At 69.9% G+C, this 48327-nt stretch carries 43 protein-coding genes; 15 read left to right on the plus strand and 28 right to left on the minus strand.

Annotated features, from left to right (window positions below; all coding sequences use genetic code 11):
• The first annotated feature begins 1230 nt into the window (after positions 1-1230).
• Together ON41_RS41885 and ON41_RS29945 are read left to right on the plus strand one after the other, a co-directional pair.
• Complete coding sequence (locus ON41_RS41885) at positions 1231-1890, plus strand: Rv0361 family membrane protein (RefSeq protein WP_157185662.1); 660 nt, start codon at positions 1231-1233, stop codon at positions 1888-1890.
• Positions 1891-2105: 215 nt separating this feature from the next.
• Positions 2106-3143 (plus strand): fused (3R)-hydroxyacyl-ACP dehydratase subunits HadA/HadB, encoded by a 1038-nt coding sequence (locus tag ON41_RS29945; protein WP_040751417.1) that lies wholly within the window; start codon positions 2106-2108, stop codon positions 3141-3143.
• A gap of 19 nt (positions 3144-3162) precedes the next feature.
• On the opposite strand, the gene ON41_RS29950 is transcribed toward ON41_RS29945, so the two are convergent.
• Positions 3163-4638 carry a DUF4185 domain-containing protein gene (locus tag ON41_RS29950; RefSeq protein WP_040751418.1) on the minus strand — a complete coding sequence of 492 codons (1476 nt, stop codon included), beginning with the start codon at positions 4636-4638 and terminating at the stop codon, positions 3163-3165.
• 225 nt (positions 4639-4863) lie between these two features.
• Here ON41_RS29950 and ON41_RS29955 point away from each other — a divergent pair, with 225 nt between their 5' ends.
• Positions 4864-5262 (plus strand): excalibur calcium-binding domain-containing protein, encoded by a 399-nt coding sequence (locus ON41_RS29955; protein WP_051162780.1) that lies wholly within the window; start codon positions 4864-4866, stop codon positions 5260-5262.
• Positions 5263-5269: 7 nt separating this feature from the next.
• Here the strand turns inward: ON41_RS29955 and ON41_RS29960 are convergent, their stop codons facing one another.
• Positions 5270-6442 (minus strand): BTAD domain-containing putative transcriptional regulator, encoded by a 1173-nt coding sequence (locus ON41_RS29960; RefSeq protein ID WP_063709974.1) that lies wholly within the window; start codon positions 6440-6442, stop codon positions 5270-5272.
• Between the two features lie 136 nt (positions 6443-6578).
• Entirely contained in the window at positions 6579-7616 is a 1038-nt protein-coding gene (gene fbaA, locus ON41_RS29965) for a class II fructose-bisphosphate aldolase (RefSeq protein ID WP_040751419.1), read from the minus strand.
• Positions 7617-7943: 327 nt separating this feature from the next.
• Between fbaA and ON41_RS29970 the strand changes: the two genes are divergently transcribed.
• Both ON41_RS29970 and ON41_RS29975 read left to right on the plus strand, forming a co-directional pair.
• Entirely contained in the window at positions 7944-8603 is a 660-nt protein-coding gene (locus tag ON41_RS29970; protein ID WP_051162782.1) for a VTT domain-containing protein, read from the plus strand.
• 3 nt (positions 8604-8606) lie between these two features.
• Positions 8607-9326, plus strand: a complete 720-nt coding sequence (locus ON41_RS29975; RefSeq protein WP_051162784.1) for a DedA family protein — start codon at positions 8607-8609, stop codon at positions 9324-9326.
• On the opposite strand, the gene ON41_RS29980 is transcribed toward ON41_RS29975, so the two are convergent.
• Together ON41_RS29980 and ON41_RS29985 are read right to left on the minus strand one after the other, a co-directional pair.
• Positions 9323-10372 carry a glycoside hydrolase family 76 protein gene (locus ON41_RS29980; protein ID WP_246461418.1) on the minus strand — a complete coding sequence of 350 codons (1050 nt, stop codon included), beginning with the start codon at positions 10370-10372 and terminating at the stop codon, positions 9323-9325. The genes ON41_RS29975 and ON41_RS29980 overlap by 4 nt on opposite strands.
• Before the next feature lie 285 nt (positions 10373-10657).
• Complete coding sequence (locus ON41_RS29985) at positions 10658-11635, minus strand: helix-turn-helix transcriptional regulator (protein WP_040751422.1); 978 nt, start codon at positions 11633-11635, stop codon at positions 10658-10660.
• A 60-nt stretch (positions 11636-11695) separates the two neighbouring features.
• On the opposite strand from ON41_RS29985, the gene ON41_RS29990 reads away from it, so the two are divergent.
• Positions 11696-13924 (plus strand): ATP-binding cassette domain-containing protein, encoded by a 2229-nt coding sequence (locus ON41_RS29990; RefSeq protein ID WP_040751423.1) that lies wholly within the window; start codon positions 11696-11698, stop codon positions 13922-13924.
• A 6-nt stretch (positions 13925-13930) separates the two neighbouring features.
• Here ON41_RS29990 and ON41_RS29995 read toward each other — a convergent pair whose 3' ends face one another.
• Both ON41_RS29995 and ON41_RS30000 read right to left on the minus strand, forming a co-directional pair.
• On the minus strand, positions 13931-14599 hold the full coding sequence (locus ON41_RS29995; protein ID WP_040751426.1) for a TrmH family RNA methyltransferase: 669 nt from the start codon (positions 14597-14599) through the stop codon (positions 13931-13933).
• Positions 14596-14919, minus strand: coding sequence for a hypothetical protein (locus ON41_RS30000; RefSeq protein ID WP_040751428.1), 324 nt, complete (start codon positions 14917-14919; stop codon positions 14596-14598). The genes ON41_RS29995 and ON41_RS30000 overlap by 4 nt, the downstream gene beginning before the upstream one ends.
• 127 nt (positions 14920-15046) lie before the next feature.
• Here ON41_RS30000 and ON41_RS30005 point away from each other — a divergent pair, with 127 nt between their 5' ends.
• The 3 genes from ON41_RS30005 to ON41_RS30015 all read left to right on the plus strand — a co-directional run bounded on the left by ON41_RS30005 (position 15047) and on the right by ON41_RS30015 (position 17593).
• On the plus strand, positions 15047-16423 hold the full coding sequence (locus ON41_RS30005; RefSeq protein ID WP_040751430.1) for a sensor histidine kinase: 1377 nt from the start codon (positions 15047-15049) through the stop codon (positions 16421-16423).
• Positions 16420-17067: a LuxR C-terminal-related transcriptional regulator gene (locus ON41_RS30010; RefSeq protein WP_040751431.1), complete on the plus strand. Its 648-nt coding sequence runs from the start codon at positions 16420-16422 to the stop codon at positions 17065-17067. Before ON41_RS30005 ends, ON41_RS30010 begins: the two co-directional genes overlap by 4 nt.
• A 79-nt stretch (positions 17068-17146) precedes the next feature.
• Complete coding sequence (locus ON41_RS30015; protein ID WP_040751433.1) at positions 17147-17593, plus strand: hypothetical protein; 447 nt, start codon at positions 17147-17149, stop codon at positions 17591-17593.
• A gap of 156 nt (positions 17594-17749) precedes the next feature.
• Here the strand turns inward: ON41_RS30015 and ON41_RS30020 are convergent, their stop codons facing one another.
• The 7 genes from ON41_RS30020 to clpB all read right to left on the minus strand — a co-directional run bounded on the left by ON41_RS30020 (position 17750) and on the right by clpB (position 25696).
• Positions 17750-18469, minus strand: coding sequence for a lysoplasmalogenase (locus ON41_RS30020; RefSeq protein WP_051162786.1), 720 nt, complete (start codon positions 18467-18469; stop codon positions 17750-17752).
• A gap of 2 nt (positions 18470-18471) precedes the next feature.
• A complete protein-coding gene (locus tag ON41_RS30025) occupies positions 18472-19488 on the minus strand; it encodes a beta-ketoacyl-ACP synthase 3 (RefSeq protein WP_051162798.1) in 1017 nt (338 codons plus the stop codon).
• A gap of 35 nt (positions 19489-19523) precedes the next feature.
• On the minus strand, positions 19524-20069 hold the full coding sequence (gene pyrE, locus ON41_RS30030) for an orotate phosphoribosyltransferase (protein WP_040751436.1): 546 nt from the start codon (positions 20067-20069) through the stop codon (positions 19524-19526).
• A gap of 5 nt (positions 20070-20074) precedes the next feature.
• Positions 20075-20887, minus strand: a complete 813-nt coding sequence (locus tag ON41_RS30035) for an SDR family NAD(P)-dependent oxidoreductase (RefSeq protein WP_051162789.1) — start codon at positions 20885-20887, stop codon at positions 20075-20077.
• Between the two features lie 95 nt (positions 20888-20982).
• Positions 20983-22176: a TtfA family protein gene (locus tag ON41_RS30040; RefSeq protein ID WP_221332863.1), complete on the minus strand. Its 1194-nt coding sequence runs from the start codon at positions 22174-22176 to the stop codon at positions 20983-20985.
• Positions 22177-22240: 64 nt separating this feature from the next.
• Positions 22241-23080, minus strand: a complete 840-nt coding sequence (locus ON41_RS30045; RefSeq protein ID WP_040751437.1) for a DUF5666 domain-containing protein — start codon at positions 23078-23080, stop codon at positions 22241-22243.
• A gap of 57 nt (positions 23081-23137) precedes the next feature.
• On the minus strand, positions 23138-25696 hold the full coding sequence (clpB, locus tag ON41_RS30050) for an ATP-dependent chaperone ClpB (RefSeq protein WP_040751469.1): 2559 nt from the start codon (positions 25694-25696) through the stop codon (positions 23138-23140).
• 288 nt (positions 25697-25984) lie between these two features.
• Between clpB and ON41_RS30055 the strand changes: the two genes are divergently transcribed.
• The 3 genes from ON41_RS30055 to ON41_RS30065 all read left to right on the plus strand — a co-directional run bounded on the left by ON41_RS30055 (position 25985) and on the right by ON41_RS30065 (position 29221).
• Positions 25985-26917, plus strand: coding sequence for an NADP-dependent oxidoreductase (locus tag ON41_RS30055; RefSeq protein ID WP_040751439.1), 933 nt, complete (start codon positions 25985-25987; stop codon positions 26915-26917).
• Positions 26918-27222: 305 nt separating this feature from the next.
• A complete protein-coding gene (locus ON41_RS30060) occupies positions 27223-28380 on the plus strand; it encodes a globin domain-containing protein (protein ID WP_040751440.1) in 1158 nt (385 codons plus the stop codon).
• Positions 28381-28438: 58 nt separating this feature from the next.
• Entirely contained in the window at positions 28439-29221 is a 783-nt protein-coding gene (locus ON41_RS30065) for an FAD-binding oxidoreductase (protein ID WP_083905734.1), read from the plus strand.
• A gap of 8 nt (positions 29222-29229) precedes the next feature.
• Here the strand turns inward: ON41_RS30065 and ON41_RS30070 are convergent, their stop codons facing one another.
• The 11 genes from ON41_RS30070 to ON41_RS30120 form a co-directional block, all read right to left on the minus strand.
• The gene (locus ON41_RS30070; RefSeq protein WP_040751442.1) at positions 29230-30396 is read right to left on the minus strand and encodes a globin domain-containing protein; all 1167 of its coding nucleotides are present in this window, start codon (positions 30394-30396) and stop codon (positions 29230-29232) included.
• Between the two features lie 552 nt (positions 30397-30948).
• Complete coding sequence (locus ON41_RS30075) at positions 30949-31338, minus strand: heat shock protein transcriptional repressor HspR (protein ID WP_040751443.1); 390 nt, start codon at positions 31336-31338, stop codon at positions 30949-30951.
• Positions 31338-32528, minus strand: coding sequence for a molecular chaperone DnaJ (dnaJ, locus tag ON41_RS30080; RefSeq protein WP_040751444.1), 1191 nt, complete (start codon positions 32526-32528; stop codon positions 31338-31340). Before dnaJ ends, ON41_RS30075 begins: the two co-directional genes overlap by 1 nt.
• Positions 32529-32552: 24 nt before the next feature.
• Positions 32553-33218, minus strand: coding sequence for a nucleotide exchange factor GrpE (gene grpE, locus ON41_RS30085; protein ID WP_040751445.1), 666 nt, complete (start codon positions 33216-33218; stop codon positions 32553-32555).
• Positions 33215-35062, minus strand: a complete 1848-nt coding sequence (gene dnaK / locus ON41_RS30090) for a molecular chaperone DnaK (protein WP_040751447.1) — start codon at positions 35060-35062, stop codon at positions 33215-33217. The genes grpE and dnaK overlap by 4 nt, the downstream gene beginning before the upstream one ends.
• 242 nt (positions 35063-35304) lie before the next feature.
• Complete coding sequence (locus tag ON41_RS30095; RefSeq protein WP_040751448.1) at positions 35305-36084, minus strand: DUF1707 SHOCT-like domain-containing protein; 780 nt, start codon at positions 36082-36084, stop codon at positions 35305-35307.
• A 65-nt stretch (positions 36085-36149) separates the two neighbouring features.
• Entirely contained in the window at positions 36150-37235 is a 1086-nt protein-coding gene (locus tag ON41_RS30100) for a DUF1707 SHOCT-like domain-containing protein (protein ID WP_051162792.1), read from the minus strand.
• Between the two features lie 52 nt (positions 37236-37287).
• Entirely contained in the window at positions 37288-37938 is a 651-nt protein-coding gene (locus ON41_RS30105; protein ID WP_040751450.1) for an HhH-GDP family DNA glycosylase, read from the minus strand.
• A 103-nt stretch (positions 37939-38041) separates the two neighbouring features.
• Positions 38042-38920, minus strand: coding sequence for an RNA polymerase sigma factor (locus ON41_RS30110; RefSeq protein WP_051162800.1), 879 nt, complete (start codon positions 38918-38920; stop codon positions 38042-38044).
• 68 nt (positions 38921-38988) lie between these two features.
• Positions 38989-39855: a haloalkane dehalogenase gene (locus ON41_RS30115; RefSeq protein WP_040751451.1), complete on the minus strand. Its 867-nt coding sequence runs from the start codon at positions 39853-39855 to the stop codon at positions 38989-38991.
• 86 nt (positions 39856-39941) lie between these two features.
• A complete protein-coding gene (locus tag ON41_RS30120; protein ID WP_040751453.1) occupies positions 39942-40430 on the minus strand; it encodes a MarR family winged helix-turn-helix transcriptional regulator in 489 nt (162 codons plus the stop codon).
• Positions 40431-40540: 110 nt separating this feature from the next.
• On the opposite strand from ON41_RS30120, the gene ON41_RS30125 reads away from it, so the two are divergent.
• Positions 40541-42244, plus strand: a complete 1704-nt coding sequence (locus tag ON41_RS30125) for an MFS transporter (RefSeq protein WP_040751455.1) — start codon at positions 40541-40543, stop codon at positions 42242-42244.
• Between the two features lie 113 nt (positions 42245-42357).
• On the plus strand, positions 42358-43518 hold the full coding sequence (locus ON41_RS30130; RefSeq protein ID WP_040751456.1) for a zinc-binding dehydrogenase: 1161 nt from the start codon (positions 42358-42360) through the stop codon (positions 43516-43518).
• Between the two features lie 22 nt (positions 43519-43540).
• Here ON41_RS30130 and ON41_RS30135 read toward each other — a convergent pair whose 3' ends face one another.
• The 3 genes from ON41_RS30135 to ON41_RS41890 are packed head-to-tail and all read right to left on the minus strand — an operon-like array spanning position 43541 to position 47148.
• Entirely contained in the window at positions 43541-45133 is a 1593-nt protein-coding gene (locus ON41_RS30135) for a dynamin family protein (protein WP_051162794.1), read from the minus strand.
• On the minus strand, positions 45130-46950 hold the full coding sequence (locus ON41_RS30140) for a dynamin family protein (RefSeq protein ID WP_040751457.1): 1821 nt from the start codon (positions 46948-46950) through the stop codon (positions 45130-45132). The genes ON41_RS30135 and ON41_RS30140 overlap by 4 nt, the downstream gene beginning before the upstream one ends.
• Before the next feature lie 42 nt (positions 46951-46992).
• Complete coding sequence (locus tag ON41_RS41890; RefSeq protein ID WP_157185663.1) at positions 46993-47148, minus strand: hypothetical protein; 156 nt, start codon at positions 47146-47148, stop codon at positions 46993-46995.
• On the opposite strand from ON41_RS41890, the gene ON41_RS39375 reads away from it, so the two are divergent.
• Positions 47140-48327: hypothetical protein (locus tag ON41_RS39375; protein ID WP_373281371.1), on the plus strand; the 1188-nt coding region annotated here is incomplete at its 3' end. The two genes, ON41_RS41890 and ON41_RS39375, sit on opposite strands and share 9 nt — an antisense overlap.

The following is a 48327-nucleotide window of genomic DNA, read 5'->3' on the forward strand; positions in this document are numbered from 1 at the left end:
GGCGGAACAGGTGCCGCCCAGGCAGGCACGACCGGAGCAAGCGCGACCAGGCCCGGTAACGCCGGAACAGGCGCGGCGGGAGCAGGTGCGACCAGGCCCGCTAGCGCCGGAACAGGTGCAGGCGGAACAGGTGCCGCCCAGGCAGGTGCGGCCGGAGCAGGGGGGACCAGGCCCGCTAGCGCCGGAACAGGCGCGGCGGGAGCAAGTGCCGCCGGGGCGGGCGCGACCGGAGCGAATACAACCAGGCCGGGTAACGCCGGAGCGGGTGGGGCCGGAGCGGGTGCGGTGCAACGTGGTTCGAAGGAACCTGGGGCACCGGAGCAGGGGGGCGGAGAGCAGGGGAAGGTCGGGGAGAAAGGTGGGGAGGCGGGTTCCGCTGCGTCGCCTACGGCGGATTCGATCAAGCGGACCGCTGCCGCCGCGGCGGGGGGTGAGGCCGCGACCGAGGCTATTCCGAAGTCTCAGGGAGCCAAGGGCGGGAAGCCTTCCGGTGCGGCTGGAAAGGACGAGGCTCAGCCGGACGACAAGACCGGGGGCGAGGCGGAGACCGCGGCCATCCCGGCGGTGTCGAATCCCTCCGACGCCGCGACCATGGTGCTGCCCGTCCAGCCGTCCGGAGATCAGCCCACCGAGAAGATCCGCACGAGCGGTGCGCAGCAGGGCGACCGGGTGGTACCACCGGCCGGTGGCCCGGCCCCGGTGACCCGGCCGCCCGCCACCCCGCGTCCCGGCGCGGGGCCGAAAAACCCGTCGCCGCAAGGCCCTCCGAAGGGCCCCGCCCAGCAGGGCACACCCGGCTCCCGCGGAGTTCAGGGCGCGCAGGGCCTGAGCGGCCAGGGCCCGCAAGGCCAACAGGGCAGCCCCAAAGGCCCGCAGCCCCCACAGGGCCCCCAAGGCGCACAAGGTCTTCAAGGTGCGCAAGGCCCTCAGGGCACACAAGGTCCCCAAGGCCCACAGGGCAGCCAGAGCCCCCAAGGACCACAGAGCGCGCAAGGCTCCCAGAGCCCACAGGGCACGCAAGGCTCCCGGGGCCCACAGGGCACGCAAAGCCCCCAGGGACCACAGAGCACGCAAAGCCCCCAAGGACCACAGAGCGCGCAAGGCTCCCAGAGCCCACAGGGCACGCAAAGCCCTCAAGGGCCACAGAGCGCCTCAGGCCCGCAGGGCACCTCGGGTCCGCGCGGAGGGCAGGGCGCGGACGATTCCCCGGGCGCGCGAGGTTCTCGAGGCGTGGCGGGGCTGCAGGGGAGTCAAGGGGCCGGGCCGCAGGGGGAGCCGGGGCGGGCGGGGGCTGTGCGGCCGCCGGTCAGGCCGCGGCAGACCGCTAGTGCGCCGTCGCCGGCGGATGCGCATCCGACCTCCGCGCATCCGATTCCGCCGCAGCCTCGGACCGTCGCGCCGCCGCAGCACGTTCCGCCGGCCGGTCCTGCCGCACAGCAAGGTGGCGGGACGAACAAGCGCTGGCTGATCATCGCGGGTGCGGCCGTGGTGGTCGTGGCGGCGGTGATCGCCGCGGTCGTCGGGCTCGCCGGGAGCGGCACGGACAATTCGCCCGAGGGGAAGGTGAAGTCGGCCATCTCGAGCTACGCCGACGCGCTCGACGGCGGCAATCTGAGCGAGTTGCGGGCGGCCACCTGTGGTCCGCTGCACGACTTCTATCAGAACATCGCCCCGGACCAGTTCGCCGGCGTGTACAAGCTCTCGGTGGATCAGAAGAAGGTGCCGCGGGTCGACAGCGTCGACAGCGTCCAGATCACCGGCGACAAGGCGGTCGCGCAGGCGACGGTGTACACCGAGGCCGATCCGAACAACCGGATCGCCCGCACCTTCGACCTGCAGCAGACCCCCGACGGCTGGAAGGTCTGCGATCCCCCGAACGCCGCCCGCTGATCCGTGGCGTAATCCGCGAATTTTGTGATGTCCGCCGCGACCCGTGACGTTTTCGCACGGGTCCGCGATGGACCTCACAGAGACCTGGTCGCTGGTCCGGAATGCCCGGTAGCATGGCCCGGTTACCCGACCGCGCCATCGACGGCCGGTCGCGGCCGAGGGGGTTCGGCCGCCCAGGGATTTACGCAGTAAGAGTTCGATAGGGAGCAAGGGATATGCCGCAGCTGGCATCCGACGCGCCGGCACCCACGGCATTGGTCGGTCGGCATTACCGCATCCGAGACCGCTACGACATCGGCCGGGAGAAGATTCGCGAATTCGCGCGGGCGGTGCAGAACAGCCACCCGGCGCATCAGTACGAGTCCGATGCGAGCAAACTCGGCTGGGACGGCATCGTCGCGCCGCCCACGTTCGGGTCGGTGATCGGCATGTCCACCACGCAGGCGCTACTGGACACCGTCCTCTCGGACTACGACCTGTCGCAGATCCTGCAGACCGATCAGGTCTTCGAGATCCACCGCCCGATGATGCCCGGCGACCGGCTGCGCACCGAGGCCGTGATCGAGTCGATCCGCCGCGTGCGCGGCAACGACTTCCTCGTGGTCAAGGCGATCCTCACCGATGAATCCGGCGAGGTCGTCCTGGTCGCCTCCACCAGTATCGTGGCGCGGCTGGGCGCGGCCGACCCGGATATCGTGCGGCTGGTCGAGGGCTTGGTGATGCACCGCCGCAACGGCGACGCCGATCCGGACGTGCTGCAGACGCTGTCGGAGGACGGCATCGCGCGGGTTCCCACCCTGGCCGAATCACGCAGCGGGACAACGGTTCACACCGAGCCGAACTTCGACGACCTGACCGTCGGATACGAACTGCCCGCCCTGGCCATGCGGCTGACCCGCGGCGATCTGGTGAACTACGCCGGCGTCTCCGGCGACCCCAACCCGATCCACTTCAGCGAGCACGCCGCCCGGCTGGCGGGCCTGCCGACGGTGGTCGCGCACGGCCTGCTGACGATGGGCCTGGGCGGGCACTACCTGACGTCCTGGCTGGGCGATCCGACGGCGATCGAGAGCTACAGCGTGCGGCTGGCCGGATTCGTGCCGGTCGAGGCGATCACCCCCGCCGGCATCGACTTCACCGCCAAGATCAAGTCGCTGGATCCGGAGCGTCGAACCGCGACGGTCCTGCTCAGCGGCACCTCGGCGGGCAAGAAGCTGTTCGGCCGCGCGATCGCCCAGGTCCGGCTGAGCTGAGCCGCGCCGGTCCGAGGGATCAGTCCAGCTCGGCGTGCATCAGGTAGACGTTGTAGTCGCTCCAGGTGCTGATCGTGAAGTAGAGGTCCGAGCCGGTGGACCACGGGTGGATGAAGCCGCCGTACAGCTCCGGATACTGGCTCACCGAGACCGTGGAGGTGCTGTCGGACCAGACGCCCTGCGGTGATTTCGCCTCGCGCAGCACGATGGCCGCCTTCGCGGTGTCGAGGTAGCTCATCTGCCAGACGTCGCGGCCGGGGTCGTAGCGCACCGACAGTTCACCGGCGGGCCCGTCGACGATCGGCGTGGCCGAGGTGGCGCCGCCGACGGGCGTCCAGCTCCCGTCCCGCCAGTACTGATAGGCGGTGGTGTTGAGCACCTGGTCCTTCGGCACCCGGGCCAGCCCCACCGATCCGAGCCGGGTGTTGGGCGTGCCGAAGACGTAGACGTAGTCGCCGTGCGGAACCATCGTGGACACTTGGAAATTCGCGAGCCCGAAGATGTTGTCCCAGCGCGCGTGCGGATCCTTGGTCCAGGTCTGGCCGTGGTCGTCGGAGTAGGCGATGCCACCGTAGTTGGTGTAGAAGGTGCCCGGAAGGCTGTTCCAGGTGCGAATCGACATGTAGCTCAGGTACTGCCGGTCGCCGAGCGCGAAGCCGGAGGTCGGGATCGTGGTGATCTCGATGTTGTCCTTCTTGCGGCTCGACAACACCTCCGCGGCGTGACAGCGGTCGTCGGTGACCATGCGGTCGAGGACGACGCCCTGACTCAGGTCGCGATTGCTACTGAAGGCCAGCAGATTGCTGCGCCAGTCGCCGCCCATACCGCCGGGCGGGTGGAAGCCGACGCCCACGGTGTCGCCGAAGGCCATCGCGATCTCGTCCGGCGCGCTCTCCCACATGATCCCGAGATCGGTGCCGTACACCTGCCACCGCTTGTCGGTGCGGTTGACCGAACCGGCGCCGGTCAGCTTGCTCACCTCACGCACGGCCCGCACGCCGGGTGCGGCCGGGGCGGCCGTCCGGGGCGCGGCCTCGACGGGCGGATCGGCTCGCGGCGGAGGCGGCGGCCCGGGATCCGGCGAGGGTCCCGGCGGCAGCGCGAAGTAGAACGGGTTGGGTTTGAGCAGCAGCTCCGGCAGGCCGAGGCGGTTCAGCAGGCCCGGCGGCGGCTCGGGGGCATCGGTGAGATCCGGGCACGGGTTGGCGCACGGATCCGGCGGCAGGTCCATGTGGGTGCGTGTGGGCGTCGCGGCGGCCGGAGCGCCCGGATCGGTCGTGACCACCGGATACGGGATCGGCACCTCGAGCGTCTTCGGCACCAGATTCGCGTGGCCGGGCGCCGGATCGGCCGCGCACGGCCCGGTCCCGGGAATCGTTGCGCCGGGCGCGGATTCGCCGTCCGGCGCGGCGAACGCCGCCGGATGCTGTGCGCCCGCCAGCATTCCGGCGCTCACGACAACCGCCCCAACGACGGCCGACAGCCGCACGGCCATGGTCCAACCCCTCGACACCGTGTATTCGCGCGTATCCGGACGCCGCGCACTGCCGCGGCGCTCTCACCGCGCCAGACACTACCGGGACGAAACGGGTGATTCGTGGCATTCGGCGCCGGTGTCCGCCGGGCGAGTTCCCCAGCGGCGAGGTGAAAGCTGTGAATGATCCACAGGGAACGCGATTACAGTGGGATTCGACCCACGAATTCCTGTTCGGAGCGCCATATGTCCGTGGACGAGACCACCACCCACCCTCGTCGGCTGCCGGGCGGGCGCGCCGTCACCAGGAACGCCCTTCTCCGGCGCGTACTCCCGGCGATCGCCGCGGCCGGCGTGCTCACGTTCGGCGCGGCGGCGCCGGCCCTCGCCGCCCCACGTGACGGCGGTTCACCGCCCCCGGGTTCCAGCGGCGCGGCGCCGAGTGCGGGCGGCTCCGGCTGGTCGGACAGCCCGAACGAGACGGTGCTGACGCCGCCGTCGGACGAGCCGTCCGGATACCCGTTCTACGCGACCTGTGGACAGGTCTGGGCGGAGCACGGCGGGCCGCTGTACGCCGGCCAGCGGGGGTATCGCCCGCAGCTGGATTCCGACGGCAACGGCGTCGCGTGCGATCTGCCGCAGTGAGCCCGCGTCAGTCCGCGTCGGCCTGGAAGACCAGTACGGTGGCCCCGATCCGGACCACGTCGCCGTGGGTGAGCATGGCGCCGCTGTCGACCGACTGCTCGTTGATGTAGATCCCGTTGGCGGAGTGCAGATCCTTGATCAGCAGTCCGGCCCGGCTGGGCTGGATATGCGCGTGATACCGGCTCACCTTGGGGTCGTCGAGCACCAGATCGTTGTCGGTCATGCGGCCGATCTTCAAGCCGCCCTTGGTGATCGGCACCGTGCGGCCGTCCGGCAGCCGCAGCCGCCCGCCGCGGGCGCTGCGCGGCACCTCGGTGACCGTCTCCGTCATCGCCTTGGCCATGCGCTCGGCCTGCACGATCGCGAGGGTGTTCAGCGGCTCCTGCCGCAGCACCCGCTGCTCCAGTTCGACCAGTGCCGGACCCGGATCGATACCGAGTTCGTCGGCGAGCACCGTGCGCACGCGGCGGCAGGCGTCCAGCGCGTCGGCCTGGCGGCCCGACAGGTACAGCGCGGTGATCAGCTGCGCCCACAGCGGCTCCCGCAGCGGGTGCGCGTTGGTCATCGCCACCAGCTCGCCCACCACCGAAGACGCACGCCCGCACGAGATCTCGGCGTCGATCCGGGCGGAGGCGACCAGCAGCCGCTCCTCGTCCATGGCCGTCGCGAAGCTCTCGGCGAACGACAGCCCGGACAGGTCGTCGAGCGCCTTCCCGGTCCATTCGGCCAGGGCCGAGGCGAATCGCCGCGACGCGCCCTCGTGATCGCCGGCGTCGGCGTATTCGGTGCCCGCGCGCCGGGCCAGTTCGAACCGGCCCAGATCGCAGCCGCTGTCGGGCACCTCGAGCCGGTAGCCCGACGATTCGGTGCGCAGCACCACCGCCGGGTCCACCCCCGAATTGCGCAGGGCCTTGCGGATATTCGAGACGAAGACCTGGAGGCTGGCCTGATAGGAGTCCGGCGGCTGCTCGCTCCAGACCATATCGGCCAGGGCCTGCGACGACACCGCGCGACGGCGGTTCACGGTGAGCGCGGCCAGCAGCGCCCGCGGCTTGGGACCGCCGACGGCCACCGGCGCGCCGTCGACGAGTAACTGCACCGGCCCCAGGACACGCACATCCAAGCGCTGCGTATCCGCGACTCTGTGACCGGACGTATCGGCGTTGCCCGAATTCGTCATCGGTCCCGTATCGCGTGCATGACCGGGTTCGGGCGAACCCGACGTGGTACCCATACGCTCACGAAATCAGCCGCCGCCCCGGATAGCAACATCTGCACCGTGCGGAATCCTCCTCCTCCGGATCCCAGCGTCACCGCTACTTCGCGCTGACCGACTTGCCCGCGGACTTCAGGTCGTTGCAGGCCTCGACGACGCGGTCGGCCATCGAGGTCTCGGCCTTCTTCAGGTAGCTGCGGGGGTCGTAGACCTTCTTGTTGCCGACCTCGCCGTCGATCTTCAGCACGCCGTCGTAGTTGGCGAACATGTGGGCGGCGATCGGGCGGGTGAACGCGTACTGGGTGTCGGTGTCGACGTTCATCTTCACCACGCCGTACTTCAGCGAATCCTCGATCTCGGACTTCAGCGAGCCCGAGCCGCCGTGGAAGACGAAGTCGAACGGCTTGGAGCCTTCCGGCAGGCCCAGCTTGGCGGTAGCCACGCGCTGGCCCTCGGCGAGCACATCGGGGCGCAGCTTCACATTGCCCGGCTTGTACACGCCGTGCACGTTGCCGAAGGTCGCGGCCAGCAGGTACTTGCCGTTCTCGCCCGCGCCCAGCGCCGCGATGGTCTTCTCGAAGTCCTCCGGCGAGGTGTAGAGCTTCTCGTTGATGGCGTTCTCGACGCCGTCCTCTTCACCGCCGACGACGCCGATCTCGACCTCGAGAATGATGTTCGCGGCAGCGGTCTGCTTGAGCAGTTCCTTCGCGATCTCGAGGTTCTCGTCGATCGGGATGGCCGAACCGTCCCACATGTGCGACTGGAACAGCGGGTTCTGCCCGGCCTTCACCCGCTCCTGGGAGATGGCGATCAGCGGGCGCACGAAGGTGTCCAGCTTGTCCTTGGGGCAGTGGTCGGTGTGCAGCGCGATGGTGACGTCGTAGCGCGCGGCCACCACGTGGGCGAACTCCGCCAGCGCGGTCGCGCCGACGACCATATCCTTCACGCCCTGGCCGGAGCCGAATTCGGCGCCGCCCGTGGAGAACTGGATGATGCCGTCACTGCCCGCCTCGGCGAAGCCGCGGATCGCCGCGTTGATCGTCTCCGACGACGTGCAGTTGATCGCGGGGAAGGCGAAGGAGTTCTCTTTGGCCCGACCGAGCATCTCGGCGTAGACCTCCGGAGTCGCGATGGGCACTGCAAGACCTCCGTGTGTGTGCTGCGAACAACAATTCTGTTGTGAATACCCTAAGTTCCGCGCTGTCCCGGGGGGAAGGCGGGCTGGGGTTCCCGGCCGAAAGCATGCCGGGAAAACGGGATGCGGGATGCCGGGCAACGGGATGCGGGGTGCCGGGAAAACGGGATGCGGGGATGTGGCTCGACCAGGAACCTTCTGTGAGGTTGCCGTGACGTTCGGTGCGATAGCCGCAGTCCCGGTACTGTGGGGGCCGTGACCTTGCTGGCCATATCTGACGCTGTCGCGAGTAGCTCCGGAACCTCTGGGATCAAAGGGCTGCTCGACCCCATGCACCTGCTCACGGAGACGTGGCTGAAGAACGCGGTGCTACCGGCCATCCTGGTCATCGTCTTCATCGAGACCGGTCTGCTCTTCCCGATCCTCCCGGGCGACTCGCTGCTGTTCACCGGCGGCCTGCTCGCGGCACAGCCGAATCCGCCGGTGAGCATCTGGGTGCTGGTCCCGGCCACCGCCCTCATCGCCATCGCCGGCGACCAGAGCGGCTACTGGATCGGCCGCGCCATCGGCCCGGCGCTGTTCCACAAGGAGGACGGGCGCTTCTTCAAGCAGCGCTATGTCACCGAGACGCACGAGTTCTTCGAGAAGCACGGCCCGAAGACGATCATCCTGGGCCGGTTCGTGCCGATCGTGCGCACCTTCATGCCGGTGCTGGCGGGCGTGTCGAAGATGGACTATCGCAAGTTCCTGACCTTCGACATCATCGGCGGCATCGCGTGGGGCGGCGGCATCACCGTGCTCGGTTACTTCCTGGGCAATGTGGCCTTCATCCGCGACCACGTCGAGGCCATCTTCCTCGTCATCGTCTTCGTCTCGATCCTTCCGGGAATCATCTCGGTGGGTCGCAAGCTGCTCAATCGCGAGCCCGCCCCGGCCGGCGCCCCCGCCGAGTCCGAGATCCCTGTACCGACGAACGAACACATGCGCTGAGCCTTGTCCACCACGCCGCTACCCCTCGCACTGGGCGGATTCGATCCGCTGCAGTCCGCCGGGCCGGCACTCGTCTGGACCGTTGTCCTCGTCTTCGTGTTCCTAGAGTGCGCCCTCATCATCGGCCTCTTCCTGCCCGGTGACTCGATGCTGCTGACCGCGGGCATCGTGCTGGCCTCGCACGCCTCGGGCCATGCCCAGGTCTGGGGTCTGGCGGTGGCCACCATGGTCGCCGCCATCGCCGGCAACCAGGTTGGCTACGTCGTCGGCAATCGCACCGGTCATCACCTGGTGGCGCGCAAGGACGGCCGATATATCAACGCCCGGAATCTCGCCCGGGTATCGGAGTTGCTGCACAAGCACGGTTTCACCGCGGTGCTGGTGGCGCGCTGGATTCCGTGGGTGCGCACGCTGTGCCCGATGGTCGCGGGCGCGGCGGGGATGGATCACCGCCGCTACACGCTGGCCAGTTCGATCGGCGCGGTGATCTGGGCGCCGGTGCTGCTGCTGATCGGCTTCTACGCCGGGGGATTCCTCGACCACGTGTCGTGGCTGATGCCGACGGTGATCGGCACCCTGGTCGCGGGCCTGATCGTCGGCACGGCGATCGGCATCCGGCAGTACCGCATCGAGATGGCGCGCCCGGCCGAGGACTTCGACCTCGATGAACTGCCCGCCCACGACGAATCCCCCGTCGTGGTGCGCGGCCACGAACGGCCCTAGAGCCCCGCGGCCGTCACCAGGTGGGCCGACTCCATCAGCAACCATCCGGACAGCTGGACCGACAGGTCGCGTTCGGGGGTGTCGGACGAGGTGACCGAGCCGCCGGAGGTGAAGGAGGCGGCGCCCGTCGTCCCGGTGGGCAGGGTCGCGGGCACGGTCCAGTCGTGGCCGAACAACGGTTCGCCCTCGACCGCGAGCCGGTGCTCCCAGGCCGCGCGGGCCGAGGCGGTGACGATGCGGGCCGCCGTGCGCCGGGCCCCGCGCTGATCGGCGCCGTCGCCGGGCAGCATGAGCGCCACCAGGGCCAGGTACCGGGCCAGGATTCCGTTGAACAGGCCGCCGTCGCCGCCGCCCCCGCCCGTGACGACGCCGTCGGCGGTGAGGTGCTCCTCGACCGCGGCGAGCAGCCGCTGCACCCGCTGGACGTGTTCGGCCTCGCCGGTGTGCACGGCCAGTTCGGTCTCGAGGCCGAGCACCACGCCCTGGCAGTAGCTGAATATCGTGCTCTCGACCTCGCCCGAGGGTAGGTGGATGCCGTCGAGGATCAGGCCGGTCTCCGGATCGCGCAGCCGCTCGTCGATGAAGTCGGCGATCCGCGCGGCCTTGTCGAACTCGCCGAAGCGGGCCAGCGCGACACCGCCGGGGCCGTTGGCGGGGGTGTTGAAGTAGTCCGACTCCTTACGCCACGGCAGGGCGCCGTACTCCTCGTGGAATCCGGCCGACAACTCCTTGTGCAGGGCGGTCAGCCCGCCGCGCACCTCGGTGATGCCCTGGGTACGCTCGGCGCGTTCCAAAGCGATTGCCAGCCAGGCCATATCGTCGTAGTAGTTGTTGGTCCACCCGGAAATATTGCGGATCCGGTGACTGCGCGCGATGGTCTCGACGCGGCGGGTGCGGGCCGGCGTCGTGACGCGGTTGGCGGCGTCGACCGAGACATCGATGAGATGCGCCTGCCACCAGTAGTTCCAGGTGAAGAAGGCGCGCTCGGCGACCGTGGACGGCCAGCCCACCACGCCGAGTTCGGTCCCGGGAAGCATCCACAGCATGCGCAGATGCCGGTCCGCTATGGCGGACTCGGCCTTGTCCGCACGCTCGGACCACGCCGCGGCATCCGGCTCGGCGGCCGGATTACCGGTGGGGCGCGGCCGCCGCTGCGGGGACCGCGACGCGGGCGCGTCGTCGCTGCGCGATGTCATGTCTCAATGGTGCCAGGACAGCACCGGATTTCGCGCCCGATTTGTTACGGAATCGACTCACACCCGCGATGTGCCTAGCCATTGCTGTGCCACTTCCCGAAGGACTGCTACCGAAACGCCGATGTGATGCTCCGGTCAGCCGGCGGGCGCATCGGGGTCACGCCCCGCCCGCTCGAGACGGCCGGCGAGTGCCCGGCACCGCTCGCGGAACTCCGGCGGCCGCTCGATCGTGAAATCGGCGTCCAGCAGGGCGAGATTCAGGACCAGCCACTCGAACGAGTCGACCCAGGTGGTGAGGAGACAGCGATCGGCGGCGACGGCCTCGATATCGCAGTCCTGGAACTTCAGGGAGTCGGCGACGCGGGCGGCGGGCGCGTCGACCGCCACCACCGCGCGGTGCCGACCCGCCGTCAGCTCCGCCCGCAGATACTCCGCGGCCGAACCGGCGGGCAGCGGCCGCGGGACGAATGTCGTTGGGCCGCGCGAGATCTCGCCGATGCGGTCGAGCCGGAAGGTGCGCCAGCCGTAGCGGTCGCGATCCCACGCCAGCAGGTACCAGCGCAGGTGGTGATGGACCTGCCGATAGGGCTCGACGCGGCGGCGGCCCACGGCGCCGGTGCGGGTGGTGTAGGTGAAGGAGACATGTTCGTGGCGGTCGGCCGCGTCGGCGAGGGTGGCCAGCGCCTCCGCGTCGACCGCCGGTGCGGCCGCCGCCGCGGCCTCCACCGTGGAGCGCAGCGCGGCGACCCGGGGCCGCAGCCGCTTGGGCAGCAACTGGTCGATCTTGCCGAAGGCGCGATCGGCGGCCGAGGCCATCCCGGCGCCGCCCGTGTCGGAAACGGTTGTCGCGGCGAGCAATCCGACGCCGACGACGACGGCCACCGCCTCCTCGTCGTCGAAGACCATGGGCGGCAGGGTATTTCCCGCGGACAGCCGGTAGAACCCGCCGGGCCCGGGCTGAGTGTGCACCGGGTAGCCGTATTCGCGCAGCCGCTCGACGTCGCGGCGGATCGTGCGGGCGCTGGTCTCCAGCCGCTCCGCCAGCTCGGCGCCGGTGAATCTGCGGCCGGTCTGGAGGTAGGCCAGCAGATCGAGCAGGCGCCGGGTGCTCATGCCGCGCTCCTTCCGAATTGCGGTCAAAATCCGACCGCATCTAATAATACCGTCGATGTCATGGCTGATATTCGTATTCGGGGGGCGCGGACCAACAACCTGCGGCGTGTCGACATCGACGTGCCGCGGCGGCGGCTGGTGGTGTTCGCGGGCGTCTCCGGCTCCGGGAAGTCGTCGCTGGTCTTCGACACCATCGCGGCCGAGGCCGGGTATCAGGTGAACGAGACCTATCCGCCGTTCGTGCGCAACCGGCTGCCGCGCTGGACCCGGCCGGAGGTGGATCTGATCGAGGGGCTGTCGCCGGTGGTGGTCATCGACCAGAAGCGCCTCGGCGGCAACGCCCGGTCGACCGTCGGCACCATCACCGACGCGTACACGTATCTGCGGCTGCTGTTCTCGCGGGTGAGCGAGCCGTATGTCGGTGAGTCGAACCACTTCTCGTTCAACGACCCCGCCGGCATGTGCCCGACCTGCGCCGGCCTGGGCGAGACCCTCGCGACTCAGGTGGACCGGATATTCGACCCGGACAAATCACTGGAGCAGGGCGCGGTGCTGCTCCCAGGGTTCGGGAACGGCCGGTACTGGTATCGGCAGTACGCCGATATCGGCGTCTTCGATCCGGCGACGCCGCTGCGCGACTGGACCGAGCGAGAGCGGCGGGCGCTGCTGTACGGCGGCGCGGCCGCGGCGGAACTGGGCACGCCGCCGGACTACGAGGGCGTCGTCGAACGGTTCGAGCGGATCTACCTGCACACCTCCGATACGCTCTCGGATCACAAGAAGGCCGCGGTGGAACGGTTCACGACCTCGGCGCCGTGCCCGGACTGCGGGGGCGAGCGCCTGAACGCCGCCGCCCGCACGGCCCGGGTGCTCGGGCACACCGTCACCGAGATGAGCCGGATGGAGATCGGCGACCTCGCCGGGCTCGTCACCGGGGTGCGGGAACCGAGCGTCGCACCGGTGGTCGCCGCGCTGCACGAGAAGCTCGTGGCGCTGGACTCGATCGGCCTCGGGTATCTGTCCCTGGCCCGCCCGACCACCACGCTGTCGGGCGGGGAATCGCAGCGCATCAAGACGATCCGGCATCTGGGCAGCAGTCTCGTCGAGATGCTGTACGTCTTCGACGAGCCGACCGTCGGCCTGCACCCGCACGACGTGCGGTCCATGACGGGACTGCTGAAGCTGTTGCGGGACAAGGGGAATTCCGTGCTGGTCGTCGAGCACGATCCGGACGTCATGCGGGCCGCCGACCACATCGTGGAGATCGGCCCGGCGGCCGGTGAGGACGGCGGCCGGGTCGTCTTCGAGGGCGGCTTCGCGGCGCTGCGGGAGGCCGATACCGTCACCGGGCACGGCCTGCGCACCCGGCGCGCACCGCGGGTCCCCCGGGTCCCCGCGGGAAAGCTGCGGATCGAGAACGCCAGCCGCAACAATCTGCGGAACGTGTCGGTCGACCTGCCGACCGGCGTGCTGACCGTGCTCACCGGGGTGGCCGGATCCGGTAAGTCGAGCCTGGTCGCCGAGCTGATCGAGCAGCATCCGGCCACCGTCGTCGACCAGCGCCCGGTCACCACCAACCGGCGCTCGACCCCGCTCACCTACGCGGGCCTGGCCCCGGCCGTCCGCACGCTGTTCGCCCAGCGCAACGGGGTGAGCGCGGCCCTGTTCAGTGCGAATTCGGCCGGCGCCTGCCCGGCGTGCAAGGGCGCCGGCGTGATCTACACCGATCTGGCGTTCATGGACGGCCAGGAGGTGGTGTGCGAGACCTGCGGCGGCCGCCGCTTCACCGACGAGGTCCTCCGCTACACCGTCGACGGCCTGACCATCGCCGATGTCGGCGACCTCACCGTCGCCGAGGCGACGCGCCGCCTGCCCGCCCGCTCGATCGCCCGCGCGCTGCACCACCTCGACGAGGTCGGTCTCGGCTACCTCCGCCTCGGCCAGTCGCTGACCACCCTGTCGGGCGGCGAGTGCCAGCGCCTGAAGATCGCCAAGGAACTGGCCCGCCCCGGCGAACACGCGCTGTACATCCTCGACGAACCCACCACCGGCCTGCACCTGTCCGATATCGACACCCTCCTCGGCGTCCTGGACCATCTGGTCGCCAAGGGCAACACGCTGGTCGTCATCGAACACAACCTCGACGTGATCCGCTCCGCCGACTGGATCATCGACCTCGGCCCCGGCCCGGGCCGCTACGGCGGCCGGATCCTGTGCGAGGGAACTCCCGACCAACTCGTCGACTGCGCCGACTCGAAAACCGCTGCGGCCCTGCGGGAATTCGAGTAATCCCGTCTACCAGGCTCGGGTGAGGTCGGCGTGCTGGCCGATCCAGGCGTGCATGGCTATGCCGGCGGCGACGCCCGCGTTGATGCTGCGGGTGGAGCCGAACTGGGCTATCGAGACCGTCATGACCGCGGACTGTCTGGCGCCTTCGGTGACGCCGGGGCCCTCCTGGCCGAACAGCAGGAGGCAGTCGCGCGGGAGGCGGGCGGTTTCCAGGGGGACCGAGCCGGGGACGTTGTCGACCGCGACCACGGCCAGTCCCTCGCGTGCGGCGAATCCCATCAGGTCGGCGATATCCGGGTGGTGGACGATGTGCTGGTAGCGGTCGGTGACCATGGCGCCGCGGCGATTCCAGCGGCGGCGGCCGACGATGTGCACCGCGGCGGCGGCGAAGGCGTTGGCCGTGCGGACCACGGTGCCGATATTCGCGTCGTGGCCGAAGTTCTCGATGGCGACGTGGAACGGATGGCGGCGGCGATCGATATCGGCGACGATCGCCTCGCGCGTCCAGTAGCGGTAGGCGTCCACCACATTGCGGCGGTCGCCCTGGGCTAGTAGGTCCGGGTCCAGGCGCGGGTCGTCCGGCGGCGCGGTGCCGAATTCGTCGAGCCACGGGCCGACGCCGTGCGGATGCTCACCCCATTCGGTGGGGCCGCTCGCCTGCTGGGTGTCGCTCACGTCGACGCCGAGGTCCCGATCAGGACCGCGATGAGGACGAAGTAGCCGACCAGCATGAGCAGGCCCAGACCCACCAGCACCGTCGAGACGATGCCGAGGATGTATCCCACCTGCACGTTCGTGCGCCCGCCGTACATGCCGGGCGAATTGTCGATCTCGGTGAGCGTCCGCTTCCCCATCACCCAGGCGAACGGCCCCACCAGACCACACAGCAGGCTGACGATCCCGAGCACGAGGACGGTGGTGGCCTGGGGATGCTCCGGGGGCTGATACGGCGAGTAGCCGTAGCCGTACTGCGGAGGCGGGGGTGGGTAGTTCACCCGCGTTATCGTGGCCGCGCGAGGATGGATTCGGCAAGTCGTCGCCGAATTCGGTGTGGCTGCCCCCACCATCGATCCGGTGGGCTGCTCCCTCGAATCCCGACGCGCCCGCGACCAGCATGGAGATATGACCGAGACCTTCGCCGAACCGACCCTCGTGCTCGAGCGCCCCGACCGGCCGCCGGTGACCGCCGGTCGGGTGTTCCGCGCGATCCTGCGCGCGCCGTTCGAGGCCAGGACCTGGAAGGAGCTGGTCTACCTGGTCGCCGCGCTGCTGCTCGGCATGATCGCCGTGGTCTGGCTGTTCGGCGGATTCGGCGTCGGGCTCTACAGCTCGATCGTCCTGATCGGCATCCCGCTGCTGGCGCTGGTGCTGCTGGGCGGGCGGATCTGGGGGCATGTCTACCGGGCCGTCGGCTCCGTCCTGCTCGACACCCCGATGCCCGCGCCGCCGCCCTTCGCCCCGCGGCCGGGCCTGCTGGGCTGGCTGCGCAGTGCGTTCACCGATCGCACCTCGTGGCGGGCGCTGGTCTTCCTGATCGCGGAGGTCGTGCTCGGGATGGTCGGCGGTTATCTCCTGCTGGTGGCCATCGTCATGACGGTGTTCACCGCCATATCCCCGATCCCCTGGGCGGTCTTCCACCCGATCAACGTGGACGAGCAAGGGCGCGAACATCATTCGCTGGCCCAGTTCGGGGACTACTACATCGAGACCTGGCCGCGGGTGCTCGGCCTGGCCGCGATCGGCGTGATCGGCTGCTTCGTGCTGCCGTGGATCGTGCGCGGGGTGTGCTGGCTGCATCGGCAGCTGTCGCTCGCGCTGCTCACGCCGACCGCCCACGACCGCCGCCTGGTGGAGTTGCAGGAGAGCCGCAAGGTCGCCGTCCAGGATTCGGCCGCGACGCTGCGGCGGATGGAGCGCGATCTGCACGACGGCACGCAGGCCCGGCTGGTCACCATCGCCATGGCGCTGGGCCGCGCGGAGGAGCGCATCGCCGCCGGGGGCGACGCCACCGAGCTGATCGCCGACGCCCACGCCAGCTCCAAGGAGGCCCTCGCCGAACTGCGCGAACTCGTGCGCGGCATCCATCCGCCCGCGCTGGAACTGGGCCTGGAACCGGCCCTGGAGACATTGACGGCACGGTGCGCGGTCCCGGTCGACCTGCACGTCCAGCTGCCGCAGCGGCCCAATCCGGCCATCGAGGCGATCGCCTACTTCACGGTCGCCGAACTGCTCACGAATGTCGTGAAGCATTCCGGCGCCGCGCACGCGTCGGTGGATGTCCGGGCCGTGCGCGCGGGCGCGTTCGCCGTCACCGTCCGCGACGACGGGCACGGCGGCGCGCTCCAGCCGCCCGTCCCGACCGGGGACACCGCGGTGAGCGGCGGGCTGTCGGGGCTGGCCGCGCGGGCCAAGGCGGTCGACGGCACGCTGACCGTGGACAGCCCGGCCGGTGGCCCCACGGTCGTGACGGTCGTTCTCCCGACGGAAGGACCCCGATGAGCCTGCGCGTGGTCATCGCCGAGGACAGCGCGATCCTGCGCGACGGCCTGGCCGGACTGCTCACCGATCGCGGCCACCAGGTCGTCGACATGGTCGGCGACGCGACGCGTCTCAGCGAGGTCGTGGACGAGCACCGGCCCGACGTCGCCGTCGTGGACGTGCGGATGCCGCCCTCGTTCACCGACGAGGGCCTGCTCGCCGCGATCGAACTGCGCCGCAAGTTCCCCGATGTCGGGGTGCTGGTGTTCTCGCAGTGGGTCGAAACCCGGTATGCCACCGAACTTCTCGCCGGGGGCGCGAGCGGGGTGGGTTATCTGCTCAAGGACCGCGTCGCCGATGTGCGTGAATTCGTCGACGCCCTGCACCGCGTCGCGACCGGCGGCACCGCCCTGGATCCGGAGGTGGTGAGCCAGCTGATGGGCGCGGCGCGGCAGCAGGATTCGCTGGCCCGGCTGACCCCGCGCGAGCGCGAGGTGCTGGAACTCATGGCGCAGGGGCTGACCAACGCGGGCATCGCGCAGGCGCTCACGGTCACCGAGCGCGCGGTGGAGAAGCACATCGGCAACATCTTCCTGAAACTCGAACTGCCGCCGTCGGATACGCATCACCGGCGGGTCCTGGCGGTGCTGCGGCTGCGAGGCTGACCGCGAAGGTGTGAAGTACACCACACAACGGGTACTCCGGACCTATCCTGGAGTTCCGTCGGCGGTGGTGGAGGCAGTCATGGACCGCACGCGCGTGCTCCGCACCGTACTCGGCGTGACGGCCGGGTACCTGATCGTTCTCGGGTTCTGGCTGGGCTGGCTCGTGCACCGCACACCGCCGGGCACCATCCCGTATCAGATCGTCGCGCTGGTGGGGATGTTCGGCTCGGCCGTCGGCCTCGGGCTGGTATTCGCCCAGCGACCCGCACGCTCCGACCGCCGCCTCCTGCGCCACGGCCTGGAGGGCTGGGCCACGATCGAAGGCGTACACCCCCTGCAACGCACCGACCACTACACCGAACTCACCGAACTGGACCTGGAACTCACCGTCCCCGGCTCCGAAACCTACCGCGGCACCGTCGTTTTCGACGTCACCCCGAGAGACGAACCGAAAATCCATGTCGGCGAAACCATCTCGATCCGGGTGGACCCGACGGACCGCGATCGCATAATCCTCTGCCTGTAGCCCACCTGGCCACCACCTCTTGTTTCCGGCACGCTTTTGGCCGGAATCCCGCTCGCAGGGTGTGGTTTCCGGCCGAAAGCATGCCGGAAACAAGGACGTGGGTGACGGTACCGACGTAGAGGCAGCAGCGCTGTGCGTCAGGTGGTGGCTCGGGCGCTATGCGAGGGGTGTAGCGCGGGCGGTGTGGCGTGTGGTGTGCACGCGGGGGTCGGTCAGGAGGTATTGGGCCGCAGCATAAGTCGTGAGGATGACGCCCTCGGTGAGGCGGCGGGAGCGTGCGCTGTGGGCGAATAGGCGGCGGAGGACTATGAGGCCGTCCGAGGCGGTGAAGAGGAGGGCGCCCAGGGCTAGGCGGCTGCGGGGGTCCGGGCCCGGGATGGTGGTTCCCGCAATGTTTTCGGAGCCCGGGGCGAGGGCGGGGTCGGAGGCTAGGACGGCGGCGGTGCCGAGGGTGGCGCCGTAGGCCGTGAGGGGGAGCGCCAGGTTCGGGGCCTTCGCGCGGAGGAGGGCGGCCGCACCGAGCCAGGCCGCCACGCGCGGCAGCGCCACCTGCGGAAGCGGCCGCGCGCCGCGGCGTCGCCACAGCACCGCGTAGCCGGTCTGCATGACCGCGAAAGCCGATGCGCCCGCGATCAACCGGCGATCGTCGTCCGGATCGATCAGCAGCACGTCACCGGCCGTCGCGGCGCCGAGCGCGCCGAGCAGCACCCGCCGGTCCGCCGGTGCGACGTCCGCGCCGCCGTGCACCAGGTCGGCGGCGAGCAGCGGCATCAGCAAGGGCTTCGCCGCCCACTGCCACCGGTCGCGGCCGGTGACCGCCCCGAAAACCGTTGCGGCAGCGGCGGCGGCGAACGCCGCGCGAAAGGGCCGGACCATCGTCAGAAGCTCGGCTCGATCGGCTTCGGCGGCAGCGTGACCACCTGGCCCGCGTAGCTGAGCCCCGCGCCGAAGCCGAGCACCAGCGCCAGCTGGCCACCCTTGGCCTTGCCGGTCACCAGCATCTCCTCGATCGCCAGCGGGATCGAGGCGGCGGAGGTGTTGCCGGTGTTCTCGATATCGTTCGCCATCGGGATGTCCTCGGCCAGACCGAGATTCTTCTTCATCAGCTCGTTGATGCGCCCGTTGGCCTGGTGCGGCACGAAGACCTCGATGTCCTCCTTCGCCACGCCCGACTTCTCCAGCGCGGCCGACAACGCGCGCGGCAGCGTGACCGCCGCCCACCGGAACACCCGCGGCCCCTCCATCCGCAACGACATCCGCCCGACCGGCTCGACCGCCGGATCGGTGCCCTGCAACGCCTGCGCCTTGTTCATGAACTCGAGGAAGTCGACGTCCTGGGCGATCGCCCCGGCGTTCTCGCCGTCGCTGCCCCACACCGTCGGGGAGATGCCGTTCTCCTCGCTGGGGCCGACCACCACCGCACCGGCGCCGTCGCCGAAGATCATGGCGGTGCCGCGGTCGGTCGGATCGAGCCCGACGGTCATCGTCTCCGCGCCGATGACCAGCACGTATTCGGCGGAGCCCGCCCGGATCAGATCGGCGGCCACACCGACCCCGTACCCGAAACCACCGCAGCCGGAGGTCAGGTCGAAGGCGGGGATGCCGTTCATCCCCAGGTCGAAGGCGATGGCCGGGGCGCCGTGCGGGGTCAGTTTCAGCCAGCTCGAGGTGGCCAGCACCAGCGCGCCGATCTTCGAGCGGTCCACGCCGCTGTTGACGATCGCGCGCTCACCCGCCGCCGTCGCCATCGTCTGCAGCGTCTCGTCGCCCGAGATCCAGCGGCGATTGCGAATACCGGTGCGTTCGAAGATCCACTCCGGCGTGGAATCGAGCATCCGGCAGACCTCGGCATTGCTGACGACCCGCCGCGGACGATAGGCGCCGATACCGAGCATCGCGACGTTCTCGCGGCCCTTGTTTACTGCGATATTCACCCGAGCGCCAGATCCTTCAATCCGAGAATCGAGCGGTACTCCAACCCCTCGTCCGCGATCACCCGGTCCGCCCCCGTCTCGCGGTCGACCACGGTGGCCACGCCCACCACCGTCGCGCCGGCGTCGCGCAGCGCGCGCACCGCGGTGAGCGGCGAGTTGCCGGTCGTCGTGGTGTCCTCCACCACCAGGACCCGCTTACCCGTCACGTCCGGCCCCTCGATCTGGCGCTGCATGCCGTGGGTCTTGGCGGCCTTGCGCACGACGAAGGCGTCCAGCGGCCGCCCCGGCGCGTGCAGCACCGCCAGCGCGACCGGATCCGCGCCCATGGTGAGCCCGCCGACGGCGTCGAAGTCCCAGTCGGAGACCAACTCGCGCAACAGCTTTCCGATCAGCGGCGCGGCCTGGTGCTGCAGGGTCGCCCGGCGCAGGTCGACGTAGTAGTCGGCCTCCTTACCCGACGACAGGATCACCCTGCCGTGCACGACGGCGAGCTCGCGAACGAGCTCTGCCAATCTGTCTCGGTCCGTGGTGGACTCGATCATCCTGGTTACGTCCTTCCGCGTGCGTTGAACATGCCTCGGTTGAGGCGGACCTGCACGGACCGCGGGATCAGTCCGGCGACCGCCGTCAGCGCTTTGTACTGCACACCGGGCACGCTGATCACCCGGTCCTTCTCCAGGTCGCGCAGGGAGCCCGTCACGACCTGATCCACACTCAGCCACATCGGTTTCGGCAGCGAGGACATTTCTATTCCTGCCCGCCGATGGAATTCGGTGCGCACGAAACCGGGGCACAGCGCCTGCACCCGGACTCCGGTGCCGGTCAGCCCGCCGGCCAGCCCCTCGCTCAAGGATATGACGTACGCCTTGGAGGCCGAATACGTCGAACCGCGCCCCGGTACGAGACCGGCGACGCTGGCGACGTTCACCACCGAACCCTTGGCCGCGGCGATCATCGATGGAAGCGCGGCTCGGGTCAATCGCACCACCGAAGTGACGTTCACGTCCAGTTGCGCCTGTAGTTTCTCGGGGGGTACCGTCCAAAACTCGCCGGTGAGGCCGAAACCCGCGTTGTTGACGAGGAAGTCGACGCCCTCGCCGACGCGGTCGGCCACCCGGTCGCGGTCGGCGGCGTCGGCCAGGTCGGCGCGCAGCACCTCCGACCGGGTGTCGAAGCGACGGTGCAGCTCGTCGGCGAGCGCGGCCAGCCGCTGCTCGTCGCGCGCGACCAGCACCAGGTCGTAGCCGAGCGAGGCCAGACGCTCGGCATAGCCCTGCCCGATACCGGAGGTGGGGCCGGTGACTACTGCGATGGGACGGGTCGCGCCGGGCAGGCGCCCGGCCGCGGAGGTTTCGCTCATGCTGTGTCCTTTCCCGCATGAGCGGGGCCCTCCGTGGTTGCGCTCCGCTGCCGCCTTCGGGCCTGACCGCTCATGCGGCCATCATCCCGCACCCGTCATCGGGGTGCGGGGCCCTGATACGGGCGGAAGCCAGGGTGGAACGGGCCGCCCGGCTGCTCGGGCTGCTCGTCGCGGACCCCCCGTTCACGCCAGTCGTCCTCGACGAAGTCGTCGTCGAAATCGGCTGCGGGGGAACCGCTCTCGTCGTCGTCCGGCAGTTCCTCGGCGGGGGGCCAGTCGCGGCGGACGCGGGTGCGCGGGTCCGGGACGACGGCCAGCTGCGGGCGGCGCGGCGGCTCCGGTTCGGAGTCGCCGGCGATGTCCTCCAGAAGGGGGGCGAATTCGGAGTCGGCGGCCGCGTACTCGTACCGCCGCTCCTCCTCGAAGCGGGGGCCCTCGTCGCGATCCCGGGGGGCGCGCTCGCCGTAGTCCCGATCATCACGCTCCCCGTAGGGGCGGTTGTCACCGCGGTCGTCGTAGGGGCGGCGGTCTTCGAACTGCGCGTCCCCGTCGAACCGCGAATCCTGGAGGGGCGGCGCCTGCTCCGGGTAGTCGTCGTCCTCCGGAACCGGGGCCTGGCCGCGCGGGCGGGGGCGGCCCGGATCGTGCGACTCGGAGTCGCGGCGGCCGGCTTCGTTCGACACCGGGGGCAGCACGTGGAGCAGGCCGGACAGCCGCAGCACCGCGTCGATCGCGGACTCCCAGTCGCGCGAGGAGGTGCCGACCGGGAGCATGCCCAGCGTCCAGTTGCCCTCGCTCCACAGCTGCTGCACCGAATCGGGGAGCGATTCGATGAAGGCGACCATGCGCTGGTCGACGGCGTGGCGGGCGATATCCGGGTTGGTGGCGAACACCACCCGGCCGCCGATCGCGCCGAGCAACTCGAGGTCGTGGTCCTTCGGCGGCGCGGCCGTCTTCAGGCGTAGGTCGATATCGATATCGGAGCCGATCTGGCGGCGCACGGCGACCAGCGTCGCGGCGTCCTCCAGATCGAACAGCACGAATTTCTCGCCCTTGCGGTTACCGGAGACCACGTCGACCGCGGACAGGTAGCCGAGTTTGGCCATCGCCCCGCGGCGCCAGTTGGCCGCCAGCGACGGCTCGACCGAGACATACGTATAACCCTGGGATTTTGCCCAGACCTGCCGCACATGACCGGTCCGCTGCCGCTGGAGCCGGTCGAAATACAGCAGCACGATCGCACCCACGAGTGCGACCGCCGCCAGTCCGAACCAGATTGCTGCCGTCATCGGTGTCGAGTCTAGTTCCCACGTGCCCGCGGCGGTGGGGGCACGCTGCGTGTTGGGCCGTCGGTCACCGCGGCGGGGTCAGCGACGTGCTGATGATGATCTTGGCGCGGATCGATCCATCAGGCTGTTTGTCGCCCTGGACCACGATCATCTCGCCGGGGTGCAGATCGGCGACCTTGCCCGAACCGGCCGCGATGACCTGCGTCTTGTCGTCGGTGTGCACGGTGACGACCGACCCCAGCAGCGATTCGACGGAGAGGGTGGTCCCGTCGTTGGTGCCGATCTTGCCCATCGTGGCGCCGATGTTGTCGATATCGCCCAGCCCGGGAATCTGCGGGAGGCCGGACTGCGGGCCGCTGTTACCGCTCGGCGGGACCACCGGGCGCCGGGTCGGCGCGGACCGCGAGGTGGTGTCGGCGGCCGCGCTCGACGACGAATCGTCGCCCCCGGCGAGGAACGCGCCCACGGCGATGCCGCCGAGGACGACCAAGACGAACACGGCGGCCGTGAGCCCGATCCACAGCCCGGTGCGCCGGCGGCGCGGCTCCACGGGCAGACCGGTCGGACCGATCTGTTCGGTGGGACCGCCCGGCGGAACGCCGCCGGGCGGCGGGCCGTATCCCGATGCGCCGTACTGGTTCTCGTAGCCGCCCCAGGCGCTGTCATAGGGCGGCAGCTCGTGCGGCGACAGCTCCCGGGTGGCGTTGGGCCCGGGCGGCTGGTCGAAATAGGAGTACGGCTCCGTCTGCTGGTAGGACGCGGTGGGATCCGCGTCCGGGCCGTACGCCCGCGTGTACTCCGAGGTGTGCAGGGACTCGTCCGGCTTGCCCGGCGCGCCGATTTTTTCGGTCGGCGCGTCGGGCGAATCCGGTCGCTGTGCCCACGGGTCACTCGGATTCGTCATGCCGTCCAGCGTAGGTGCACTTCCGCGATACAGCAGGTAAGTACCCTGCCGCCGACGTCAGCCGCGCCCCACGATCAGGCCGTCGCCGTCGGGTGCGACGGTGACCTTCACCAGGTCGCCGTCGGCGACCTCGCCGGCCAGCAGCTCCTTCGCGAGGGAGTCGCCGATGGCCTGCTGGATCAGTCGCCGCAGCGGACGGGCGCCGTAGGCCGGGTCGTAGCCGCGCACGGCCAGCCAGAACCGCGCCGAATCGGTGACGTCCAGCTTCAGCCGCCGCTGCGACAGCCGCTTCTGCAACTGCTCGAGCTGGATGTCGACGATGTGCTCCAGCTGCTCCTCGTCGAGCGCGGTGAACATCACCACGTCGTCCAGGCGGTTGAGGAACTCCGGCTTGAACGCCGAGCGCACGGCATTCATCACGAAGTCCTTGTCGCCGCCCGCCCCCAGGTTGGAGGTGAGGATGAGGATGGCGTTGCGGAAGTCGACCGTGCGGCCCTGGCCGTCGGTCAACCGGCCCTCGTCGAGCACCTGCAGCAGGATGTCGAACACGTCCGGGTGGGCCTTCTCGATCTCGTCGAACAGCACCACCGTGTACGGCCGCCGCCGCACCGCCTCGGTCAGCTGACCGCCCTGGTCGTAGCCGACGTAGCCGGGCGGGGCGCCGACCAGCCGGGCCACCGAGTGCTTCTCGGAGTACTCGCTCATATCGATGCGGATCATGGCCCGCTCGTCGTCGAACAGGAAGTCCGCCAACGCCTTCGCCAGCTCCGTCTTACCGACGCCGGTCGGGCCGACGAACATGAACGAGCCCGTGGGGCGGTTCGGATCGGCGACTCCGGCCCGCGCGCGGCGCACCGCGTCGGAGACAGCCACGACCGCGTCGCGCTGCCCGACGACCCGCCGGCCCAACTCCTCCTCCATGCGCAGCAGCTTCTGAGTCTCGCCCTCGAGCATGCGGCCCACGGGGACGCCGGTCCACGACGAGACCACCTCGGCGATATCGTTCGGGCCGACCTCCTCCTGGAGCATGACCTCGCCGTCGGCGGCGGTCCCGGCCTTCTCCTCGGCCTGTTCCAGCTGCTTCTCCAGCTGCGGGATGCGGCCGTAGCGCAGTTCGGCGGCCTTGCCCAGATCGCCGTCGCGCTCGGCGCGCTCGGATTCGCCCTTCAGCGTCTCGAGCTCCTCCTTGATGACGCGCACCGAGTCGATGGCCTGCTTCTCGTTCTGCCAGCGGGCCATCAGCTGGTTGAGCTTCTCGCGGTCGTCGGCGAGTTCCTGGCGCAGCCGCTCCAGCCGCTGCTTGGAGGCCTCATCGGTCTCCTTGGCCAGGGCCATCTCCTCGATCTCGAGGCGGCGCACGGCCCGCTCCACCTCGTCGATCTCGACGGGGCGGGAGTCGATCTCCATGCGCAGCCGCGACGCCGACTCGTCGACCAGGTCGATCGCCTTGTCGGGCAGGAAGCGCGAGGTGATGTAGCGGTCGGACAGCGTCGCCGCGGCCACCAGCGCGGAGTCGGTGATGCGCACGCCGTGGTGCACCTCGTACCGCTCCTTGAGTCCGCGCAGGATGCCGATGGTGTCGGCCACCGACGGCTCGCCGACCAGCACCTGCTGGAAGCGCCGCTCCAGGGCGGCGTCCTTCTCGATGTGCTGCCGGTACTCGTCGAGGGTGGTCGCGCCGACCAGCCGCAGTTCGCCGCGGGCCAGCATGGGCTTGATCATGTTGCCCGCGTCCATCGCCGACTCGCCGGTCGCGCCCGCGCCGACGATGGTGTGCAGCTCGTCGATGAAGGTGATGATCTGCCCGGCGCTCTGCTTGATCTCCTCGAGGACGGCCTTGAGGCGCTCCTCGAATTCGCCGCGGTACTTCGCGCCGGCGACCATCGCGCCCAGATCCAGCGAGACGAGTCGCTTGCCGCGCAACGATTCCGGCACGTCACCGGCGATGATGCGCTGGGCCAGGCCCTCGACGATCGCGGTCTTGCCGACGCCCGGCTCGCCGATCAGCACCGGGTTGTTCTTGGTGCGGCGGCTCAGCACCTGCACCACGCGGCGGATCTCGGTGTCGCGGCCGATGACCGGATCGAGTTTGCCGTCGCGGGCGGCGGCGGTCAGATCGGTGGAGTACTTCTCCAGGGCCTGGTAGCTGCCCTCGGGATCGGGCGAGGTGACGCGGGCGTTGCCGCGCACGGCGGTGAACGCCTCGCGCAGCGCGTCGGCCGTGGCGCCGTACTTCAGCAGCAGCTGCGAGACATCGGAATCGCCCTCGGCGAGGCCGACCACCAGATGTTCGGTGGAGACGTACTCGTCCCCGAGTTCGGTGGCCAGCTTCTGGGCGGCGGTGACCGCGGCCAAAGCCTCGCGGCCCAGCTGCGGGGAGGTGGTCGCGCCGGTCGCCCGGGGCAGCCGGTCGACGATGTCCTGGGCCTCGCGTCGCACCGTCGCCGGGTCGACCGCGACTGCCTTCAACAGGGGGGCGGCGATGCCGTCGGTCTGATCCAGCAACGCCACCAGCAAGTGCGCCGGACGGATCTCCGGATTGCCCGCGGCAGATGCCGCCTGCAGGGCGGCGGTCAGCGCCGCCTGGGTCTTGGTGGTGGGATTGAACGAGTCCACGGTCACCTTCCTACTAGTCGATTCCGTGCACCGCCGCGAGATTCCGGGCGCTGCTCCTGTCAGTCCAACGCCGTAGGAGTTGAGTCTGTTCCGCTCAAGTCTGGAAAACTTCGGGGCATGCCGCAAGACCACCCCGCCGTGAGGTGAACGCTACGCGCGTCGGAGAAAACCGACTGCCCTGAATTACGGAAATATCCGATGTCAGCCGTTTACGATGGCCGAAGTTCGTGCATAGCCATCGAGTTCGAAGCAATACAAACGAGCACAGTCACGAACACAGGAGCAGCGATGCGCGCGATGGTGGTTCACGACTTCGGTGGCCGGGCCGAACCGGCGGAGGTACCGACCCCCGCGCCGGGGCCCGGCGGCATCCAGATCCGGATCGAGGCGGCCGGGGTGAACCCGTTCGATCGCAAGATCGTCGACGGCATCCTGAAAGATCGGCTCCCCTACGACTTTCCGATGATTCCGGGCATCGACGGTGCGGGGACGGTGTCGGCCGTGGGCCCGGGTACCGAGGCCTTCGCCGTCGGCGACCGCGTGGCCGGTAAATTTCTCGTCCCGCCGATCGGGCACGGCACCTTCGCCGAATACATCGTGGTGCCGGAGCGGCAGGTCACCACCATTCCCGACGCGGTCACCGCCCTCCAGGCCGCCGCGCTGCCGACCGCCGGGCTCACCGCCCAGGACCTCACCGACGCCGCGGGCCTCACGCCCGGACAGGTGGTGCTGATCAACGGCGCCGCGGGCGGGGTCGGATCGTTCCTGGTGCAGCTGGCCAACGCGGCCGGTGCGCAGGTCATCGCCACCGCCCGCGCCGACGACACCGACCGGATGATCCGGCTGGGCGCGGCCGAGGTGGTCGACTACACCCGCGCCCCGGTCGGCGATTCCGTGCACTTCGTCCAGCCGGACGGCATCGATGTCCTGTTCGACCTGGTCTCCCCCGGCCCCCGGCTGGCCGATCTGCTCGAGGTCGTCCGGGCGGGCGGCGCGGTGTTCAGTACCGTCGGCGCCGCCGACGAGGCCGAACTGCGGGCCCGCGGGCTGCGCGGCGGCAACCTCGACTCCACCGCCGGGGCGGACCGGCTGCGCCACCTGCTGCGGCTGGTGGCCGACGGCGATGTGGTGGTCCCGATCGAGGCGGCCCGGCCGCTGACCGACGCCCCGGCCGTCCTCGGCGCGGGCGGTGCGCGCGGCAAGACGGTGCTCGTCGTCTGACCCGACATCGAGCCGGCGACGAGCGCCCGGTCGCGTAACCGGCCGTTGTAGACGACAATCGGCGGCATCGATGCGTCCACGCCCGGCAACTCCGGCGGCCCCCTGTTCCGACGTCGCGACGGCCCCACTCGGCGGTCCCGCGGAGACCGGGGCCACAATTGTTCCCGGTTTGGTCACCCGCGATTGTGGGTAAAGCAATCCGCCCATAATCGTGCGACCACGGTTTTATCAGGGATACTTGACGACGAGGACCTCCAGACCAGGCGGTTCTCGGATAGTTACTTGCAGAAAGGAAGCTCGACGTCGTGGATGCGCGTACAGCTGCGCTGGTCCGCGCCAACTTCCGGTCGGTAGTCGAGGCGCCGTCCGGGCCCGAACGGCTGATCAGCGCGTTCTACGGGCACCTGTTCGCGGAGAACCCGCGGTTGCGCGAACTCTTCCCGCCGACCATGGACATGCAGGCCAAGCGGTTGATGACCGCGATCGGCTTCGTACTGGACCATCTGGAGAGCTGGGACCGGGCGCAGCGATTCCTCGAACAGCTCGCCCGCGACCATCGCAAATACGGCGTGGAAGCGGCCCACTACGACCTCGCCGGCCGCGCCCTGGTCGCCGCGTTCCGCACCTACAACGGACCGAACTGGACCCGGCCGCTGGAGGCGGGCTGGCGCGATATCAGCATCCTCATCTCGGCCTCGATGGCCATCGGCGCCAATTCCGACAAGTCGCAACCGTATTGGGAGGCGACGGTGGTCGGTCATCGCCGCGTCCTCGACGATCTGGCCATCGTGCGGTTGCAGTCGGAGAGCCCGATCCCGTATCAGGCCGGGCAATACGTGCCGATCTCGATTCCGCAGCGGCCCAAGATGTGGCGATACCTATCCCCGGCCATCCCGACGAATCCCTACGGCGAGATCGAATTCCACGTCCGCAAGGTGCGCACCGGGTGGGTGAGCCCCGGCATCGTCAACGAGACCCGGGTCGGGGACGTCTGGCAGATCGCGGGCCCGCTGGGCGGCCTGCACGTGGAGCGCAACAGCGGCCGCGACGTGCTGATGATCGGTTCCGGCACCGGAATCGCCCCGCTGCGCGCGCAACTCATCGAGATGGGCCGCCGCGGCATGAATCCCCGGGTGCACTTCTTCATCGGCGGGCGCTACCCCTGCGACCTGTACGACGTGGAGAACATGTGGCAGCTGTCGTTGAGCAATCCGTGGCTGACCGTGGTTCCGGTGTGCGAGAACGAATCCAACCCGTGGTGGCATCCCTATCCCCCCGCCGACCCGCCGTTCGGCATGCACCGGCGATTGATCGGTAATCTGGGCGCGGTGGTCGCCAGCATGGGCGCGTGGGCCGACCGGCAGATCCAGATCGCCGGTTCCGGGCGGATGATCGCCGACACCCGCCGCGCCCTGCTCGCGGTCGGCACCCCGGAGTGGGCGATCATGTCCGATCCGGTGTGATCCCGGCCGAAAGCATGCCGGGAAACGAAAAGTCGCTCTTGACAGAAGGGTAGCCCCAGTGACCATCGGGCCCGACCAGACCGGGGAGATCCATCTCGGTACGCAGGAGTGGCGTTCCACGGTGGTGGGGCATCATCGGCTGCGGCACGATCTCGCGGTGATCCGGTTGATCGGCGAGTACGTGCCGTTTCTCGCCGGGCAGTCGGTGGAGGTCCAGGTGCCGCAGCATCCGGGGTTGCGGCGGCGGTTGTCGCCCGCGCTGCCGCCCTCGCTGGACGGCAAGCTGGAGTTCCACGTGCGGACCGTCCCGGGCGGCTGGTGCAGCGGGTCGATCGTGGCCGACACCCGGCCCGGCGACGAATGGCGTCTCGGCGCCCCGGCGGGCTGGCTGAGCGTCGACGACTGGGCCACCGATGTCGTGATGATCGCCGGCGGAACGGGTCTGGCGCCGCTGCGCTCGCTGCTGCTGGAGCTGTCCCGCCGCCCCGAACCGCCGCGCACCCACCTGTTCGTCGGCGCCCGCACCCCGCGCGACCTCTACGCCTCGGACATGTTGTTCCTGCTGGCCGGCGAATTGCCCTGGCTCACCGTGATTCCGGTGGTCGAGGGCGCCTACGACCCCGGCTGGGTCGACGAATGGTACGAACGCTGCCGCGTGGACATCGGTTTCGACGTGGACGAGATGCTGGAGGGCACCCTCGCCGAGGTCGTCGGCGATATGGGCCCCCTACTCCATCACCAGGTGCTGGTGTGCGGCTCCCCCGGCATGACCCGCGCCACCGTCGACCGCCTGATCCAGACCGGCACCCCCGCGGAAGCCATTCGCTACGAAGGGCTTTAGGCCGTGCGCTAGAGCAGGGGGTCGTGGCGGATGTTCTTGGTGGGCAGGCCCGTGGCCATGAGGCGGAACTTGGTGGTCTGGATCATGCTCGGGGAGCCGACGATCTGGACATCGCGGTCGTCCCAGCGGCCGTGGGCGGCGACGACCCGGCCGATCTGGCCGATGCGGCGCGGTTCGATGCCGGGAAGTTCGGGCGGGTCCTCGGGGTCGTAGTGCCACCAAGGGTTTTCGTCGCTCTCGACCACCGGGGTCACGGTGAGCCACTTGTTGGCCACGGCCAGTTCGCTGAGCACCGGCAGGTCGTAGAGGTCGCAGGGGTGGCGGCCGCCGAGGAACAGGTGCACCTTGGGATTGGAGCGGCGACGGGTCATCGCCATCAGCTGCGCCCGCAGCGGGGCGATGCCGGTGCCGCAGCCGACCATCAGCATCTTGCGCCGCGTATTGCGGAGCATGCCGAGCCCGCCCAGCGGCGCCCCGAGCAGCCACGTGTCGCCGACCTCGGTATGCGTGACCATCGCCGGGCTGACCCAGCCGCCGGTGACCGCGCGGATGTGGAATTCGATCTCCCCGTTGGGATTCGCGGGGACCGCCGGAGACAGGTACCGCCACATGCGCGGCCGGGACGGAATCTGCACGCTCATGTACTGGCCGGCCGTGTACTGCATCGGCTCGTCCAGCCGCAGGCGCACGACCGCCAGATTCCGCAGCACCTCGCGGCGTTCGATCACGGTCCCGGTCCAGTACGCCGGCGTGTCCTCCTGCTCGGCGGCGCCGATCATGGTGTCGGCGATGACGCCGATGCCCTCGGCCCAGGCCCGCTCGACCTCGTCGGTCCACAGCTCGGTACCCGCGTAGGCGCGTAGCGCGGCCTGCAGCGATTCGCCCACGGCCGCATAGTGTTCCGCCCGCACGCCGTACTTGCGATGGTCGCGCCCGAGCTGCGCGAGGAACGGGAGCAGGCGCTCGGGCTCCTCCAGCCGGTCCACCACGTGGGCGATGGCCTTGACCAAGCGGTCGCGCTGGGCTTCCAGTGCGGCGGGGAAGAATTCGCGGACGTGCGGATGCTCGGTGAACAGGATGGCGTAGAACGATCGCGCGAGCTTCTCCGGTCCCCCCTCCTCCGCAGCAACCGCCTTGAACGTCGTTCTTATCAATGCGACGGTCCGCGAATCCATGTGTCTCACAACCCCATTTCGCACTCGAACACGGGCCACACCGACGAGCGAGGTGCTGCGGACACTCGACAGCAGCCGATGTGAACAGAGTGTAGGGGAGGTTTGCCAGCAACGGAACGATCCCACCGAACAACGCGCATGTAATTCCGTCGAAACCAGCACCCCAAACGTAAAGCCCCATGGAAACCGACCGTTTGACTAGGACACGCCAGTCGAAATAGCCTCCATCACACGGAATTTGCGGGATTCGTTTTGCGATCCACAGGCTTACAGCGATTTTGCCGCAAACTTTCTGAGACACAGGAGATGTGGATCAAAGCCCCGAAACGGACACTCCGGCAACGCGAAAGCGACACGCCGGGGTGGGGCGGGACGAACGTGCCAGTAACACAATGTGTTCGATGCACGGGGAAGTCCAGCACATAGTTAGCAACAGGAAGCTTTCGTGCTCCCACATGTTTCCGGCGTGCTCTTGGCCGGAAACCCGCAAGCCGACAACGAAACAGCGCCCCCGGTCTCCCGAGAGCGCTGCTCATACCTAGCGGCGGAGACCTATCTCCGCTTGTTGCGGGGCTGCCAGACCACCAGCGCGGTGCTGCGCTGGGGCGGGGACAGTTCGGGGCGGTAGCCCGCGCGCATCCGCTCGACCTCGGCGGCCAGTTCGCGGACCCGCTCCTGCAGTTCCTCGACCTGGTTGGTGAGTTCGATGATCCGCTTGATGCCGGCCAGGTTGACGCCCTCGTCCTGGGACAGCCGCTGCACCTCGCGCAGCAGCTCCACGTCCCGGGCCGAATAGCGTCGGCCGCCACCCGAAGTACGCTGCGGGGTCACCAGACCCAGCCGGTCGTAGGTGCGCAGGGTCTGCGCGTGCATACCGGCCAGTTGGGCGGCCACGGAGATCATGAAGAACTCCGCGCCGCTGTGCGCCTTCTTGGGATCCATCACACACCTGCCCATCCCGCGCGGGGGTCGAACCCGCTGGTCTTCTCCGCCTCGGCGTAGCGCCGCAGCGCCTCGGAGGCATTGTCGTCCAGCTTCTGCGGCACCGCGACCTTCACCGTGACGAGCAGGTCACCGGCGCCTCCGCCGCGCTTGGGAACACCACGCCCACGCACCCGCAGGGTACGCCCGTCGGCGGTGCCGGGCGGCACCTTCACGCCGACCCGGCCGTCGAGGGTCGGGACGGAAACGGTTGTCCCCAGGACCAGTTCGGAGTAGCTGACCGGCAGTACCAGGGTCAGATCGTCGCCGTTGCGGCCGAAGACCTTGTCCTGGCTGACGTGCACGGTGACGTACAGGTCGCCGGCCGGTGCGCCCCGCAGGCCCGCCTCACCCTGTCCGGCCAGCCGGATGCGCTGGCCGTCACGGACACCCGGCGGGATCCGCACGGTGATCGTGCGCGTCCGGTTCTGGATGCCGCTGCCGTGGCAGTCCGGGCACGGGTCGTCGATGATCGACCCGGTGCCGCGGCAGTCGTCGCACGGCTCGCTGAACCCGAACGCACCCTGGTTGCGGCTGATCACGCCACTTCCGTTGCAGTGCGGGCAGACTCGCGGGCTCGTGCCCGGCTTGGCGCCGCTGCCGTGACAGGTCGTACACGGCGACGGGCTGGTCATCCGCAGCGGGACGGTGACGCCCTGCGCGGCCTCGCGGAACCCGAGGGTCGTCTCGGTCTCCACATCGCTGCCGCGCCGCGGCCGCGACGAGGTGCGCGCACCCGCGCCGCCACCGCGGTTGAACAGGCCGCCGAGCAGGTCGCCCAAGCCCCCGTCGCCACCCGCGGCGGCGGCGCCGCCGAAGATGTCGCCGAGATTGAACTCGCCGGTGGCGAACCCACCGGGCCCGTACGACCCGCTGGCGCCACCGGGCGAGAACCCGCCGCGGCCGAAACCGCCACTGGCGAACAGCCGCCGGGCCTCGTCGTACTCCTTGCGCTTCTCCGGATCCGCCAGCACGGCGTGCGCCTCGCTGACGGCCTTGAACCGCTCCTCGGCCTTGGCATCCCCCGGATTCTTGTCCGGGTGCAGGTCACGGGCCAGCTTGCGGTACGCCTTCTTGACGTCTTCCGCGGTGGCGCTGGAGGAAATACCCAGCTCTTTGTAGAAGTCCTTTTCGAGCCACTCCCGATTCACCGGGCATCTCCTCCTTTCGTGTTGTTACGCGATGCCGTCGGCATCGTTGCCAGCGTTCGGTACATCCGGCGTCTCCACCAGATCGGCCACCCCGTCGGTGACGCCCACCAGCGCGTGCCGGAGGACGCGGTCACCGAAGCGGTAGCCCTTGCGCATCACGACGCCGATCACCGGGTTGTGCCCGTCGCCCTCGTGCTGCACGGCCTCGTGCAGGGTCGGATCGAAGGGCTCGCCCTCCGCGCCGAATTCCTCGAGACCCAGTTTGGTCAACGCGTCGACGAGCTTGTCCGCCACCGACTTCAGCGGCCCGGACGCCAGATCGCCGTGCGCGCGGGCGCGGTCGAGATCGTCGAGCACGCCCAGCAGTTCGGTGACCACCGCCGACTTGGCCGAATCGGTCGCGGCCTTGCGGTCGCGTTCGACGCGGCGGCGGTAGTTGGCGTACTCGGCGGTCAGCCGCTGCAGATCGGCGGTGCGTTCCGCCAGTTCGGCGCTGATCGCGTCGGCCGGGCCGTCACCGTTACCGGCTTCGGCGGTCCCGGACGCCGGGGCCGCGGCGGCATCCGCCGCGGCCTCGGTGCCCTCGTTCTGCGATGCCGTTCCGGCGGACCGACCCTCGAACTCCGACGGATCGACCTTTCGCTTGTTCACGATGGTGATCGGCTCCTGTTCGGGGTGCTTGTCGGTCACTTCTTCTCCGGCTCTTCCACGACCTCGGCGTCCACGACGGTGTCATCGGTAGTGGAACCAGAAGAACCGTTAGCTGCGCTTTCAGAGGCGGCCGACTCGGCGGCCGACGCCTCGTAGATCGCCTGGCCCAGGGCCTGCGATTCGGCGGCCAGCTTCTCCACCGCGGCCTTGACCGCGGCGTTGTCGGTGCCCTTCAGCGCCTCCTTGGCCTCGCCGATGGCCTCCTCGACCTTGCCCTTCACGTCCGCGGGGACCTTGTCCTCGTTGTCGGCGATGAACTTCTCGGTCTGGTGCACCAGCGACTCCGCCTGGTTGCGGGTCTCCGCCTCCTCGCGACGCGCCTTGTCCTCGGCCGCGTGCGCCTCGGCGTCCTTGACCATCCGGTCGATCTCCTCCTTGGACAGGCCGGAGCCGTCCTGGATCTTGATCGTGTTCTCCTTGCCGGTGCCCTTGTCCTTGGCGGTGACGTGGACGATGCCGTTGGCGTCGATGTCGAAGGTGACCTCGATCTGCGGCACGCCGCGCGGGGCCGGCGGGATGCCGGTCAGCTCGAAGGAGCCGAGCAGCTTGTTGTGCGAGGCGATCTCGCGCTCACCCTGGAAGACCTGGATCTGCACCGACGGCTGGTTGTCGTCGGCGGTGGTGAAGGTCTCCGACCGCTTGGTGGGGATGGTCGTGTTGCGCTCGATGAGCTTGGTCATCACGCCGCCCTTGGTCTCGATGCCCAGCGACAGCGGGGTCACATCGAGCAGCAGGACGTCCTTGACCTCACCCTTGAGCACACCGGCCTGCAGCACGGCGCCGATGGCGACGACCTCGTCCGGGTTCACGCCCTTGTTGGGCTCCTTGCCGCCGGTCAGCTCGCGCACCAGATCGGTGACGGCGGGCATGCGGGTCGAACCACCCACCAGGACAACGTGATCGATGTCCTTGACCGAGATGCCGGCGTCCTTGATCACCGACTGGAACGGCTGCCGGGTGCGGTCGAGCAGATCCGAGGTGATCTTCTGGAACTCGGAACGGGTCAGCTGCTCGTCGAGGAACAGCGGGTTCTTCTCCGAGTCGACGGTGATGTAGGGCAGGTTGATCGAGGTGCTCTGCGAGGAGCTGAGTTCGATCTTGGCCTTCTCCGCGGCCTCACGCAGCCGCTGCATGGCCATCTTGTCCTTGGTCAGGTCGATGCCCGAGCTGCCCTTGAACTTGTCGACCAGCCACTTGACGACGCGCTCGTCCCAGTCGTCGCCACCGAGGTGGTTGTCGCCGGAGGTCGCGCGGACCTCGACGACGCCCTCGCCGATCTCCAGCAGCGAGACGTCGAAGGTGCCGCCACCGAGGTCGAAGACCAGGATGGTCTGTTCCTTCTCGCCCTTGTCCAAGCCGTACGCCAGCGCGGCCGCGGTGGGCTCGTTGACGATGCGCAGGACGTTGAGGCCCGCGATCTGGCCGGCCTCCTTGGTGGCCTGGCGCTGCGCGTCCTCGAAGTAGGCGGGGACGGTGATGACCGCGTCGGTGATCTCCTCACCGAGGTAGGACTCGGCATCGCGCTTCAGCTTCATCAGCGTGCGCGCCGAGATCTCCTGCGCGGTGTACTTCTTGTCGTCGATCTCGACGGTCCAGTCCTCACCCATGTGGCGCTTGACGGACCGGATGGTGCGATCGACGTTGGTAACAGCCTGGTTCTTCGCCGGCTGGCCGACCAGTACCTCGCCGTTCTTCGCGAACGCGACGATCGACGGGGTGGTGCGCGATCCCTCGGAGTTGGCGACGACGACCGGCTCACCGCCTTCGAGAACGGCGATGACCGAGTTCGTGGTCCCGAGGTCGATACCGACCGCACGAGCCATAGTTGTTCCTCCTAGTTGACGTCCTGGTGTGCAACGGGCGGACCTGCCGCCCCGAACACACGGAGCACGGTCCCAGCAACGCTGAGCGTGGTCGGCTCAATCCTGCCTGCCGACCCGATCCGAGTCAACCACAGACTTGAGTCTCACTAGCTCAACTTTGCATCGATCAGCTCAACGAGCGCCCGACACGGATCATTCCCGGGCGACCAAGATTTTTTCGCGGCCGTGCCGGCCGGCGCCCCTCAGCGCTTCGCGAGGACGACGTACAACGGCTCGCCGGCCGGAGTCAGCTGCAGGTATCCGCTGTCGCCGGTGTCCTTGGCATAGACGGAGACGATCGGGGCCTTGTCGGGGAGATCCGTGGAGCGCTCGACGGACAGGTGCGTGATCGCGCCACCGGGAACGCCCACGGTCCGGGGAGCGCCCGCGAGGTAACGCGCCAGCACGGACATATCGAGCGTGCCCAGATCGAACGGGCGAGCGTCCTGATCGCGGGTGGTGACATACGAGTCGTCGAAGTTCCCGCGATAGGTGAAGCGCTGGGTGCCGCCCGGTGCGGCCCGTTCGAAGGAGGCGAATTCGGGGTGCAGCGTCACCTCGTCGACCATCAGTTCGCCGAAGTGAGCGCGATAGTCGGCGAGGAACGTCTCGATCCCCTGGGCGGTAGTCAGATCGGGCAGGTGCGAAGGGCTCGATCCGGGATGGTCGGTGGTCGCGAAGCCCACGAGCGCACCGCCCGCGGCCGCCGCCACCACGGCGGCGACGGCGGGAACCCACCGCCGCGACCGTCGCCGCCGAGACGGATTCACCACGGCACTGCGGACCAGGTTGCGCGGGATCTGGAGATCGCCGATCAGCTTGTCGAGATCGCCGAAGGTCTTGGCCCGCAGCGCCGCCGCGGTTCTTTCGCCGTGTTCGTCCTCGGTGAGCTGGCCGTCGTCGCGGGCGGCGTCGATCAGCGCACAGGCGTCCACCCGGTCGGCGTCGCGGACCCGCAGGCCGCTGTGCCGCGTCGCGCTCACGGCGTCACCGCGCGCGAATCACGCTGTGCCCGTTGCTCGTCTACTACTGTGCGCACCGTCGACGCCTATCTCTTGAACGGGTAGGCCCGCACCGTGTCACCGGCCGGAGTGGCGGCCAGGTAGCCGCTCTCCTTGAACTCGTTGCCGACATAGATCGAGATCTCCGGGGCGTCGGAGATGGTGTCCGCCCCGATATTGATATGCGACACCACCCCGCCGTCGACCCGGAGCAGCCCCGGGGCCTGGGCCAGCAGCCTGCCGAGCGCGGCCGGGTCCACGGCGGCCAGGTCGAAGGTCGGGGTGTCGAGCGGGCGCGTCGTCATGGCGTGCCGCTGCTTGAACCCGCCCTGGAATTCGTATTCGACCACGCGATTCGGCTGGCCCGCCGGGGCCAGTTCGACGTACGCGTAGCCCGGGAACAGCGTCAGCTCGTCGACCACGACCCCGCCGAACTTCGCCCGAATCTGCTCCCGGACGTGCGCGAAGCCGTCGGCGGTGGTCAGATTCGGCATCGGCACCACCAGCGGCTCGACCACCGCGGGCAGCGGTGCGGAGGCCGCGGCGGGCGCGGGCGGCGACCGATGCGTGGCCAGGAATCCCGCCACCGCCGCGCACACCACCGACGCCGCCACCCCAGCGACGAGCAGGCCGCGGCGCGAACTCGGTCGCCGCGGCTCGGCGGGTGCGTCGGGCGGCCGTTGCAGATCGGCGGTCAGATCCGCCAGATCACCGAGAGTCGTTGCCGCCCCGGCTAATTCGGTCAGCGTGTCGTGATCCTGCGCCGAGAGCTGGCCGTCGCCGCGGGCCGCGTCCAGGATCGCGCAGGTGGCCGCGCGGTCGGCGTCCCGCGCGCGGACCCAGCCCGGATACTCGCCGCCGCGCCGCGGCATCCGCAGCGAATCCGGCCGGGGCAGTCCCAGATCGTCGGTGCCCGCCGACGGTTGCAGGTCGGCCACCAGGCGATGCAGCTGGGCCAAGGTCTCCGCGGCGGAGGCGCGGTCGGAACGGTCGTGATATTCGTCCGCGCCGAGCTGGCCCTCCTCGTAGGCGGCGTCCAGCCGCGCGCGCGTGGTCACCCGATCGACATCGCGGGCCCGAATACGTCCCGTCTCGGCCGAGTATCCCGACGATCCGGACGTTTTCGACACCACATCCGGATAGTAATGCCACGCAACGAACGACACGCCGCCGTGTCGTGAGCGGTCAGCGTGCGGCGGCGAGGACCTCGTCGGCCAGGTCGTCGTCGAGGCTGATCCGGACCAGGGCGGCGGCGAATTCGGCATCGTGGCCGCGCGGGCCCAGGCGTTCGAGGGCCTCCGGATCGGTGGGCAGGTGCAGGTGTTCGGCGCCCTTGCGGGCACGTTCGTCGAAGTGCGGGCGCACCCAGGTCCAGACGTCCTGCACCTCGCGCAGGAAGATGTCCGCGCCGACCGGGCCGATGCCCTTGAACTGCTGCAGCAGGTCGGCCAGCCGCGTCGGGTCACGATCGGCCTCCGCGGCCAATCGGCGCAGGTCACCGTGGTACTTGTCGAGGAGCAGCGAGGAGTTCTCGCCCAGCCGCGTCGCGGTGGACTCGTCATAGCGCTTGTAGTGCCCGCGCCCCAGCGCGTCGACGAGTTCCTGCCAGCCGGCGTCGGCGACCCGCTGCGGCGTGCGATAGCCGGACGTGTTGAGTTCGCGCGCGGCCGTGATCGCGATATCCGCCGAGATCCGGGCGCTCAGCAGCTGGGCCAGCACCAACAGCTGGAACAGGGGCGCGGGCTTGTCCGCGAGCGTGATTCCGGCCTCGGTCGCGTAACTGGTGCCCGCGCGATCCAGCAGCGCACGCACGATGGTGTTGTCGTTTCGACTCATCTCGCACCGCCTTTCGTCGGTGTCGGCCTACCCCGCAGCGCACGAGCTACACCCGGCCCCGTCGCGATTGTCCCGCGCGCCCGGGCGGTCGAAACTGCCCCGATCAGCGGGGAGGCTCGCCGAGCAGCGGGAAGCGGCCGGATTCGAGCAGGCGCGCGATCGCGTCCACGCGGGCCTGTGGCGCCGCGTAGTCCGGATGCGCGCGGAATACGGCGGCAGCATCGTGCAGCCGGACCATCTGCGACTCGGCCGCCGCGGCGGTGCGCCCGCCGGGTGTGACCGGATGGGTCGCCAGGACCGGGTGCGCCGGATCGACCCGTCCCAGGTGCACGGCCTTGTCGACGCGCCGCGCACAACGGCAGAACGCCTGCGGATTCGCCAGGCCGCAGGCCGAATTCAGGAAGTTGCCGAGGCGCTTCTTGGCGCGCTCCAGCCGCTTGCGGTAGGCGGCCGGGGTGGTGTCGAGGATCCACGCGGCCTCGGCCGAACTCAGTTCGAAGACGTCACCGAGGACGAAGGCCACGCGCTCCTCGCGCGACAGGCACTGCAACATGCCCTGGCTACAGCTGAGCCGGACCTCGCGGGTGAGCACGGTCGCCTCGGGTCCGCGATGGTCCTCGGCGGCCAGGCCGTCGCGCAGGCCCGCGCCGAAATCGTCCAGGGACAGCTGCGCCGCCTCCTGCGGGCTGCGGCGGCGCTGGTTCAGCAGGAAATTGACGCCGATGCGGTAGGCCCAGGTCAACAGCCGCGCCTCGCCCCGGAAGGTGCCGAGGTGGCCGAGGACGCGCAGCAGGATCTCCTGCACCGCGTCCTCGGCGTCCGCCGGGCGTCCGGTCATGCGCAGCGCCAGGCGATACAGCGGATCCTGCAACAACCGGACGATCTCGGTGACCGCGTCCCGGTCGCCCGCAGCGGCGCGGGCGGCCAGCGCACCGTCCGCCGCCGCGTCTCCCTCCGGCCCCGCGGCCGGTTCCACCGTCATCACCACATCGTTCGCCGCCCGCGCGAGGAGCGCAAACACCAACCCCCCGTGCCGCTCGACCGACCGGATCAGCGCCCGCCGGACAGGAGGGCGTGTTTGTCCAGCCAGGCCGCCACGGCCGCGCCGATGGCGTCGGGCCGGTCCTCGGGGGCGTGGTGCCCGGCCGGGCCGATGGAGACCGACTCGGCCGCGGCGAATGTGGCCACCGCCCAGTCGATCACGCCTCCCGCACCGAGGCCCGCGCCGTTCTCCACACTCATCACCAGCTTGGGGATCTCCGGCGACCGCGCCATCCAGCGGCCGTAGTCCTCGATGATCTCGACCACGTCCGCGGGCTCACCGCCGAGCGGAATCTCCCTCGGCCACACCAGCATCGGCAGTCGCGACCGCGGCGTCGGATAGTAGGAGCGGTAGACCTCGTGCGCGGCGGGGTCCAGGTTCCGGGTGGCGGCGGGCAGGTTGAATTCGATGAACATGTTGTCCTCCAGCACCATTCGCTCGCCCTCCGGTGACCGGAACCGGCGGAACAGCTCCGCGCCCTGCGGCGGCATCTCCGCCCAGCTCAGCGGGCGCAAGAACGTCTCCACGACCGCGATGCCCCGCACCCGGTCAGGATTCCTTGCCGCCCAGTGCATTCCGAGCGCACCGCCCCAATCGTGACCGACCAGGACCACCCGGTCCAGGCCCAGAGCGTCGAACCAGGCGTCCAGGTAGCGCGCGTGATCGGTGAACCGGTACGGGATCTCGGGCCGCCCCGAATTCCCCATGCCGATCAGATCGGGCGCCAGCGCCCTGGTCCGGTCGCTCACATGCGGTATCACGTTGCGCCACAGGTACGACGAGGTGGGGTTGCCGTGCAGGAATACCACCGGGATATCCCCCGCGCCGGTGTCGCGGTAGTCGATGAACGAGTCGAGAACGTCGATGGTGGGCATCGGCCGTGTCCTTCCGTGAGAGGCGTACATCCGGTTGGACACCGACCCGCGCGGGTTGTGACAGCGAGGTCATGTGAGCCGCATCACTAACACTCCGGGCCCGATTCACGCCGGAGGCCGGGGTGGATGCCGGGCGTCAGGCCGGCGCCGTCCGCCACCTTCTTCAGCAGCCGCCGCAGCACCGCGCGCTCGTCGTCGTCCAGCGGCGCGAGCAGGACCGCCTCCATCTCGCGGACGATCGGCTCGGCCCGCGCCAGCAGGTCGTAGGCGGCGGGCAGGAGGTGCACGGCGTAGGCGCGGCGATCGGCCGGATGCCGGCGGCGCTCGACCAGATCCCGCTTCTCCAGGTCGTCGACCAGCCCGACCATCACATTGCGGTGGATGCGCAGCGTGTCGCAGAGCTGCTGCTGAGTCTGGCCGTCGTGCGCGTGCAGCAGGCGCAGCGTCCCGAAGTGCCGGGGCCCGATTCCCAGCGGCGCGAGCGCGTCGGTGAACCGGAAGGCCGTGTTGAAGCCCAGCTGCCCGATGAGGAAGGCGGCGCGTTCGGACAGCGGAACGAAGGGGGGCTCGGTCACCCTCCCAGCATACGCAAGCAACGCACTCTTAATGATTGCACAGTTGATTGATAATCACTTCAAGTGCATAGTTTGAGAGGTTCAGCTCCCTCGAACGAAAAGAGATCGTCATGACCGACTCCCCGACCGCGGATTCGCCTCCGCTCGACCCGCGGCGCTGGATCGCCTTCGCGGTCGTACTCGCCGCCGGATTCATGGACCTGCTCGACGTCACGATCGTCAACGTGGCGGTGCCGAGCGTCCAGAAGGATCTGAACGCGGCCTACTCCCAGCTGGAGTGGATCGTCGCCGCCTACGTCCTGTCGTTCGCGGCGGTGCTGATCACCGGCGGGCGGCTCGGCGACATCTACGGGCGCAAGCGGATCTTCATCGTCGGCATGGCCGGATTCACGCTGGCCTCGCTGGTCTGCGGGCTCAGCGGCACACCGGCGGTGCTCATCGGATCGCGGTTCGTACAGGGCGCTTTCGCCGGATTGATGGTGCCCCAGATCCTGGCCACCATCCGGGTGACGTTCCCGAAACACGAACGGGCCAAGGCGATCGCGATCTACAGCGGGGTCGGCGGTTCGGCGTCGGCGGTCGGGCTGTCGCTGGGCGGGCTGCTGGTGCAGTGGAATCTGTTCGATCTGACCTGGCGGCCGATCTTCCTGGTCAACGTGCCGGTCGGCATCGTCGCGCTGATCGCCGCCGCGGCGGTGATGCAGGATTCCCGGTCCACGGCCGCCGCCCGGCTCGATGTCCCCGGTATGGCGCTCGCCGTCTCCGCCGTGCTCCTGCTGGTCTATCCCCTCACCGAGGGACGGCGGTTGGACTGGCCCGCTTGGACTTTCGTCATGATGGCCGCGGCGGCGGTCACCTTCGGACTCTTCGTCGGCTACGAACGCCGGCGCGCCCGGACGACCGGATCACCACTGATCGATCTCGATCTGTTCCGGTCGCGGCCGTTCGCCGTGGGGCTGGCGGCATGGCTGCTGTTCTGGATCGCGCTCGGCGGGTTCTTCCTGGTCTGGACGCTGTTCATGCAGGGCGGGCTGGGCTGGACGCCGATGCGGGCCGGGCTCACGGCGGTCAGTTTCGCCGTCGGCGCCGGGATCGGGGCGGGTACGTCGGTCAGCGCGCTGACGCCGCGGTTCGGCCGGCTGGTGCTGCTGGCGGGCGGGCTGATCACCGCGGCCGCGTTCGTGGCCTACGGCTGGATGGCGGCGCACTACGAGGGCGAATTCTCCTCGTGGCAGATGATCGCGCCGCTGGTGGTCGCCGGCGCCGGGTTCGGCACGGTGGTCGCGCCGACCATCGACCTGCTGCTCGGCCAGGTACCGGAGCACGAGGCGGGCGCCGCGGCCGGATTGCTCAATACCGGACAGCAATTGGGGATGGCGCTGGGTGTCGCGCTGGTCGGCATCGTCTTCTTCACCCAGCTCGACCACGATTCCGCACGCGGCGTGGCGGCGGTGGCCCCGCAGACCCGCGCCGACCTCGCCGCCCAGGGCCTGCCCGGCCCCGCCCAGGACGAGATCCTCGCGAATTTCGGTGCGTGCGTGCGTGATCGGTCGGCACAGGCCGACCCGAGCGCCGTGCCCGACAGCTGCCGCTCCGACACCGGCACGGCCTCTCCCGCTGTGGCACAGACCCTTTCGCAAGCCGGCGAGGAGGCCAACGCCGTGAACTTCGCCCACACCTTCTACTACACCCTCGGCTTCGGCGGCGCCCTGCTCGTACTCGTCGGCCTCGGATTCCTGGCCCTGCCCAGGGACGCCCGGCTGGAACAGCACGAGCCGGGGGCGGATTCGGAGGACGAACTGGTAGGAGTGTGATCGGGGCGTCCTGACCCCTATTTTCCGGCATGCTTTCGGCCGGAATCCACCGCCGCCCGCCCCCGGTACCGAAGCTCGGGACGGGTGGCGGGCGACGGAGTAGCGTGCGGGTTATGAAGGCGGTCGTCTGTTCCGAAGGCAAGCTCGAGGTCGCCGAGGTGGCGGCGCCCCGGCCGGGGCCGGGGCAAGTGCTGATCAGCGTGTCGCGGTGCGGGATCTGCGGTTCGGACCTGCACGCGCGGGTGCACTGCGACGATCTCGCCGATCTGGCGGCCACTACCGGATACGACAACTTCATGCGCTCCGATCAACGGGTCGTGCTCGGGCACGAATTCTGCGGGGAGGTCGTCGAATACGGGCCCGGCTGCCGCAAGCGGTGGCGGCCCGGCACCAAGGTGGTCGCACTACCGATCCTGCGCAACGGGCGCGAGCCGGAGTTGACCGGACTGTCCGAGGCCGCGCCCGGCGGGTACGCCGAACAGGTGGTGGTCCAGGAGTCGATGACCTTCCCCGTGCCCAACGGGCTGTCGGACGAACACGCGGCGCTCACCGAGCCCATGGCCGTGGCCTGGCACGCGGTGCGCCGGGGCCGGGTGGGCAAGGGCCGGACCGCCTATGTGATCGGGTGCGGGCCGATCGGCCTCGCGGTGATCTCCATGCTGCGGGCCGCGGGCGTGAAAACCATTGTGGCCAGCGATTTCTCACCGCGCCGTCGGGAGCTCGCCACGCGCTGCGGCGCCGATGTCGTGGTCGATCCCGCCGCCGATTCGCCGTGGACCGCCGCGCCGAAGAAGAGCCGCGTCACCGGCGTCACGGACGTGCTGAACCTCGGCTTCGACGCGATGGAGCGGCTGCGCCGCCTGCCGAATCTGCCGTGGTGGTACGCGTTCCGGCTGGCGCACACCCTGAACGCGGGCCCGTCCGGCCCGGTGATCTTCGAATGTGTCGGCGTCCCGGGGATCATCGACCAGATCCTCACCGCCGCCCCGCCCATGTCCCGCGTCGTGGTGGTCGGCGTCTGCATGGAGGCCGACCGGATCCGTCCGGCCGTGGCCATCAACAAGGAGATCGACCTGCGCTTCGCCTTCGGCTACGACCCCGGCGAATTCCGCGACACCCTGCACATGATCGCCGACGGCAAGGTCGACCCTTCCCCGCTCATTACCGGCACCGTGGGCCTCGCCGGCGTCGACAACGCCTTCACCGCCCTGGCCAACCCGGAACAACACGCCAAAATCCTCATCGACCCGACCTCTCCCGCCATCGAGCCCTGAGCCAGAGGATGAGCCGGGCGGCTCACGAGGTGGGGGTACGGGGTGGGTGAATTCGGGACAAGGGGGTGGTGATGGGCTCGCGGAGGAGTTCCACGATGCCTTCCGCGCTGCGAGCACCCGTTTCGCAGGCCGTGGCGGTGAAGCGATCCGCGAGGGGATGGCGGGCCCGGGAGCGCCAAGTGCGCACGGCGGCAACGGCTTCCGCGCGGAGGGTGGCGGAGTCGGCCGATTCCGGCAGGCCCAGCCGGGCGTGCGGGGCGATACCCGACCCGCCGACCAGCCGGTAGAGATCGGCGAGATCGTCTGCGGGAAGGGTCAATTCGTCGGCGCGCAGCCGCCGGAGGAGGCGGAGTTCGGTGAATCCGTGGACATCGGCGAGCAACGTGTGCACGCGGGGCAGCAGCCGGTCGGCGGGCGTGCCCGGATGCGCGGCCAGCACCCGGGCCAGCGCGGTCAGGGCCGAATGGGCCTTCAACTGGTCGGCGCGCTCGGCGAATTGGACCTCCAGCACCGAGCGCAGGTCGTCCAGACCGCTCTGCCGGGTCAGTTCGGCGGCGAGCGTCACCGAATCGCGGACGCCGAGCCGGATCAGGGTGACGGCGGTGCGAATGCCGAACAGCCCGAACCGGGCCGACAGATGCGCCCGGATCTCCGGCGGCACCGGCAAGGCCAGGTCGGGGCGGGCGAAGCGATCCGCCGACAGCAGCGCCGCGCCCAGCTCGTCGGCCGGCACCGCCGCCAGCGCCTCGAAGGCGTCGTATTCGCGCTGCCGGAGCGTGGCCGCCGCGAACGCGAGCAGTCCCGCCACCGGAATCACGGCCTGGCACAACCCGGTTCGCTCCAGTTCACCCGCGAACCGTCCGGCCACCTCACGCGCCGAATGCAGGGCGTCGATGCGCCCCGCGCCGATCTCGTCGGCCCGCGACACCACCCCGATCACACCCAGCGGTCCGGCGACTCCCGACACATGCTGTGGCCCAGTGGCTCTCGTCGCTATCCGCTCGAGGAGTCCGAGGTCCGCCGAATCGAGACGCCGGAGCAGGTACACGACGGCATCGGCCGCGGGCAGCGGGGTCGCGGCGGGATCGTCCGGATCGAGCAGCCGCGTCGTTCGCAGGGACACCTCCCGCGACAGCGACGACGTGCCCGGCGTATCGATGATCGTCGTGCGCGCCAACGCTTCCGACGGCCACTCCACCTCGAGTTGGTCGACCTCGCCCGGCTCGCGCGAGGACCAGCGCAGCGCGGACAGGTCGAAGGTCAGGCCGTGCGCGCCCGGCAGCCCGCCCACGCCCGGTGCGCGACGGACCACGACATCGGCCCTGGCCCCGCCGGCGGCATGCGCCGTCACGCGCGGCGCGGATCCGTGCCGGTACCAGGTGACGGTCCGGGTGCATTCGGTGGCGTCGGTCGGCGCGATGTCCTGGCCGACGAGCGCGTTCAGGAGCGTCGACTTGCCCGCCTTCAGCTGGCCCACCAGCGCGACGCGCAGCGGTTGATCCAGGCGGCGCGCGCACTCGTCCAGCAGGGCTGCCGGGCGCGACCGCGGCGCGAATTCCCCTGCGGCCGTGGCGATCAGCCGCCGTGCCTCCGGTACGGTCCCCTCGGCGTTCATCCGGCCACCGGGCCGGTGGTCGCGGATATCGCGTCGGCGTAGCGGCGCAGGTCCGCCACGACGCGCAGTTGCCGTTCCAGTTCGGCGCAGCGTTCGGTGCGCCGGGCCGTCTCGACCCCGGCGGCGTCCTGAGCCGCCTGGAGCGAATCGCTGAGGGAACGCAGGCCGCGGTCGGCGATACCGGTGAAGTGGTCGCGCAGCATCCGGTGGATGCGGTGCAGCCGGTCGCGGGACTGTTTGCCCGCTTCGAAGGCGATATCGTCGAGGAAGCGGCGCACCGCCGCCTTGGCCTCGCCGCGCCGGCGCGTCAGCCTGTCCCGCTTGTCGTCGCGGAAAGCCTTGCCGCCCAGCAGGATTCCCGCACCCAGCGACAACGGGTTGACCAGGGAAAGCCCCGCCACGGTTCCGGCCAGGCCCACCATGACCATGCCGCCGTAGGACCCGCGCATGCCGACGAGCAGCTTGTGGCCCATGCCCAGATCCGGTTCCAGCTCCGCCAGGGTCGCCGACGACGGGGCGGGCTCCTCCGGCGACGGATCGGCCCGCACGGACGGCAGTTCGACCGCGCCGAATTCGAGGAAGTGCTCGCCGATCCGCTCGGCCAGATGCGTCGCGCGCTGATGGGTCCACAGCAGGTTGTCGCCGATCGCGGTGTCGACTGTGGCGGTGAGCCATTCGGCGACGCCGTCCCAGTGCCGGGCCGGATCGTTGTCGTCGATCCACTCCTCCGCGGTGCGGGCGATGGCGCGTAGCCGGTCGCGCAGGTCGTGGTCGATATCGGCGACGAGATCGGTGACGCCGTCGCCCAGGGTCTGCTGCCAGGAGGCGGTCCGGCGATGCAGGTCCTCGGCGTGCGCCTTGGCCGCCCGTAGTTCCCGGATCGCCGTGGCGCCCCGTTCCGGATCGCGCAGGGCCACCAGCTCGCTGCCCAGCGCGAGCGCGAGATGTTCTGCGGCCGAGGAGATGTCGAGCGCGACCGCGCGGCGGGTGGCCGCTTGGTCCCGGGCGACGACCTGTTCGCGCAGGAAGTCGTACAGCGGGCCGAATCCCGATTCGCGGCCCAGCTGTTCGTCGCGCAGGCGCATGGCGTGGCTTCGCAGCAGCGCGGAGACCGGCAGTATCGGCAGCTCCAGCTCGTGCCCGCGGAGGTGGCGCTGATCGGCCTGGAGCACCTGCCGCCAATGCGGGTACAGGTCGATCTTGGTGAGTACCAGGGCGACCGCCGGGCACAGCTGCCGGGCCTGGCGCAGGAATTCGGCCTCCGGTTCGGTGAGTTCGGTGGAGGCGTCCGACAGCAGCAGCACCGCGTCGGCGGTCGCGGCGAGGCCGAGCGCGCCGGAACTCCCGCCGGCCCGGCCGCCGAGGGCCGGGGTGTCGATCAGGACGATGCCGTCGGCCAGCAGCGGGTTCGGGGCCTGGATCTCCAAGCGCGACACCGGTCCGTGCGGGGAGCGGGGCGTTACGTCACGAATACCGCTGAGCTGCAACGGGATACGTTTGCCCTCGCCGTCTCCCGGCTCCGCCACAACGAGTTCCGCGCGCGGTTGCGGCCCGTGGGAGAGGACGATCGGGACCGAGGTGGCGGCGTCGTCACCGACCGGGCAGAACTCGGCGTTCAGCAGGGCGTTGACGAATCGGCTCTTGCCTTGGTTGCCGAGGCCGGCGACGACGATGCGGCGCCGCGGGTCGCGGATCCGGTCGGCCAGGGCCCGCAGCCGGGTGACCAGATCGCCACGATTCGCCGCCCGCGCGGCCGCGATGGTCTCCGCGACCATCGTGGCCGGCGGCAATGCCGGTGTGCCGGAATTCGGGCCCATCGCCACCTTCGTCCTCTTCCCTCGTCCCTCGATCCGTCTCGATCAGTGCGGCAATTCGCCGCCGAGATCCGCACCGACGTGGGATTCGGTGGCCCCCGTGGCCTGCGCATCGCCGAACAGCCCACCCTGCGCACCCCCGTCCAGCGCCCCCGTGCCGCCGAACGACGCGCCGACCCCACTGCCGAACGCATGCGACACATCGATACTCGACCAGGTATCCGCCACCGGCGACACCCCACCACTCGAACCCATCCCCACCCCACCGACAACACCGACCCCACTCTCGGCCCCACCACCGATATCGACCCCACCACCAGCGCCGAGCCCACTCTCCAACCCACCACTCAGCCCGGTCCCCACACCCCCGGCACCACCCAGCCCACTCTCCAGACCGCCACTCAGCTCAGTCCCCACCCCACCGACAGCCCCGAGCCCGCTCTCCAGACCGCCGCTCAGTCCGGTCCCGACCCCACCGGCAGCGCCCAGCCCGGTCTCCAGGCCACCACTCAACTCGGTCCCCACTCCACCGGCAGCGCCCAGCCCGGTCTCCAGGCCACCACTCAACTCGGTCCCCACTCCACCGGCAGCGCCGAGGCCGGTCTCCAGGCCACCACTCAGCCCGGTCCCGACCGCGCCGACAGCGCCGAGCCCGCTCTGCACGCCACCGCTCAGGTCTCCGACGGCTCCCAGCGCGCCCTCCGCCTCACCGCTCAGTGCGGTTCCGAGCCCTGCGGCGGCCCCCAGCGCACTGTCGGCCCCGCCGCTCGACCCGACCTCCAAACCGCTCCCGACCTGAGTCGCCGAGCCGACCACACCGCCGATCTCCACACCCGCCAGATCCTGCACTCCCGCAACGGTTCCGGCCCCCACGCCGAGCGAAGCCGACAGCCCCGTCTCCAACCCGGTACCCGCCGACACGGCCCCACCGAGCGACGACTCGAGCCCCGCAGCGACATCCGCACCCGCTCCAGCGACCACACCCAGACCCGCGCCCAATGCACCACCCACATCCGCTCCGGCACCACCAGCAGCGCCCAGACCCGAGCCCAGCGCACCACCCACACCCGCAGCCACATCGGCCCCGGCACCCGCGGCAGCACCCAAGCCCGCGCCCAGCGCACCACCCACACCCGCAGCCACATCCGCTCCCGCACCCGCGGCAGCACCCAAGCCCGCACCGAGCGCACCACCGACGCCCGCGGCCACATCGGCCCCGGCCCCCAGACCGGCCGACAGGCCCGCATCCAGAGCGCCATTCACCCCGGCGATTCCGTCGGCCCCGACGCCCGCGGCTGCACCCAGACCGGCGCCTACCTGGGCGATGGCATCCGCCCCGGCACCCAAGCCCGCCGACAGCCCGGCGTCGAGGGCACCACC

It is taken from the genome of Nocardia transvalensis NBRC 15921, assembly GCF_000308875.1.
Classification (GTDB): domain Bacteria; phylum Actinomycetota; class Actinomycetes; order Mycobacteriales; family Mycobacteriaceae; genus Nocardia; species Nocardia transvalensis.

Coding starts and splice junctions, on each gene's coding strand:
- ON41_RS29945 (WP_040751417.1), top strand. CDS start 2,106: ATGCCGCAGCTGGCATCCGACGCGCCGGCACCCACGGCATTGGTCGGT.
- ON41_RS29950 (WP_040751418.1), bottom strand. CDS start 4,638: ATGGCCGTGCGGCTGTCGGCCGTCGTTGGGGCGGTTGTCGTGAGCGCC.
- ON41_RS29955 (WP_051162780.1), top strand. CDS start 4,864: ATGTCCGTGGACGAGACCACCACCCACCCTCGTCGGCTGCCGGGCGGG.
- ON41_RS29960 (WP_063709974.1), bottom strand. CDS start 6,442: ATGACGAATTCGGGCAACGCCGATACGTCCGGTCACAGAGTCGCGGAT.
- ON41_RS29970 (WP_051162782.1), top strand. CDS start 7,944: ATGCACCTGCTCACGGAGACGTGGCTGAAGAACGCGGTGCTACCGGCC.
- ON41_RS29980 (WP_246461418.1), bottom strand. CDS start 10,372: ATGCTGTGGATGCTTCCCGGGACCGAACTCGGCGTGGTGGGCTGGCCG.
- ON41_RS29985 (WP_040751422.1), bottom strand. CDS start 11,635: ATGAGCACCCGGCGCCTGCTCGATCTGCTGGCCTACCTCCAGACCGGC.
- ON41_RS29990 (WP_040751423.1), top strand. CDS start 11,696: ATGGCTGATATTCGTATTCGGGGGGCGCGGACCAACAACCTGCGGCGT.
- ON41_RS30005 (WP_040751430.1), top strand. CDS start 15,047: ATGACCGAGACCTTCGCCGAACCGACCCTCGTGCTCGAGCGCCCCGAC.
- ON41_RS30010 (WP_040751431.1), top strand. CDS start 16,420: ATGAGCCTGCGCGTGGTCATCGCCGAGGACAGCGCGATCCTGCGCGAC.
- ON41_RS30015 (WP_040751433.1), top strand. CDS start 17,147: ATGGACCGCACGCGCGTGCTCCGCACCGTACTCGGCGTGACGGCCGGG.
- ON41_RS30020 (WP_051162786.1), bottom strand. CDS start 18,469: ATGGTCCGGCCCTTTCGCGCGGCGTTCGCCGCCGCCGCTGCCGCAACG.
- ON41_RS30025 (WP_051162798.1), bottom strand. CDS start 19,488: ATGCTCGGTATCGGCGCCTATCGTCCGCGGCGGGTCGTCAGCAATGCC.
- pyrE (WP_040751436.1), bottom strand. CDS start 20,069: ATGATCGAGTCCACCACGGACCGAGACAGATTGGCAGAGCTCGTTCGC.
- ON41_RS30035 (WP_051162789.1), bottom strand. CDS start 20,887: ATGAGCGAAACCTCCGCGGCCGGGCGCCTGCCCGGCGCGACCCGTCCC.
- ON41_RS30040 (WP_221332863.1), bottom strand. CDS start 22,176: ATGACGGCAGCAATCTGGTTCGGACTGGCGGCGGTCGCACTCGTGGGT.
- ON41_RS30045 (WP_040751437.1), bottom strand. CDS start 23,080: ATGACGAATCCGAGTGACCCGTGGGCACAGCGACCGGATTCGCCCGAC.
- ON41_RS30055 (WP_040751439.1), top strand. CDS start 25,985: ATGCGCGCGATGGTGGTTCACGACTTCGGTGGCCGGGCCGAACCGGCG.
- ON41_RS30070 (WP_040751442.1), bottom strand. CDS start 30,396: ATGGATTCGCGGACCGTCGCATTGATAAGAACGACGTTCAAGGCGGTT.
- ON41_RS30075 (WP_040751443.1), bottom strand. CDS start 31,338: ATGGATCCCAAGAAGGCGCACAGCGGCGCGGAGTTCTTCATGATCTCC.
- dnaK (WP_040751447.1), bottom strand. CDS start 35,062: ATGGCTCGTGCGGTCGGTATCGACCTCGGGACCACGAACTCGGTCATC.
- ON41_RS30105 (WP_040751450.1), bottom strand. CDS start 37,938: ATGAGTCGAAACGACAACACCATCGTGCGTGCGCTGCTGGATCGCGCG.
- ON41_RS30110 (WP_051162800.1), bottom strand. CDS start 38,920: ATGACGGTGGAACCGGCCGCGGGGCCGGAGGGAGACGCGGCGGCGGAC.
- ON41_RS30115 (WP_040751451.1), bottom strand. CDS start 39,855: ATGCCCACCATCGACGTTCTCGACTCGTTCATCGACTACCGCGACACC.
- ON41_RS30125 (WP_040751455.1), top strand. CDS start 40,541: ATGACCGACTCCCCGACCGCGGATTCGCCTCCGCTCGACCCGCGGCGC.
- ON41_RS30130 (WP_040751456.1), top strand. CDS start 42,358: ATGAAGGCGGTCGTCTGTTCCGAAGGCAAGCTCGAGGTCGCCGAGGTG.
- ON41_RS30135 (WP_051162794.1), bottom strand. CDS start 45,133: ATGAACGCCGAGGGGACCGTACCGGAGGCACGGCGGCTGATCGCCACG.
- ON41_RS30140 (WP_040751457.1), bottom strand. CDS start 46,950: ATGGGCCCGAATTCCGGCACACCGGCATTGCCGCCGGCCACGATGGTC.